Here is a 56343-nt window from a genome sequence, read left to right as displayed (position 1 = left end):
GACGCGAACAACGGCGAGCGACGCAGGTAGGCCGCGTCGCGATAGCCATGGCGGACGGCGTCGGCCAGTGCGTCGAGGGCTGCATCGCGTTCGCCGGCGGCGTCCAGGAGCAGGGCGGCGTCGAGTCCGTCCAGCGGTTCGCTGCCGGCGTGCAGGCCGGCACGAAGCGATTCCGCGTTCGCGAGCAGCGTCGTCGGCGGTGGCGTCACGCCCGCGGCGAACCATCGCACTGTGCGCGGAAAGCTTGCCTGCGGCCGCAACGCCTGCGCACGCGCGGCGGCCTGTTGCGCGGCTGCGCGATCGCCGCGCAGCAGTGCCAGTTCGGCGGCGATTAGCTGCAGGGCGGCGTGATCGGTGCCCCGTGCCAGCGATTCCTCCAGCGCGGCCTGCGCTTCGGCGACGCGGCCCTGGCGCATCAGGAACGCCGGCCACGCCTGGTTGGAGAACACGTTGTCGGGATACAAGCGGAAACTGCGGCGGTAGCGCGCCTCGGCCGCGGCGGAATAACCCAGCAACTGCAGGTTGCTGGCGACTTGGATGTCGTGGAAGCGAACGCGCGACGGCTCGCGCACGGCGAGGTTGGCCGCCAGCGCATCGGCGAGCCGACCCTGGCGCTCGTACAGATACGCGGCAGATGCGCGCACGGCGTCGGCACGTGGGTCCAGCTGCAGCGCGCGCTCGTAGCTGCGCAGCGCATCCTCCACGCGGCCGCGGCAGTCATACGAGTAGCCGAGTGCCGCGTGTGCGGCGGCATTGTCCGGATCGCCGGCGATCACGCGTTGTGCCAGCGACAGTGCCTGCTTCACCGAATCGGCGTCGCCGTTGTACAGGCATACGCGCGCGCTGTACGCGCGGCTGAGGCCCACCAGCGCTTCGCTATCGTCGGGCGCTTCCTGCAGGCGCTCGCGATACAGCACGATGGCGCGCTCGTTGTCGTCGCGCTGGCCGATGCCGGCGTAGTACGCGGCGCGCTCCAGCAGCGGCGAACGTGGCGCAGCGTTGGGCGCGGGACGCAGCCACCAGAGCAGGCCGCCGGCGATGGCCGCCATCGCAATCGCACCCGTGACCCAGACGGGCCACGTGCGCGTCGCGCGGCGCGTGGCCGCACGCGCGTCGTCGAACGGCTGCGGCACCGTACACAGCTGATAGCCTTGGCTGCGCACGGAACGCAGATAGCGCGGCTTGCGCCCGTCATCGCCCAGCGCCTGCCGCAGCAGCCGCACGCGCTGCGTCACTGTTTCCTCGTTGACGACGGCCGGCGACCACACCTGATCGATCAGTTCGTCGAAGCCCACCACGCGCGGGCCCTGCTCCAGCAGGTAATGCAGCAGCCGGAAGCTGAGGCCGCCCACGTCCAGCGCAACGCCGTCGCGCTCCACGCGCTGCCTCGGCACGTCGATGACCAGATCGTCCAGGCGGTAGCGGTCCGTCATGTGTCGTCAGTCGCCACGCACGCGGCCCGCCGCCCACGCCGCCAGCTTTTCACGGCCGATCTTCGCGTTGTGGCGGATGTCGACCGGGAACTTCGGATGGTGGAGGAAGGTGGCGATGGCCGCGGTGTGCGGATGGCTGGCGCCCAGCGTTCGCAACTCGGCTTCGATGCGCGTCCACTGTCCGGCATCCGTGCCGGGCGCCAGCTCCACGCAGAGCACCGGCCGCTGCGCACCGGGCTTGCCCACGCCGACCAGCGCCGTGCGGCGCACGTCCCGGTGCGTGTTGAAGATGGGCTCGACCTGCTCGGTGTACATCGGCCCGTCCGCGGTTTCCACGCGATGCGACTTGCGTCCGCAGAACCACAGGCGACCCTCGGCATCCAGATAACCGACATCGCCCATGCGGTGCACGATGCGTTCGCTGCCATCAGGCAGGCGCTCGCGGATCTTCGCCGCGCGCGTCTGTGCTTCGCGGTTGAAGTACAGGTCGGTGGCGGTGGGGCCCGCGACGGTGATCTCGCCAACCACGCCTTCGCCGAGTTGCGTCACGCCGCTCCAGTCGGCGATCGGTGCGTCGGTGATCGCGATGATCCGCATCTCGTTCGGCGCGACGGCGCGGCCGACGCAGGTGCCGGCGCCGGCTTCGGTCGCGCTGCGCGTGGCCTGCAGTTCCCGGCCCTCGATCACCGCGACCGGCAGGCATTCCGTGGCGCCATACGGCGTCCAGAACTGCGCGTCGCGCGGCAGCAGCTCGCGCATCTTCGCCACCACGTCGGCAGGCACCGGCGCACCCGCGGAGGTCACGCGCTTCACCGTCGGCAGCGGCTGTCCGAAATCGGCCAGCACCTTCATCAATGCGGGCGATCCGAACAACTGGTCCACGCCGAAGCGTGCGATCGCATCGTGCAGCCGGCGCGGATCGGCCAGCGCGGGTTTGGTCGGGTCCATGTCGGGAATGATCGACGTGAGGCCCAGCGCGGGATCGAACAGCGCGAACGGCGGGAACGTCGGCAGGTCCACGCCACCCGCCTGGATGCCGAACGCCTCGCGCAGCATCGCGATCTGCGCGACGAAATGCCGGTGGCGGTACACGACGCCCTTCGGAATGCCGGTGGAGCCGCTGGTGAACAGGATCGCGGCGACGTCGTCCGGTTGCGTGTCGGCCAGCTGGCACTCCGCGCCGGCGCCGTCGCGTTCGACCTGCGCCAAGGTGCCGTCGGCCAGCCAGGCGCGAGCGCCGGTCGTGATGCGGATGCGCGCTGACTTCGCCCAGCCCAGCAGCACGCGCGCGAACTGCGCCAGCGGAATGCCGATGAACGCCTCGGGCGCGGCCTCGTCCAGGCACTGCCCGAGCGCGCGCTTGTCGATGCCCGGGTCCACCAGCACCGGCACCGCGCCGGCCTTGAACAGCGCGAACATCAGCAGGAAGAACTCCGGCGATGGCCGCACCATCACCACGGTCCGCGTGCCGCGGACGATGCCGCGGCGCGCCAGCCCGGCCGCAATAGCGTCGCTGCGGGCGTCGAGCTCGCGGTAGGTGAGGGTAGTGTCGAAGCGCGCCATCCCGTCCTGTCCCCGCGTGCCGGGGCAGCGCATGGCGATGCGGTCGGGGAACCGGGCCGCCAGGTCCGGGAGCGTCGAGGCGATGTTGCAGGGGGTGTCCATGCATTCATTTTCGCCCGATCCGCTCCGCACTTGCGCCGGGCGCGCCAAGCCTCAAAATTCCGCACCCGCCCGAGCCTCCGGACCCCGCGACGGTCCACCCATGCAACACCCCTGCCTGACCTGCGGCGCCTGCTGCGCCTTCTTCCGCGTGAGTTTCCACTGGTCCGAGGCCGACCCGGCGATGGGCGGGCACGTCCCGATCGAACTCACCGAGACGCTGCGCGCGCACGAGCGCGTCATGCGTGGGACGTCGCAGAGCCAGCCGCGTTGCGTCGCGCTGGACGCCGAGATCGGCCGCTACAGCCGCTGCACCATTCACGACCGCCGCCCGTCGGTGTGCGCACTGGTGCCCGCGTCGTGGGAGTTCGGCGCCGCCAGCCCCCAATGCGACAAGTCCCGCCTGGCGCATGGCTTGCCGGCGCTGACCCCGGACGACTGGATTGGCGTGCGCGAGGAAGAGAAGAACCCGTTGCCGGAGATTTGAGGCGGATTGCCGGGGCAGGGTCGGCTGCCTGGCCATGCTCGCTTACGGATAGTCCGCAGTTTCCACGTCGAGCGACGGTCGCTGGTGGATTGGCCGGTAAAGCACGAAAAGTCCATGGATCCCCGCCTTCGCGGGGATGACGGGCAAGAGCATGGTCGCTATGTATTCGGCGATCGCGACTGTTCTTCGTGCTGTTGTTGTTGTTGCTGTTGCTGTTGAACAGCCAACCTAGCCCCGGAGGGCAGCGCACAGGACGTGCGCTGCTGAGCGCGGAGGCAGGATGCCGACTCGCGAAGGCACCGACTCCCGTTCCAGTCGTGGGATTGCTTCGTCGGGGAAGACCGTTTCTTTTGGTTACTTTTCTTTGGGTCAGCAAAGAAAAGTGACCCGGCCGGCTTTAGACGGACGGAAGCTGTGGCTCTTCCGCTTCTCACAGGCGACCGGTAAACCGTGCAAAGTCCCTGGATACTCGGCTGACGCCGAAGTGAAGCGGAGCCGGCCTTCGCGGGAATGACGAGCTAAGAGCAAAGACAAGCGGGGTCCCTGCGCTCGCGGGGATGACGAGGAACGGCTGCATCGCTGCTGAGCGACGTCCGGTAAAGCGTGAAAAGTCCCTGGATTCCCGCCTTCGCGGGGATGACGAGCAAGAGCAAGAGCAGCAGCAAAATGGATCCCGGCGTTCGCCGGGATGACGAGCTAGGCGGGTGGCCCAGCGGAAACGGAAAGATCCCTGACTTTCCTGTTCCGCAGGAACGCACCTCTACAGCGGATGCGAATCCAGGAACGCCCGGATCTGCGGCACCAGCACCTCCGCCTTGTCTTCCAGCACGTAATGCCCCGCGTCCTCGAACGCGTGCACCTGCGCCTGCGGCAGCGCGTCGGTGAAACCCTTCAGGAAATGCCGGTCGAACACGAAATCACGCAGGCCCCAGCCGATGAACGCCGGGCGGTCGGCGTATTCGGGCAGCTTGCGGCCCATGGCCTGCACCAGCGGCCAGGCCGCGTCGCCCTCACCCAGCGGGATGTCCTGTACGAAGCGCGACGTCGCGATGCGGTTGGCCCAGCTGTCGTACGGCGCGACGTAGGCGCGGCGCACGTCGGCGGGCATTTTCTTCTCGACGCCGACGAACGACGCGATCGACGAGAACGCGTTGAAGCCGCGGATCAGCAGCGTGCCGAGCGCCAGGTCGCGGCCGAGCTTGAGCGACTTCGGCAGAGGCTTCGCGGCCGGCAACGGGAACGAGCCGGTGTTGGTGATGACCAGCCGGCGGATGCGCGCCGAGTGCTTCAGGCCCCAGCCGAAGCCGATGCCTCCGCCCCAGTCGTGCACGGCCAAGGTAACGGGGCCCTCGATGCCCAGGTGCGTCAGCAGCGTCTCGATGTCATCAATGCGCGACTGCAGCGTATAGCGATAGCGGTCGTCGCCGGGCTTGTCCGACAGCCCCATGCCGATGTGATCGGGTACGATGCAGCGATAGCGGTCGCGCAGGACCAGTACCAGCTTGCGCCAGTAGAAGCTCCACGAGGGATTGCCGTGCAGCATCACGACGATCTCGCCGTCGCGCGGTCCCTCGTCGAGGACGCTCATCGCAATGCCCGGACGCACGTCGAAGCGCTGCGGGGTGAACGGGTAATCCGGGAATGCGGACGCCGGGGTCGTCGGAACTGGGGTCATGGGCCACTCGAAGCGGGCCCAGAGCGCACGGCGGGCCACGAAAGCCCGGCATTATCGCCCCGGCGGCCGCCCGGCGCACGGTCGGGCGGCGCAGCGGGTCAGACCTTCAGGGTCGGCACGTCGACCTTGGGCAGCAGGCGCGAGGTGAAGTACCGGTCCTGGAAGTACTTGATCTTGGTGCACATCACCGGGTGCTCGATGCCCTCGTACAGGAACACTTCCTTGTCGAAGCCCATCGCCTTGAGCTCCTGCGGCAGCATCAGCGCGCGCTTCTCCTCGCTCACGCTGCGGCTGACTTCGCGTCCGCGGGTGACGTTCTGCTTGCGCACGGTGCGGTAGCCGAGCATCTCCGAGTAGTCGTTGGCGTCCTGCTGCTCGCGCGGCGCGTAGATGATCTGCAGCGCGTGGTTGGTGATGATGGTGCGCGAGACGTCCTTGCCGTACACCGCATCCAGCTGCGCCATGGACTGGATGATCGGCAGCAAGCGGATGTTGTAGCCGGCCATGTACGACACCGCGTTGGCGATGATGTCGACCTTGCCGATGGCCGTGAACTCGTCCATCAGCAGCAGGCACTGGTGCTTGAGCTGCGGGTTGTTCTGCGGAAGTTCGCGCGTGTTGAGGTTGATCAGCTGGCTGAAGAACAGGTTCACGATCAGCCGCGCCTCGGCCAGCTTGTTGGGCTGGATGCCGATGTAGATGGTCATGCGCTTCTTGCGCACGTCGGTCAGCAAAAAATCGTCCGCACTGGTGGCGGCATCCAGCACCGGATTGATCCAGGGATTCAGCGGTTCCTTGAAGGTGCCCATGATCGAGGCGAACGTCTCGTCCGCCTGCGACAGCAGCCCGGCGAACGCGGTCTTTGCATGCTCGCTGAGGAACGGCCGCGTCGACAGGCCCTGCAGATAGGGCTTGAGCTCGCCGCCGGTGCCGGTCGAGAGGCGGTAGATCGCGCCGAGCGTGGGCTTGGGCGGGTGCGGGAACGTGCTCTTGCTGGCGTCGTCCCAGTTCTCGAACAGGTACAGCGAGAACGCCATGAACGCATTGCGCGCCTGGCTCACCCAGAACTTCTGGTCATCCGAACCGTCCGGATACAGCATCGCGGCGATGCTCATCAGGTCCGAGATGCGGAACGCCGGATCGGGCGAGACGTAGGTGAGCGGATTCCAGCGGTGCGTGCGGCGATCTTCGGCGAAGGGATTGAACAGGTAGATCTCCTGTCCCTGGCTCCTGCGCCAGCCGCTGGTGAGGTCGAAGTTCTCCTGCTTGATGTCCAGGACGACCATCGATTCCTGGTACTCGAGCAGGTTCGGGATCACCACGCCCACGCCCTTGCCCGAGCGCGTGGGCGCGGCCAGGATCACGAACTGCTGGCCGCCCAGGCGCACCAGCTTGCCGCCGAACTTGCCCACCACGATGCCGTTGGCGGTCGGCTTGAACAGTCCCTTGCTCGCCAGGTCCGAGGCGGTGGCAAAGCGCGCCTCGCCGTGCAGCGCCTTTTCCTTCGGCTTCAGTGCGACCACCAGCAGCGCCACGTACGCCATGACCGGAACGCCGAATCCGATGGCGCCGCCGAGCTTGATCCTGCCCACGTACGGCGCGACCTGCGGATGATCGAGTGCGCGCAGGTAGGCCCAGTAGGTGTTCCACTGCAGCAGGCTCGTGTCGAGCTTGAGCAGCAGCAGCGTCAGGTAACCCGACAGGTAGGCGCCCAGCGCCAGGGTGAGCACGGCGAACCCCGCCGCCCACGCGAACTTGCGATTGCGCATTACGGTACTTCTCCCCCGATGTTGCCTTCAGCGACGCCGTCGCCTGGTTGGCGCCGGCGCCTGTTTCCGTTCGTTTTGCCCGTGCACCATCTCGTCCGTCTGCGCGTGCACCCAGGCCTTGGCGTCGTCGAGCGACACTTCCAGCCGCAACGGTGTCCCCGCCGAATCGATCACCGCATAGCCCGTCGCCCCACTGAACACGCCGGCCGTGTCGTCACGTCCGTCTACCGCGACGATGCGGTAGGGGCCGCGGGTGTATAAGAACGATTGCTCCATCCCCGATGTTCCTTTTCGGTCGCGGCCGAACATCGGCCCCTCTGCTCGCCTTCTTCGGTCAGGGACTCGCGTCCGCCGGGTCGCGCGCGATGGAAGTCCCACCACCGCCCACCGTGAACCCCTTGGGACAAACGCGGGCATATTGCTGAGCCGACACGGGGTTGAAGCAGTACTGGTTGGTGACCGTATACGTGCCCAGTTGCGGACTGATCGGAGCCCAGCAATGCCACGGCACGCCCTGAGTGCAGAACGTGAATGGATCATTGTTGTAGTAAGGGATGTACTCGTAGCACGGATCCTCCGATGCGCAGTTCGCGCTCGCGCTACCGGCAACGAGGAGCAGCGCGAATGCAGCTGCTGCCATTGGCAACTTTCTGGGGATCACCCGTGTGCTGATCCGCTGATTCATCTCGCGTCCTCCATTGCTTGGGAGACGGACGCCGCACCGAGGTACGGCGCCCGCGTGACGTCACATCGACATCCGAGCAGGCTCGCGCTGTTGCGCCTGCGCCTGCTGTGACTGTTGCTGTTGCGCGTCCTGCTGCCATTGCTGCGAGCTGCGCTCCACCGGCTGCTGCGCGGCCGCCTCGCGGTCGGCGTAGATGCGATGGTGGGCCGGATCGTCCAGGCGACCCTGCACCGCGAACAGGCCCTGGCCGTTGGTGCCGAGCGCGACGTGATCGATGCGGCTCATGCCGCTGACCTTGGCCTCGAACGCCAGTGATGCCGCGGCATTCTGCATCTCCTGCTGGTTCCTGAAGCCTGCCTGCGGAACCAGTTGTTCGAGCTGCGAAAGCGCCTGTTTGTACATCGCGTTGCCGGGATGATTCGCGTCGGAGATCAGCGGCTGGCGCTCGCCGATCTTCAGCGCATCCAGCGTCTTCGGGCCGGCGATGCCGTCGTCCTTGAGCCCGTGATCGCGCTGGAATGCACGCAATGCGTCCTCGGTGCGCGCGCCGAAGTGTCCGTCGGGCACGAGTTCACGTCCCTGCGCATCCCGATAGCCGAGCTTGGCGAGCGTCTCCTGCATCGCCTTGACCTCGGCGCCACGCTCGCCCTGACGGAGGACGCCGTCGGCCATGGCCGCCTCTCGTGGAGCATCGTTCGCTTGCTGATGGCCGCCCAGTGCCAGGGCAATCCCACGCTGCATCGTCGGACCGTGGAACACGGCGGACAACATCCTTGCGTACTGTGGGTCAGTGGCATATCCCGCTTTCTGGAGGGCGGCCGCTTCCCTCTCCAGGTTCCCAAGCGTCCCCTCCTCGAACAATCCGGCCTTCGTGTACCGGGGATTGTCCTTGAGGAAGGTCACCCGGTCCCGCAAAGCCTGTTCATGAGAGTCATAGACCCTGAAGGACTGGTCCCGCCATACCTTCCTGCCACCTTCGATCTCCCAAACATTGAAGGTTTTCGACTCGCCTTCCCATCCACCGTGCGACTTGATGTTGAAGATGTTGTTTGTTCCGGGCAGGACCCGTTGCCCCCAGCCCGTTTCCTGGGCCGCTTGGGCGAGGATCAACTCCCACGACATGCCGGTTTCTCGCCCGATCTTCCGCGCCGCGGGATACAGATCGGCAATGAACCTTTCCTTGTCACCCATGTGTAGTTCTCCTGGTCGGATGTTCCGTCATTGATCGATCTTCACGACCGATACGAATGTTCGTCGGTTCTCCGGGTCTTCCATGCGGAAGTAATGGCCGCTGACCGACAGGTTTCCGTCCACCACTCTGAAGCCGCTGTCCGCATCGTCGACCCAGGCCGAGTAGGGCCCATTGACCTGCGGTGGCACTACGTCCCGCACTTGGGTCACCGCGCCATCCTCGACCTCCAGTGCCGCGACGCTCAGCAACGTTTGCGACAGCGTTTGACTGGATTGCGTGTCCGCCTGAAGCAGGACAAACAAGCGATTGCCATCGCGAATGCAACCGGTTGCCCTCGCTTGGAACGTATCTGCTGGCAGATCCATCTCGCGAACCCACTTCACCCGACCGCCGGCGTCTCTGAGATAGGCCAGCGGTCTCTGGCTCAGGCCATCCTCGTCTGTCACCGCACCGGCCTCGCATACCCAATCATTGCCGACGCGACTGCTCACGTATGACTGGAATGTCTCCGGAATCACGCTCGCCACTTGGACTTCCTTGTCTCTTGAATGGTTGACAGGTGACGACTCCACCTTCGGGATAGCGGGCTGCGTGGCCTGTCCAGGATGTTCGCTTGCGTCACACGCAGCCAAGGCAGACATCAGCATCAGAGCGGCGGTCGGCCACTTTGTTGCTGTACTCGAGCATGGGCCGGTGTTCGCGACCGGCCCGCTCAGCTGGACGCAATCTCGAACGGGCGCGGCCAAGTGCAAGTCCTCAGAATGGGGGGCGGTCATATCTGGCGCCGTCATCAGAGAGTCATCCGAACCGGCTCGCGCTGTTGCGCCTGCGCCTGCTGCGACTGTTGCTGTTGCGCATCCTGCTGCCATTGCTGCGAGCTGCGCTCCACCGGTTGCTGCGCGGCTGCCTCGCGGTCGGCGTAGATGCGATGGTGGGCCGGATCGTCCAGGCGACCCTGCACCGCGAACAGGCCCTGGCCGTTGGTGCCGAGCGCGACGTGGTCGATGCGGTTGAGACCGCTGACCTTGGCCTCGAACGCCAGCGATGCTGCGGCATTCTGCATTTCCTGCTGGTTCCGGAAGCCTGCCTGCGGACCCAGTTGTTCGAGCTGCGAGAGCGCCTGTTTGTACATCGCGTTGCCGGGATGGTTCGCGTCGGAGATGAGCGGCTGGCGCTCGCTGATCTTCAGCGCATCCAGCGTCTTCGGGCCGGCGATGCCGTCGTCCTTGAGGCCGTGATCGCGCTGGAATGCACGCAATGCGTCCTCGGTGCGGGCGCCGAAGTGTCCGTCGGGCACCAGCTCACGTCCCTGCGCATCCCGATAGCCGAGCTTGACGAGCGCCTCCTGCATCGCCTTGACCTCGGCGCCACGCTCGCCCTGGCGCAGCACACCGTCGGCCATGGCATCGCGCGCAGCCTCGCGTCCGGGCTGTGTTGCCTCGTGCGGTGCAATCTGGCGCCACGCTTCGGCGGGCGACTTACCCTGCCGGATCGCTTCCTGATACTCCTGGCGCATCGCATCGAGCGCGCCGGCCACCTGGTCGGCGGAAATCGACGCGCGATTGTTGCCAATACCGCCGTACTTGCTGCGCCCGGTGTCCGGGTCGGCCACGCTGGCCCACTCTGCGGCCACTGCTTCCTGGGCATCGTGAAGCGAAACGCCCGGCTTGCCGGTGATGTAGCCGTGGATATCCGGACGCTTGGTCACGATGAGGTAGTCGGAGAAGATCCGCTCCTGCATCTCCGGCGTGAACCGCTCGTTGCGTCTGATGCCGAGGGCGGAAACCGCGCCGTCCATCGTGCCCGGAATGATCTGGTACTTGCCGACGGCGAAGAGCCTGTCGGGATCGCGACGCGGCAGGTGCTGCGCATCCTGCAGCTCTCCCATCGTCATCCGCGAGAAATCAATCGTTGCTCCGCGAGCATCGCCCGCGCTGCCGCGATTGAAGGAGTTGTAACCCCCTTCGCCGCGGCTGATCAGGTCACCCAGTCTGTTGCCCATGATGTTTGAACCTCCAGTTCAAGCAAGTGTGGTTGTCGGCTCATCGATCCGTTCGTCCTGAACACCCGAAGGCCTCAAACGGAAGCAGGCACTTGCAAACCCGCAACCGCGACCGGCGCGTCATGCGTCGGCGTACCAGGGCACTCAGCTTCCCGAGGCCTTGGCAAAACTCCATTCGACAACGTTGAAGCGGGAATCGTCGCCGGCGACATTCCAGTCCTCGGACATTCCGTAGCTGGTCACGTCCAGCCGTTCTCCCGCCTGGTTCTCGAAGTGGCTGATGCAGTAGCCATCGCCGCTGCACGACTCCAGCTCCGGCAGGTGATCGCAGATCGCGCCGTCGCCTCCCACGTTCGTCTTGCACTCCGCGGTAGCCACCGGCTTCCATCCGTGCGCAAGCACCGCAGTGCGCAGGTCGGCGTAGGCCATGTCCTTCTTCAGTACTTCTTCAAGCTTCGACTGCACGTTTTCCTCCTTCGCGGCGGGAACAGGGGTCGGCTTGGCCGCCGCTGGATCCTCGACCTTCGAAACAACCTCACCGCTTTCCGGCGCCTGACATCCCGTTGCCAGCACGCAGACGAGCAGTGCTGAAACCAAGCTACGCGTCATTGTTGGATCTCCTCTTACGCAACAAACTCCTTTGCACTCTTCCCGCCCCGCGCTTCAGAGCGCGACCTGCTCCAGTTTCGATGGATCGAGATCTTCGAAGCTGAGTTCTCCGAGCTCCCTAGGCGTGAACTCCTTTCGCTTCTGCTTGCCGGATTCCATGTCGACCACCGAGCGAACAATCTTGTCGACGTACCAACCACCGTTGGCGTACGTAAAGGTGTAATCGTCTGACCAGCGTTCCCGGGACCCGCCTCCGACTGCCACCGTGAAGCGGTCCTTGTCGATCCGCACATATCCGTAGGGGTCTCCAGCAACGCCGCCACAGGTTTCGCACGGCACAAGCCTTTCGTTGCGCTTGGCGGGTTGCAGTGTGCCGCTGGCGTCGCGTACCAGCAGGACCACGGTGCGCGGTACGCCCTCGCCGAGTCGCTCGTCACCATTGCCGGTGTCCAGGACCAATAACGCGTCCGGGCGACCGTCACCATTGAGGTCGCCACCGACGGAGTCGATCAGCGTGCTTCCCTCCGGAACGTGGGCGTGCAGTTCCTCCGCGGAGGAAGTTGCCTTCGCGTCTTCCTCGCTGGATTGGTTGGCTTTCACTGGAGATGAACCGGCACGGCTGGCTGCAGGTTTCGTTTCCCGCGCAGCCGAGCTCTCCGCCTCAGCCTGTACGCCTTGCGAACACGCCATCAAAGCCAGCAGCGACGCGGTCAGCATGCACTTACCGATGATCTGCACTTGCTTGTCTCCTGTAGCTCCATCACGCGGCATGCGCCTCAATTCTCGGCGACGTCCGCCGAAACCAACGCCGCTGTCACCATGCTGTCCTCACGCCATCGCACGGCCGTGCGGACCCTGCTGTCGCTCCTGCTGCTGTGACTGCTGCTGCGCCAGCGCCTGCTGCTGGGCGATGCTCTGGTCCATTCGCTGCGTGCTGGTCTCCAGCGGTGTCTGCATGGCTTCCGTCGTTGCCACGTTGACGCGCAGGTGCGCGGGGTCGTCCACGCGTCCCTGCACGGCAAACGCGCGGGAACCGTCCGTGCCCAGCACGACGGCATCGATGCGCTGGCCACCTGCGGAATGCATTTCGGCGGCGAGCACCCCGGCAAGCTGGCGGCTCTGCTGGTCGGGCGCGCGCCCCACCTTCGCATCGAGCGCATGCACGCCACGTTCGGCGTCCTGGTACAGCGAATGGCCTCCGTGACGCGGATCGTCCATGCGCAGGGAGGAGTGGTTCTCGCGCTGTTCGCGACGTGCGGGCTCGCCCGGCTGCACCGGGCCGCGAAGTGAATCGATGGAGTCGATGACGTTGCCGATGGGGCCACGCGCGCCCCGGGTGACGCCTTCACGCAGGTCGAGCATGTCGCTGCGGTACTCGCCGATCATGCGATGGTTGTCCTGCGCCCGCTGCCGCGCCTGCGGATCGGCCAGGATCGATCGATCCGGACGCCCGTCGGCATCGACTGGCAGGAAGTTGTGCATCTTGTGAGCGTCGAACGAGAACGCCGCGACGCCAAGGGCGGTATCGGGGATCAGCCCGTTGTAGCGGCTGTTGCTGAAGCCCCCGTTGCCCAGACGGCTGATCTCCTGCTCTGTCGCATAGATGCGCACCTGGCCGTAATGTCGGGCCGCCGCGCTGACCGGATCGGACGCCATTACGTGATTGAGCACGGCGTTGCCGCCCTCGGGGATGCGATAGCCCAGACTGGCGGCACCATAGGCGTTGAACGTCTCGCCCTTCAGGTCGAAGTGATGCGCGCTGGCTTGGGCGAGGGCGCCTCCGAGGGAGTGGCCGGTGACGGTGACTTCGGGCGCGTGACCGGTGCGTGCCTCCTGCCGTTCGGCATATTCCAGGGCCTTCCGGGTCAGGGCGATGGCGTCGGGGATCTGGGGGTTCGCGCGACTGAACACCATCGATCCGTCGGCCAGCAGACCGTCGCGAAACGGCTCGTTGTCGAATTCGGTACCCCGATGCGCGACGATGATCTCGCCCGTCGATGCGTTCTGGTAGATCGTTCCCTGATACCCGTTGCGGCTGTTCTGCGCGTGCTCCACGACCACGTACTTGACGCCGCCTGCGTACGTGTACTCGGGATTGTTCGGGTCGGCCGTGCCAACGCGGTAGTCCTTGTAGGCGTCACCGGCCAGGTGGGCGTATTGCTGGGAGGGAACAGTCATGGCTGCGGTCCTTGCGCCTTGAGGGTGACCTTGAACAATTCGTCGCGGATTTCCGGCTTATAGCGGTCCGGCGTGGGGAACCCCGAATCGCGATAGTTCGCCATGGCGTCGCGAGGGTATGCGCCCTTCCAGAAGTACAACTGCACTTCTTCTCCGCGAAGGAGCTGATCGGCCATGATGGCCGGCTGGAACATCGCTTCCCCATCGGCGCCCGTGGCGCGCAGCGTGGCGCTGGCCGCCGTGAGTTCCCAATGGCAGACACCGCGACCGTAGTAGTCCTCGTCCAGCATCTGGTCCAGGTAGACCACGCCGCGATACTCGCTGTCGGATACCTTGGTGAACGCAATGTCTTCCTGGCTGGTGATCCGTTCGGCAACGCCGGCCGAATTGATATGGCCGCACTCGTTCTCGTTCGTGACGTCGTACTGCGCGCCGCCCGAGACCTTGGCGAACGGGCCCGGTGCGTTCTCGATCGTCATCACGATCTCATAGGCACGCTTCGGAGTCGGATTGAGACGGGCGCGACCGCGGTCGTGCTCGACAGGCTGCAGGCCGGATGCGTTGGAAGTGTTCTGGCTCATGTTCGTCTCGGATGCACTGCAAGCGGTGAGGCTGAGAGCGGCCAGCAAGGGCAGGGCCGCGCGGTAAATGTTCTTCGCTGGATGTGTCACTCGATCCACTCCGATCGACTGCGTTGTGATTCGACGACCTTGCATTGCACGCCGCCGCTGCGCTTGCAGTGGCTCATCGCCTGTCGCCTCGCGCCCCACCAGCCAAACTCGGAACCGGCGTACAGATGCCCCTGCTGCGATCTGACGACAGCGAAATAGCCGTTCGCGAACTGCAGCGCGACGCGGCAGTCCGCATAGCCGGAGTGCTTGCACTCGGCCATCGCGGCGGCATCGGCGCGTTCCTGACTGGAAGCGCCCGCGGCCCAGGTGTAGGTCGGCGTCCCGTCAGCGTTGTGGCCCCAGACGATGGCCGCGTAACGGTCGGCCCAATAGCCCGAGCCGCCCGCATCCGCGGCGATTGGCACGCATTGCCGCGCCTGCGGCGTGTCGTAGGGGTACTGGCCCGGCGGGCATCCGCCTTCGGCGTGGGCGGCGTTGCTCCAGAACAACGCGACCACAAGGACAACGAGTAGCTTGTGCATGATCGGCACTCCTTTGCTCAAATTGGATCAATTACTGAACTGGCTAGGAAGTCGTCTCAACCTTCTCCAGTCACTGGACGCGCACGGGTAACGAGCAGTCCGACCAAGCCACCGCGCATTTGGCCTCACTCGTACAACGCGTCAGCTTTTGCATCGCGCGCTCCTGCGCCTCCTTCTCCGTGGCCGCCGTAGCCGTCGCTCTACGCCCGCCGCCTCTGGCTATTGCTGCGCATTGATTGTGGAAAGTGGACTCCACTGCACATCCAGAACTGCCATTAGCTGAGCACCTTTCCACCGCCAGTTGCCTCGCCGCGCTTTGGCTGTGCTCGCCTGCGGACACACCCATATCCCCAGTTGCAGGGTCCACCGCCAAGGCTCCCCATCGATCCAACCATCGCGTTGGTGGAACATCACCTGAGCCGCTCTTACCTGGAATCGGCACACATTGCCGAGCTTGCGGTGTGTCGTAAGGATATTGACCAGCTGGGCATCCGCCTTCAGCCAGCGCGGATCCTGTAGCCACAGTTAGCAACACCAGCGCGAGCGCCCTTGATTTCATGTCAACCCTCGCGACCGATTCGGCGCCTCTGTCTTGGTGACGTCAGCGTAGGTGGGGGCCACTGAACCGGATACCCTAGTTCCAGAGTTAAGCAACCCTGTTGATCGGTCTGTTTTGTCGCCCGTAGATTCGGTATCGCGTGATTGCGTAGGCGCCGCCCCGCGATAACCCTGCTCGCCCGGTCGCTGTCCGGCGCCCGGCGCGCCGCCGAAGACCGAGTACGCCATGTAGCTGCCCAGCGTGCCCTGGAAGAAGTACGCGGCCACCGGAGGCACGCCCACCAGGGCCAGCGTCATCAGCAGGCCGATTCCGCCTTGCAGCATTGCCATGCTGCTCACGCTCTGTGCCGTTGCACCCGGAGTTGCAGCTGCAATGCCGTACTGGATGACGAGTGCCGCGGAAACGGCAAGCACGACCTTCTTGACCACAAGAGACATGAAAGCCATCAGCGAGAACGAGAACATGGTCCCGATTCCATACAGCAGCCATTTCTGGAACAACGACTGCGTTTGCTTGAATAGCAGGGACAGGATGAACAAAGGCGCAAACCCGACGAACAGGGCGAGCGCCACCTTGTAGAGCACCTGCAGCGCGCCGCCCACCAGCGCCGGTCCGGCGATACCAACGCCCGCCATCCACATTGCGCGGTCCTTGTCTTCCTTCACCGCAAGGCTGCCGTCGCCCGAGACGCCGAATGCATCGATGGCAGCCATCGCCGCTTCCATCTGGGCCATGCTGTCGTCGATCTGCGAGCCCGCGCTCTCGTTCTCCCCGGTGACGATTTCGGTGATTTCGCTGGGAAGCTGGTTGCTGAGGAAGTCGTAGGCGTTGGCGCCGGCAACGGTCATCGTCATCGCCAGTGTCGCGATGAATGCCGCGCGCGTGCCGTCGGCGACCAATTCCATCGCGTTGCGCGCCTGGCCCTGGATGACGCGGTATCCCTGCCAGAACACCCACATCGTGACCAGCACAAGGGCCGTTCCGCTCACCCAAGCCATCATGCTGGCGAGCATGTTGGCCTGGAAGACCATGATCTCTTCATCGATGAACCTGAAGATTTCATGGAAGAACACGTATTGGCCAATGGCCTCCAGCTGCGCGCTCGGCAGCAGGGCATCGGTGAGTGTGGCCGCAATCTGATGCATCAGAACCTCCGTCGCCGTCCGTGGGCGACTCGATTAGTCTGCTTTCTTGAACCGAGCGCCCGCGCTGGTGTAGGACGACTGGGAAGCTTCGAGCGCTCCCCTGAGGGTCGCCAGCGTGCCTACGCCCGTCACGACGTCGCCCGGTGTGGTGCCGGCCTTCTTGCCGTTCAGTGCGTTCTCGCCCAGCGATTCGCGCAGGGCGCGTAAATAGCTCAGGCGCGCGGCGTAGGCGTCCATGTAGGTGCGGTACTGCTGGCGGTCCACCTCCATGCGGGCAAGCAACGCGAGCAGCTCGTTGCTGTTGCTCTGCAGCTTGCCGGTGGAGTCATCGGTGAGGTTCGCGCGCGCGTCCTCGATCGCCTTCAGCCGCTTCTGGCGTTCCAGCGCGACCTTGCGCATCGCCAGCGCGTACTTGTACTGCGCCAGCTCGGTTTTCACGATCTCCTTGCAGATCGTCAGCTGGTTCTGGCCAGTCTTCGACTTGGTGCCCGAATCGGGGCAGCGGGTTTCCTCGCCGAATTGGGCGACCTCGGTCGGCTTCTCTTCGTCCAGGGACAGTTCCGGATCCTTGGGATCTTCGGTCGCGGACTTGCCAGCCTTGCCGATCTTCTGCTGGTTGCGGATCTCTTCCAGGCGCTTGTTGGTCTGCGACTCGAGCGTCTCGTTCACGCGGTCCAGACCCTCGTGGGTGTTCCGGTCGGAGACCTTCCACTCGGCAGCGGCCTGGCCGGCCACCAGCAGCAGTGCCGGAATCAGCATGGCGCTCACGCGGGAAAGGCGCGGCATTGAAGGGTTGCGTGTGGCTCTCATGGAAGATGCCCCTGTCGGTTCGTCGCAGTGAGGAAGTGGATCAGGCGCGGGCGGTCGCAGCGTCGCTTCGCTGCGGCCGGCCTTTGCCCGAACCCTTTCGTCGTTCGTAGAAGGTCTGCAGCCACTGGTCGGGCTGCAGGTCGCCCGGCGTCGCGCCGGTGGCGTCGGCCGTTTCCCGCAGCACGCGATGCAGGATCTCGATGTTGTCCGTGGAGGCGGAGATGACCGACAGCGCGTCGTCCATTCCGCGCAGGTTGAGCTGGCAGACGCTGGCCGCGTGGCCCTGCTTGACCAGGAAGCAGCGCGAACGTTCGTCCAGGCCCTTGATGACCTGGTATTCCGCTTCGGTCAGCTTGAGGCCGTCGATGTAGTCCTCGCGGGAGGCGTTCGGGTTCGGCAGCAGGATCATGGTCGCCGTCTGCTCGATCAGTGCAGCGGCGATGTCGCTCTGCAGCGCATCCTCCGGGCTCTGCGTGGCGAAGATGCCCAGGCCGTTCTGCTTTCGGATCGTCTTCTGCTTGTTCTTGGCGAATTCCTTCAGGCCGCCCTCGCCGTCGAGGATCTTCCAGAACTCGTCCATCACGTAGATCAGCGGACGGCCATCGATGAGTTCCTCGAGACGGTGGATCAGGTAGTTGATCACCGGGATGCGGACCTCGGGGTTGTCGATCACGTCGGTGTAATCGAAGCCGATGATGTTGGCGCGCGCCAGGTCGATCTGGTCGACTGGATTGTCGAACACCCAGCCGAGCGAGTTGCCCGCGGTCCATTTGCGCAGCCGCGCATACAGGCCATCGTCGCCCATGTTGGGCAGGCTCTTCTGCAGGTTTGTCAGCGTGCGCAGATGCATCGGCGTGTCGAGGATGCTCTCGACCGCGCGGAAGATGTCCTCTTCCTCACGCGCCGAGTACACCTTCTTGCCCGCAAGCACTTTCACCAGGTCGGCGAGGAACTGCACGTTGGCTTCGTTGCGCTCGCACTGGAACGGATTGAAGCCGGTAGGCTGGCCGTTCTCCAGCGACAGGTAGTTGCCGCCGCAGGCGCGCACGAAGATTTCCGCACCACGGTCCTTGTCGAAGAAGAAGATGGTCGGCTCGGGGCTGAGCTTCTGCGTCTGGCTGAGCAGGAAGTTGATCAGCGCGGTCTTGCCGGTGCCGGACTTGCCGATGACCATCGTGTTGCCGATGGCCTTCTCGCCCAGCGAGTTCTCGCCCGGGTGCGTGGCGTGGAAGTTGAAGTAGTACGGCTGCCCGTTGGTGGTCTGCAGCGTGGTGACGCACTCGCCCCACGGGTTGTTGTCCTTCTTGCCGCTGGCGAAGTTGTGCAGCGGCGACAGCCCCAGGAAATTGAGCGAGCTGACGTTGGCCAGGCGGGTGCGGTAGCTCCAGTTGCCCGGCAGCTGGGAGTAGAACGAGGCCGTGATGGCCAGGTCCTCCTTCGCCGAGACGAAGCCCGCATTCGACAGCTCCGCGCGGGCCGTGGCGATGTTCTGCGACAGCTGCTGCTGGCTGTCGGCGTACACCGCCATGATGAAGTGGTATTCGCCCAGCACGAAGTTGCCCGAGGCCAGCTGGTCCATCGCGTGGTCCAGCTCGACGATCTGGCTGACCGCCTTGTCGCCCGACGAGACCATCATGCCCTTGGTGCGATCCAGCACCCTCAGCGCGTCCTGTCGCCCCATCGGGCTGAAGGAATGCGTGATGACGTAATCGAAGTCGAGGTACTTCAGGCCATTGAGGATGCCTGGGTACGTGCCGTCGGGATATTCCTTGATGTTGAGGATCGCGCCGTAATGGCTCTTGCCGTTGGGTGTGTTGACGGCGAAATCGCCCGATTTGGCCGAGAACAGGTGGCGGCTGACCGGCAGGTAGTCGGGTACGGGCGCCGGCAGCACCGGCACGGGCTCGTCGATGTGGTTCAGCACGTAGCCGAAGAATTCCAGCGCTTCGGAGAACACGATGCCGTTGGCGGCTTCGTACATGCCCAGCCGGTACGGCGCGTAATCCTTCAGCACGGCTTCGAGGTTGGTGGCCAGTTCCTGCACCTTCAGCACGGCCTCGTCCTGCTGGGCCTTGAGCCGCGTGACGTCGCTGGTGCGTTCTGCGAACCGCTTACCCGACACGATCGGGCGATAGATCATGGTCAGGTACAGCTCGTTGTTCATGATCTTCTGCGAGGACAGCGACTCGTAATACGCGTCGGACATGTCCTGGTTGAAGCGCTGCTTGAACCGGCTCTGGTCGCGGATGCGTCCGCGTCGGCGCACGTCGTGCACCCAGAACGCCACGTTCACGTAGTCCGGTGCGCGCAGCGTCTGCAGCAGCCGGTTGAACGTGTTGTGGCGGTGCTCGATCTCCCACTCCTCGCGCCCCACGAACGGCAACCCCTCGAGCCGCCAGACGAGCAGGTAGTCGCCGCCGACGGTCTTGATGACCGTGGGGGACACGTGCGTCGACAGCGGGATGTGGTCCTTGATGGGAGAGTCGGGGTTGAACATGTGCAACCTGGCTATGGAGTGTCGCGGTACATCACAAAGCGGTTCGGGATTCCGGCGGTGTGCTCCGCCGGATCCCGCAATCCCTTCCGGGCGATGTCGAGTCCTACTTCCTGTCCGACGGCCGTTCGCGATACAGGTTGGGGGTGAACACCCACATCCCGTCGTGCTCGCGTACGTTGCGCACCCGCAGCTTGAACCGCAGGCGCAGGCCCAGCAGCCGGAAGATCATCTCGTCGCGTCGCGCCATCATGCGCATGACGAAGATGACCACCGGCAGCAACGTCAGGAAGAACAGGTTCGTGTACATCGCCAGCAGCAGGCACGCGCCCGCACCGATGAAGAACGGGACGTAGGGCACGCCCAGGAACATCGGTGGGCGCGTGCAGCCGCGGAAGAGCACATCCTTACGCATAGAACGGCGCGAGGCTGTTGATCAGCAGCATCGTGGTTTCCGTCGTGTCCTTGCCGATCACCATCGAGGCGATCTGGCCGGCGGCGCCGATCAGCAGGCCACCGACCAGGATCGGCGCAACGTCGCTGATGCGCTTGTGGTTGAAGGCGATCTGGTAGCCGGCAAAGATGATCGCGATGGTCACCACGGCGATGGACGCCAGACCGAGCAGGCCGGTGATGTTGTCCAGGAAGCCCTCGACCTTGGCGTCGGTGCCTTCATAGCCGTTACCGGCCAGGGCAATCATCGGCGCGAGCGCGAACGTGGCGAACAAGGCTGCCTTGCCGGCGGTACGCAGCATCTGGACGGACTTCGTGTTCTTGGCGATGTTCTTCATGATCGGTTCCTTTGCTTGCTGTGATTGACGAGTGGTGCGGAGCTGCCGGGAGGGGCGGTGCCGCGGCGGTTGCGGTGAAAGCTAGAAAACGAATGCCTCGTCGCCGCCGGCAGGGCGGACGACCGGAGCCGGCGCAGGTGACGCGGTGGGTTGCAGGCGCACCGGTCCGGGAGGCCATGTAGGCGCCTGCATCACGGGTTGCTGCGCCAGGCTTGGCGCCGTAGCTGCAGGCGCGGGCACGGGCGACGGTTGTGGTTCGGGTGCGGCGGTTGCCGCGCGGCCGACCGACTGCACCAGCGCCGGATCGTTCGGTGCACTGGGCGGACCCGCAGGGACGATCGGCGATGTTCTCGAGATGCCCTGCTCGACGCGCGCATCGTTGCGGAGCGGGAAGCGTTCGACCGGTACCGCGCGACGCGACGCCTTTTCGACAACTTCGATACCTTGCGCATCGGCACCGGCCGAACGCCGCTGCGCCTGCCGGATCGAAGCGAACACCTTCTGCACGTAGCCGTGGCGATAACCGGTGACCGGATTGCCGGAGTAGTAGCAGCTGAACGACTTGCCCCAGTCCTTGTGGCGCTGGTAGCACTCGGCGAGGATGCGGGCGCCGGCCTGCAGGTTCGGACACACCTCGAAAGCCTGCGTGTAGGACGCAAGGCCGTACTTGGCCAGGTTGTAGCGATTGACCTGCGCAATGCCGACCGAGAAGTTGAAGCCGCGGCTTTCCAGCATCCGCACCGTGGCCAGCGCCTCGTCGAGATTCCTGGGTTGGCGCACGAGATGCCCACCCACCACGCCGATCGCGTAGGGATTGTGCGAGGACTCCACGCGCACGACGTGCTGCATGACTTCACGCGGCACCGCCATCTCGGGACAACTCATCAGTTCCATGCCCGGCAACATCATCGTCCCCGTCAGCTGTCGAATCGGCGCTGTGGATCGAAATCGATGCCCGTGATGTAACGGCCACCGGCATGCGCCTTGATGTGCACGACGATGTCGATAGTCATCATCAGCAGGCGCTTGATCGTGCTGAATTCCAGTCCCGATCCCTCGGTCGACGCCTTCACCATCAGCGCCAGCTGGTCCCAGGTCTGCGCGGTGCTGCCGGCATGGCAGCTGGTGATCGAACCTGGATGGCCCGACGCGCAGTTGCGGATGAAGTAGAAGGACTCGTCGCCGCGCAGCTCGGCCAGGATGATCCGGTCCGGCTTCATGCGCAGGCAGGCCTCCATGCAGGTCTTGGCGGTGACGTTGCTGGCGCTCTGCCCACCCTTGGAGTACAGCAGGTGCACCACGTTGGTCTGCGGGATGAACAGCTCGCGCGCGTCCTCGATGGTGACCAGGCGTTCCTCGTCGGGAATGTGGTTGACCAGCGACTTCATGAAGGTGGTCTTGCCGCTGCCCGTGGCGCCGGCCACGACCACGTTCTTCTTGTAGTGCACGGCCTTGCGGAAGAACTCTCCGTACAGGCGTTTGGCCTTCAGTTCCATCAACTCGCGGTCGTGCTCCGAGAGCAGGTGATCCTGTTCGACGATCTGGTCGAAGAAGCCGTCCTGCTCGTACTGCTCCAGCGACCGGCTCTGCTTGGCAGGCAGGCGGATGGTGATCGACACCTTGCCCGCATCGCACGCGGGTGGAATGACGAACTGCGCGCGCTGCCCGGTGGGGAACGTCAGCGACACCACGGGATCCACGTCGGTGATGCGCTGGCCGGTGTTGCTCTCGTTGACCACGGCGGTGCAGAACTGGCGGGCCCGGTCGAACGTCAGCGTCGGCACCTCGATCCGCTCCCAGCCGCGACGCGTTTCCAGGAACAGTTCGCCCGGACGGTTGATGCAGATCTCGGTCACGTCAGGCGACGCCAGGTAATCGGCGATGCCGAGCACCTGGTACTGGTAGTCCAGGAAATCGTTGCTGATCCTGGCGATGGGGCCGTCGTCGACGTTCATGCCTGTTTCCGCGTCAGTTGCGCATCACGCCGCTGAAGTCCACGTCCTGCGAGACATAGACATTGACGATGGTTCCCTGGTTGATCGTCACCGTCGGCTGCCGGTTGGCGCTGGCATCCACGGCCTGTCCGGCCAGGCGTTCCAGCGTGCGGGCGGTGTTGCTCTCGTAGGGGTCCTGGAACACCGCGCCACTGCCCGGGTACGTGGTGACGGTGACCGGACCTTCCTTCTCGCCGTAATACTTGAACGCGTCGCTGAGCAGGCTGATGAACAACGCCGAAGAGATACGGCTGCCCCAGTGCGCGTTGTAGTGACCCGGGTGGCCGGCGCTGCCGAGGTTGTCGACGCCGGGACTGGCCATGGTCACGTCGATGCCGGTCGGCGTGGTGATGCGGTCCCAGATCACGGCGACGCGTTCGCCACGGATCGCACCCGAACCGTACTGGCCGTACACCTTCGAACCCTTCGGCAACAGCAGGCTGCGGCCATTGACCGAATACACCGGCTCGGTCACCACGCACGACGTGAAACCGTTGACGTCGGTGATGATGCGGGTCTCCAGTGCGCAGCGGATGAAGGTGCCTCGCAGCATCAACGTGTCGGGCTGGTTGAGGAAGACCGCGCTGGTCGCCTTGGTCGGCTCCAGCTGCGCCGCCTGCTGTTGCTGCGCACGCATCGCGTCCAGTTCGACCAGCGAAGGCCGTGCGCCGGGCTGCTCGGACATCGTGCGGCGATCCACCAGGCTCGGGCCGCGTTCGACCACGGCGCCGTAGGCATCGGTAGATACCGGAGGCTCCGGCATCGGCGGCAACGGTGGCGTGGAGGACTGGGCCAGTTCGATCGGCGGCGTCTCCTGCGGCGGTGCCGGCAGCGGCGGCGCAACCGGTGCGGTCGGCACCTCCACGCGTTCCTGGCGTGGCGCCGCCTCCGGCTCGGACTGCTTGTTCTTGCCGCCGAGCAGCAACATGCCGGCTGCGGCCAGCAGCACCACGACGCCGCCGAGGAACGCCAACGCCTTCTTGTTCACGCGCTGGCTTTCGGCCGACTGCAGCACCGGCGCGCCGGCGTCGAGCGAATCGATCGACGGTTCGGCCGCGTGCTGCGTGTAGTAGGGATTGTTGGCCACGGACGCACCGGGCTCTTGCGGGGGCATGTTCGCGTTCGTGTTCACTGGACCTTGTTCCTGCGCAGGCCGACGACGTTCTTGCCGTGACGGATCACGAGATACGGGTAGACGCCGTGCACGACGATCGTGTTCTTCTCGACCGTGGTGTTGACCACGAAGTCCTCGCTGCGCTCGCGCTCACGCCCGAACACCACCGGGAAGTTGCCGGTCGGGATGTCGCGCGTCTCGTTCATCCGGATGTAGGTGAAACGGCCGTCGTCGTACACGGCGACCGGCACCAGCCACTTCTGCTTGCTCCTTGCCTTGAAGTCGTACGCGAAGTTGTACGCGCGATCCTTCTCAAGCGCGGTGCTCATCTGCACTTCGCGCTTGTTCGCCGGCTCGGCCGCGAACTCCGTATCGCTGGGATAGCGGAACGTGATCTTGTACTGCGCACCGGCCTGCTTGGCCTGTTCCAGCGCCGTCCAGTCGGTGGCTACGACCTTCAGTTCGAAGATGTAGGAATGGCGTTCGGTGCGCACCACCATGTTGGTGTCGACATCGACGTTCTTGGGCTTGAGATAGAACACGTTGTCGCGACGGGTCAGCTCCCAGCCGCTGCTGAAGCCGGTGCTGTAGTCGAGGATCTTCTCGTGCGGGCTCAGCTCGATCTGCGTGGTGATGCCCAGCGCGGTGCGCACGGGATAGATGCGATCGGTGGCGTACTCGTATTCCGACACGACCTGCGCGCCGGCATTGCCGACTGGGAACAGCAGGGCCAGGCCCAGCGCGCCGACGAGGGTCGGCAGGCGGAAACGCTTCATCGGGCACCTCCTGGCGCCGCCTCGTTGACGATGGTGGGAGCCGCAGGCTGCGACGCCGTGGGCAGCGCGGGCTGCACGCCCTGCGGCAGCGGCACGCCGGGTTGCACCGGCTGTCCGGGTACGCCTGCCGTCGCGCCTTGCGCCTGTGCGGCCTGGAGTTGCGCGGCCTGCGCCTGCGCCAGCGCCGACGCCACCGGGTCCATCGGCACCGCCGACGGCGTGCCTGCAGGTGCGTTCGTCACCGCCGGCACGGTGGTTTCGTCATCGACCGATGGCGTGGCCGAGTAGTCGTTGTCGACGCGGTACGCGCTGACGCGGAAGCCCAGCGGATTGAGCAGGCGGTCCTCCTCGCTCATCGCCAGGTTCGGCTTGTACGAAAACTCCAGCGTCGCGATCTTGCTGTCGAGAAAACGGCTGGTGCCGGCGGCCTTTTCGAACAGCGAGCGCTGGAAGCGCACCGTCGCGCCGCTCGGCCCCTTCTTCGGGTCGCCGCCGAACAACTGCAGGCTCAGGATCTTGACGCGGATCGCGTACTTCTTGCCGTACACCTGCAACGGACCGGCCGGGTTGCGCGGGGAATACAACTCGCGATAGCTCGACGTTACCTGCGGCTCGGCCATGGTGAACACCGTGCCCCAGTCGCGCGCGCCGATCTGCGTCCAGTCGTAGGACTCGCGCGCACGGATGAAGTTGGCGATGTTGGCGCGGTTGACTGCTTCGCTGGCGGTGATGGAATTGTTGTTGAAGTCGCCGCGCAGCCGCGCAACGGTGGCGTTGCCCGTGTAGGCGTCCGCCATGATCAGGTACGGGACCTTTTCCTTCAGCGGCAGCACGTAGAAGTAGCCGCCCGCCAGGACCAGCGACATCAGCATCGCGCCGGAGGCGACCAGCCAGGCGCGTCGTTCGCTGCGCCGCGCGAGGTCGGCGACGGTGATTTCGTAGTTGACCGCGCGCTCGACCGCCCCGTCGATCTTCGGCGACGCCGTTTTCCGGCCCATCATGGCGCCACCGCCGCGGCGGGTGCGATCGTGCCTGCGGCCTCGCGCACCACGATGCGGTTGTCTTCCACTGCGATGGACAGGCGTTGCGCTGCGTAGATCGTGCTCAGGCGCGAGACCGCGCTGTTGAGATCGTCGCTGCGCACGTCCGCGACGGGTGCGTGCAGCGTGTAGTCCACCGGTGCCTGGTAGTCCAGCGCCATCTTCGAATCGGCCGCCCAGCGCTCGAGCATGGTCTTGAGCGTGGCGTCCAGCGGCGAGGCGTAGAACAGGTACGAGCGCTGCAGCGCGATTTCCTGCGGGGCCTCGGAAAAGCGGTTGACCGGACGCCAGCGACCGCCGTATTCGGGTGCAGGCGGCGTCGCACAGCCGGACACCAGGGCCGACAGCGACACGATCAGGACAGTTGCGGTGGTCTTCGGATTCACAGGCTCACCAGCGTTACGTTTCGAACGGGTGCGGACACGCGCCATCGACCGGCGAGCGGCAACGGTCCACGGTGGATGAGGAATGCCCGGCGGCGGGGCCAGAAACGGAGAGCGGGCGAACGAAGTCGCGCTATGGGACCGGCGTCAATTGCTTCTGCGTGTCGCTGCCGTGCAGCTCCCACGCCCCCTGCCAGATCAGCACTTTCCGGATGGCGCCAATACGATGATTGGGCGTTGTTACAAGGATGTGTTGATGGCTTTTGCCTCCCTGCTGACTCTCTTGCCCAGGGGCGACGCATTGCGCCGACCCGTCCCTAGCAATCCCCGCGGCACATTGCCGGCGGGCGTTTGGCACTTGACTGTGTGTCGCAGTGCCTTATTTCACGCTAGCTTCGCATTCAGCCCCGGGTCAACCTCATAACGCCGCTAATGCGAACTACGTCACTTTGTGACAGTGTCGCGGAGCGTGAAGAAGTGACACATAACGTCTACTACGGCTTAGGCAAGGATGCGCAAGTTGCTGGTGTTTCGCTATCGGATAAATCCGAACCTCGCACACCGAAAGATGTGAAAGTTGTACGGCATTCTTCCCACGGGACCGGAATGCAAACGGCCCGGAGACCGGGCCGTTGCAAGGTACGAACTCGATGGTCGCCGTTACCCGCGCAAGGTCACCAGACCACTTCGGCCATCGAGCAGTTGAGGCCCGAGCCGATGCCGAGCAGCGCGATGCGGGTGCCTTTCTTCAGGCGGCCGCCTTCGCGCAGCTTGCTCAGCACGATCGGCACCGAGGCCGGGCCGATGTTGCCGTGCTCGCCAAAGATGGTCAGCACCTTCTTCGGATCGATGCGGAACGCCTTGAGGAAGGCCTTGGTGTGGGCCTTGCTGACCTGGTGGATGACGAACTCGTCGAGCTCCTCGACCACCCAGCCCAGCGCCGCGCGCGCGGCGGCGAAGGTCTTCTGGCCCAGCTTCAGGCCTTCGATCATCAGCATGCGGCCGTCCGCGATCATGCGGTCGTGCACCAGGTCGCCGCGGCAGAGCTGGTTCCACTCGGTGGCCGAACGGGTGACGCTGCCGCGGTAGCGCGGTGCGCCCGGGGCCAGTTCGCTGCGCGCCAGCACCATCGCCGCGGCGCCGCTGCCCAGCGTCAGGGTGGCCATCTCGTCGCGGAACTGCTCTTCGGTGACGTCGTCGCGGCTCAGCCGGTCGAGCGTCTTCTCGTACGCCAGGTCGGCGGTCTCGCCGTTGACGACCAGCGCATAGTCGATCTCGCCGCGCTCGATCATGCGGCTGGCGATGTCCATGCCGTTGAGGAACGCCAGGCAGGCGTTGGCCACGTCGAAGTTCTGGCAGGTGTCGGGCAGGCGCAGGTTGCCGGACACGATGGAGGCCGTGGACGGCTCCAGGTAGTCGCGGCTTACCGAGGTGTTGACCAGCAGGCCGACGCGGTCCGCGTCGATGCCGGCATCGGCAAGCGCCTTGACGCCCGCCAGCGTGGCGGCGTCGGAGGCCTTGACCTCGCCGTCCCACAGGCGGCGTTCGCGCACGCCGGCCACTTCCTCCAGCACGTTGTACTTGATGCCGAGGCGGTCGAGGGTGGGCCGGAGGCGGGCGTGGATCTCGTCCGAGGTCAGCCGGCGCGGAGCGTCGATGTGGGCGAGGCCGGCGATGGCGACGTGCTGGAACAACATGGCGTGGGCTGACCGAAGACGTTAAGAGCGCGCGATCTTAGCGCTTTTATTGCAGTCGCCGCCATACGGAATCGTATGGATCCAGTCAAGCCCGCATCTGTCGCGTTCAGTCCCGCCGTTCAGCGCCTCGGTCAGCGCTGGCGCTGGAGGATCCGGCGCCAGGTGCGGCCGTCGCCGATCTCCAACCGGTCCCCGTCGATCCGGATCGGGCGGACCTGGTCGGTGCCGGTGTATTCGGGCAGCGAGCCGCCCTCGACGTGGTGGATCACGGTGCCCCGGGCTTCGTCCACCGTGTAGGTGCCGAAGTAGCCGGCGTAACCCTCGCGAACGGCCATCAGCTCCTCGCGCGTGGGCTGCTCGTCCGACTTGAAGCGCGGAACCGGCGGGGTCCGCATCACGTGCACCGACAGGTGCCGGTCGCGTCATAGACGATGTAGCCGGTGGGATTCGGGCCGTAGGGATGGACCCATTCGCTTGCGGGGTCCTTGCGGTCCTCGACCGCGACCACCTTCCATGTGCCGATCAGCCGGCTTGCCAGAGTGGGAGCGCGTGCGGCCGGGGTTTCCGCAAACGCAGGGGCCGGCATCGCCAGGAACGACAGCACGATCAGCGTCAGGCGCGGAAACACGGTCCTCCGGATCACGGCGACTCCTGGCTGGAATGGGTTCGTGAGAAGGGACTGGCTCAGCGACCCAGCGGATATGTCTGCGCCGAGCCGCCCGAAGCCGGACGTACCGGCGCCGTCGAAGCGCCGCGCCCGGCGCCGCAACGCCATGCCGAGAAGCGCTGCGAGCCGTTGAGCGGCTGGCCCATCGGCTGCACCGTGTCGGCCTGCAGGCCGATCGCCTCGTTGCGCGCCAGCGTTTCCAGCTCCTCACGTACCCGCAGGTGGTTGCGCTCGTAGAAGGCGACGTTGTCCTTGACCGTGACCTCCACCTCGCCACGCTTCTCGCAACCGGCCGGCGCACTGCTGCCGTCGATCACGCGCACCGAGGACGCGCCGGGCGCCATGTGCACCCAGGTGCAGCCGCCGGCCGCCAGCATGGAAACCAGGAACACCCCCTGTATGGACTTGCGCATCACCACTCCGTCGGGTTCGTGCGGCGGGACGCCGCGCATGAAAGAGACGGGCGGGATTTTCACCCCGCCCGTCGCCGTTGTGAACGCCAACCCGTGAACCTCGGATGAGGCAGGCGTCATGCTTTGCCAATGTCGCGTTACGGCTTGGCTGCAACTGCCTTGCCGTCGGCGTCGAGCACCTGCACCTCGCCCAGCTTCAGCGCGCGCACCGGCTGCTCGATCTGCTTGAGGTCGCCGACCACTACCCAGGTCAGCGCATTCGGATCGAGTGTCGCGGCGGCGGCCTTGACCTGTGCCGGCGTCAGCGCCTCGATCTCGGCCTTGCGCTTGAACACGTAATCGTCCGGACGGTCGTAGCGGACGATCCCGCTGATGGCGCCCATCACCGCTGACGCGGTTTCGAACGAACCCGGCAGGCCGCGGATTTCGGTGGCCTGGATCCGCGCGACTTCCTCGGCAGTCGGCGGCGCCTTGCCGCCGGCGTAGGCGCTGATCTCGCGGTGTAGTTCCTTCAGCGAGTCGGCCGTGCGGTCGATCTGCACCGGCGCGAAGGCCATCCACGGGCGCTGGCCCAGCGCATTGGCGGCGAAGCTGTAGGCGCCGTAGGCCCAGTGCTTGTCCTCGCGCAGGTTCATGTTGAGGCGCGAGGAGAACTCGCCGCCCAGCACCGAGTTGGCGATGTCGAAGCGGACCGATTCCGGATTCTTGGTCGACGGCACCACCTCGCCGGCGAAGATGTTGGCCTGCACCGCGCCTGGCTGGTCGATCAGGTACACGCGCGGCTGCTTCGGCCGCGCCACTTCGCCGATTTGCGGCCGCGGCGGCGCTGTGCCCGCACCACGCCAGTCACCCAGATGCTTCTCCAGCAACGGGACGATTTCCTTCAGCGTGGTGTCGCCGACGACGATCAGCGTGGCGCCTTCCGGGCGCACCCAGTCGCGATGGAAGGCGACCAGGTCGTCGCGTTGCAGCGATTGGATCGAGCCTTCCGTGCCGCTGCCGCTGAAGGGCATCGCATACGCGTGACCCTCGCCGTACAGCAGCGGCGGCAGCACGCGCATCGCGGCGCCGTTGGGGCGCGCCTTCTCCTGGCGGATGCCGGCGATCCACGTCGCCTTGACCCGGTCGATTTCCTTCTGGTCGAAGCGCGGGTCGCGCAGCATGGTCGAGAACAGGCCGATGGACGCGTCCAGGTTTTCCTTCAGCGACGACAGATAGGCCTTGCCGCCATCGAGTGTCGCGCCGGCGCCGAGGTTGGCGCCCAGCGATTCGGCGCGGTCGCCGAAGGCCAGCGCATCCAGGTCGCCCGCGCCCTCGTCCAGCATGCCCATCGCGAAGCTCGACGTGCCCAGCTTTCGGCCCTGGTCGGCGCTGAAGCCGCCCGCGAACTCGTAGCTCATCTGCACGACCGGGATCTCGTGGCGCTCGGCCAGGATCACCATGGTGCCGTTGGACAGCGTCGCGCGCTGCAGCGACGGGAACTTCAGGTCGGGGAACGCGCTGGTCTGCGGCACGCCCTTGCTGCGGTCGACCGTGCTCGGCGTAGTGGTGTACTTCGCGTCGACCGGCGGCAGCTTCAGCGGCGCCGGCGTCACCGACGGGTCTTCCGGGATCGCCGTGCGTGGGCCGGGTACCACCACCAGCGTATGGCTGCCCTTGCCGAGCCACCGGTTGCCGACGGCCTTGAGCTCGGCGGGCGTGGCGGTCTCGATGATCTTCAGGCTGTCGCGGAAGCAGCCGGGCGTGCCGGTATACACGGTGCACTCGGCCAGCACGTCGGCCTTGCCGCCAAAGCCGCCGATGCGTTCGATGCCGCGCACGAAGCCCGCCTTGAACACCGTGCGCGCCTGCTCGAGCTCCGCCTTGCTCGGGCCTTCCTTCAGCAGCTTCTGCAACTCCTCGTCGATGATCGCCTCGACTTTGGCCGGGTCCACGCCCTGCTTCACGTCGGCGGTGATCAGGAAGTTCGAACTGAGCTGCGAGGCGTACGCGGACGCGGCGACGCTGTCGACCAGCTTCTCCTCGTGCAGCAGGCGCTTGTCCAGGCGCGAGGACTTGCTGCCGCCCAGTACCTGCGCCAGCAACTGCAGCTTGTCGATGTCGGGCGTGCCGGCCTGCGCCACGTTCCACGCGCGGTGGACGCGCGCCTGCGGCACCTGATCGGTCATCGTGGTGCGGCTGGACCTGGCCAGCGGTGCGACGTCGACCTTGGGCTGCGCCATCGTCGGGGTGGCGGGAATGTCGCCGAAGTAGCGCGTCACCTTTTCCTTCGCGGTGGCCACGTCGATGTCGCCGGCCAGCACCAGCACCGCGTTGTTCGGGCCGTACCAGGTGCGGAACCAGCCCTTCACGTCTTCGAGCGATGCGGCGTTGAGGTCGGCCATCGAGCCGATCGTGCTGTGGTGGTAGGGATGCGTCTTCGGATACAGCGACTTGCCCAGCTCGTCCCAGACCTGGCCATAGGGCTGGTTCTCGCCCTCGCGCTTTTCGTTCTGGACCACACCGCGCTGCTCGTCCAGCGTCTTCTGGTCGATCGCACCGAGCAGGTGGCCCATGCGGTCGGACTCCATCCACAGCGCCATGTCCAGCGCCGTGGTCGGCACGTTCTGGAAGTAGTTGGTGCGGTCGGAGTTGGTGGTGCCGTTCATGTCGGTCGCGCCGACCATTTCGAACGGACCGAAATACTCGCCCTTGTGGTTCTCCGAGCCGTTGAACATCAGGTGCTCGAACAGGTGCGCGAAGCCCGTGCGTCCCGCCGGCTCGTCCTTGCTGCCCACGTGGTACCACAGGTTCACCGCGACGATCGGCGCCTTGCGGTCGGTGTGCACCACCACGCGCAGGCCGTTGGGCAGGGTGAACTCCTCGTAGGGGATGTCGACGCTTGCCTTGGGCGCGGCCAGCGCCGTCGCCGGAGCGAAGGACACTCCGCCACCCAGGGCAGTGGCCAGGGCCAGGACCAGCGCCGCGGCGCGTGGACGGTTCGATACCAGCATGGACAGACTCCTGTAAGTCGTGATCCGGAACGCCTGCCCGGATCGAACCTGCATCCTAGCCGCCGGTTGCGAAGCGGGGCACTAGGCCACAAGTCCCGCGCACACCGGGACTTTTGCCCATCGAGTGGTCTGGCGCAGCGGCAGGTGAACGCCAGCCTCATGGCCGTTCTCCTTACACTGTGCGCCCGCCTCGTCCGGAGCCCGACCGATGCCAGTCCCAAGCGCGCCCCGCCGCACGCTCGTCACCGGCGCCAACCGCGGCCTCGGCCTGGAATTCGTGCGCCAGCTGCTGGCACGCGGCGACCGCGTGGTGGCGACCGCCCGCCATCCCGCGCGCGCCAACGCGCTGAACCATCTGGTCGGAGAACATCCCGGGCGCCTGCACGTGCTGCCGCTGGACGTGGCCGACGCGAAGTCGCACGCCGAACTCGCGCGCGAACTGCATCTGGTCACCGACGGCCTCGACCTGCTGATCAACAACGCGGGCGTGCTGCATTCGGGCGAGCGCTTCGGCCACGTGCCGCCGGCGCAACTGGACGACACGCTGCGCACCAACGCCAGCGGCCCGTTCCTGCTGACGCAGACGCTGGCGCCGCACATCGCCGACGGCGGCAAGGTCGCGAATCTCTCGTCGGTGCTCGGCTCGATCGCCTCGGTGGACGGCTTCCACACGCCCAGTTACGCCATTTCCAAGGCCGCGCAGAACATGGCGACGGCGCTGCTGGCCACCGCGTTGCGCGAACGCTCCATCGCTGTCGTCGCACTGCATCCGGGCTGGGTGCAGACCGAAATGGGCGGCAGCGGCGCGCAGATCACGCCGGAAGCCTCCGTCGCCGGGCTGCTCAAGGTCATCGACGAGCTCGGCATCGACGACACGGGCACGTTCCGCGACTGGCGCGGCCACGCGATGCCGTGGTGATCCAACGGCTGCCCCTGACCGAATGTTCGACATCATCCTGTTCCAGCCGGAAATCCCACCCAATACCGGCAACGTCATCCGCCTGTGCGCCAACACAGGCGCGCGGCTGCACCTGGTCAGGCCGCTGGGCTTCACGCTGGAAGATCGCCAGCTCAAGCGCGCGGGCTTGGACTATCACGAATACGCGACGCTGCAGGTGCACGACGATCTGGACCGCGCATTGGCCGCGATCACGGCCGCCAACGGCGCACCGCCGCGGCTGTTCGCGCTGAGCACGCGCGGCACCGTGCGCTTCGATACGCCGCGTTACGCACCGGGCGACGTGTTCCTGTTCGGCCCGGAGACGCGCGGCTTGCCGGGCGACGTGCTGGGAAGCGTTCCCGCCGCCCAGCGCCTGCGCCTGCCGATGCGCCCGGACAACCGCAGCCTCAACCTGTCCAACGCGGTCGCGGTGGTGGTGTTCGAAGCGTGGCGGCAACACGGATTCGAGGGCGCGGCCGGCTGATCCGGGCATGCGGAGCAACGTGCCGTGGTCAGCACATAGTCCGACCGCTATCGTGTGCTCCTTTCGCGAAAGGAGCGGGCGATGAGGATCCTGGTGACCGGTGGTGGCGGCTTCCTGGGGCAGGCGTTGTGCTGCGGGCTGCGCGAACGCGGCCATGAGGTGGTCAGCTTCAATCGCGGTATTTATCCAGCGCTGGAGCCGCTCGGCGTGCGGCAGGTGCAGGGCGACCTGGCCTCCCGCGACGCGGTGATCGCCGCCGCGGCGGGGTGCGATGCGGTCTTCCACAACGCGGCCAAGGCGGGTGCGTGGGGCGGCTACCAGAGCTACCACCTCGCCAACGTCGTCGGCACGCAGAACGTCATCGATGCGTGCCGCATGCACGGCATCGGCCGGCTGGTCTATACGTCCACGCCCAGCGTGACCCATCGCAAGACGCATCCGGTGGAAGGCGGCACGGCCGACAACGTGCCCTATGGCGATCACCTCAAGGCGCCGTATGCGGCGACCAAGCAAGTCGCCGAGAAGCTGGTGCTGGCGGCCAGCGATGCGACGCTGGCGACCGTGGCGTTGCGCCCGCGGCTGATCTGGGGCGTGGGCGACAACCAGTTGCTGCCGCGCCTGGTCGAACGCGCGAGGGCGGGGCGCCTGCGTTTCGTCGGCGATGGCAACAATCGCATCGACACGACGTATGTCGACAACGCCGCGCAGGCGCATTTCGATGCATTTGAACATCTCGCACCCGGCTCGGCCTGCGCAGGTCGTGCGTACTTCATCAGCAATGGCGAGCCGCGCACGGTGCGCGAAATCCTCAACGGCCTGCTCGACGCGGCCGGCGCGCCGCAGGTCGACCGCACCATTCCCTTCGGCGTCGCCTACGCGGCAGGTGTGGTGTGCGAAGGGCTGTGGCATGCGTTGCCGCTGAAGGGCGAGCCGCCGATGACGCGCTTCCTCGCCGAGCAGCTCAGCACCACCCACTGGTACGACATGGGTCCAGCGCGGCGCGACTTCGGATACGTGCCGAAGGTGAGCATTCACGAGGGCCTCACTCGACTGAAGGCCGCCTGCATACAGGCCCCGGTCGTCACCGCCTGACGACCCCCGCGTACCTAGCATCGGTGGCACCTAGTCAGGCGCACCGCGCCCGGAGCCAACGATGCTGAACTACGCCGTCATCTTCTTCATCATCGCCATCATTGCCGCCGTGCTGGGCTTCAGCGGCATTGCCGGCGCCGCCAGCAACATCGCGTGGATCCTGTTCGTCGTCTTCATCGTCCTGGCGATCATCTCGATGCTGCGCGGCCGACGCGTCTGACCGGTCGACATTCCAGCGCCGGACGGCCGATGGTTCGGGGCCGTCCGGCGCGAGGGGCGTGAGCGCCCCCCGGCTACAATGACCGGATGACCGAACCGACCCCCTCGCCCCTGGCCTCGCTCAAGCCGCTGGCCGGGCGCGCCCTGGAATCCGCGCTCAACCGCGCGCTCGCACTGGACCCGGACACCCGCGACGGACTGCGTGCCCTCCACGGCCGCGCCGTCGCGCTGCGCTTGGCGTCGCCACCCATGGCGATGCAGATCCGCGTCGCGGGTGAGCGCCTGCAGGTCGGCCCGGTCGAAGAAGCCGAGCCTGATCTTTCGGTCCGCACCACGCTCGGCGGACTGCTTTCGCAGCTGCCGTTCCTGCGCAACGACAACGTACCGCCGGTAGGTCGCCTGCGGATCGAAGGCGATGCGGAACTCGCGCGCCGCCTCCAGAAGCTGGCCGAACGTTTCGATCCGGACTGGCAGCAGCCGTTCGTGCGGGTGTTTGGCGAGATCCTCGGCGTGCAGGTCGCCAATGCCTTCGCATCGGGCCTGAGGCATGCGCGCGACGCCGCAGGTGCATTCGCCAGTAACGCCGCCGAATACGTCACCGAGGAATCGCGCGACGTGGTGCCGCGCGAAGAACTCAATGCCTTCCACGACGACGTCGATACCTTGCGCGACGACGTCGAGCGCCTGGCTGCACGCGTGAACCGCCTGCGTACTTCAGGAGACCGCGCATGAAGCCGGTGTTCCGCGCGTGGCGCATCGGCCGCGTCCTGTTGCGCTACCGGCTGGACGACCTGCTCGACGACACGCCGGTCGAAAACTGGCTGAAGCTGGCGCGTCCGTTCGTGCCGCGCGCCTCGGCGGAGATCGCCTGCCTGCCGCCCGGGGCACGCCTGCGCATGGCGCTGCAGGAGCTGGGACCGATCTTCGTGAAGTTCGGGCAGATCCTCTCGACTCGACGCGACCTGGTGCCGCCGGACATCGCCGAGGAACTCGCGCTGCTGCAGGACCGCGTGAAGCCGTTCGATGGCGAGACCGCGCGGATGATCGTCGAGCGCGCGCTGGAACGTCCGGTCAGCGAAGCGTTCGAACAGTTCGACACGACGCCGCTGGCCTCGGCGTCCATCGCGCAGGTGCACGCGGCGACGCTGCCGGGCGGTCGCGAAGTGGTGGTGAAGGTGCTGCGGCCCGACATCGAAAAGCAGATCGCCGGCGACATCGCGCTGCTGAAGGCGGTGGCGGGCATCGTCAACCGCACCCACCCCAGTGCCGACAAGATCCGCCCGCACCTGATCGTCGAGGAAGTGGAGAACACGCTGGCGGCCGAACTCGACCTGCAGCGCGAGGGCGCCAATGCCAGCGTGCTGCGCCGCTTCTGGACCAATGCCAATGGCCAGCCCAGCGACGACCTGTACGTGCCCGAGGTGATCTGGTCGCATACGGCCGAGCGCGCGCTGACGCTGGAGCGCGTGCGCGGCATTCCGTCCGACGACATCGAAGCGCTCGACGCCGCCGGCATCGACCGCCACGCGCTGGCCGCGAAGGGCGTGCGCGTGTTCTACACGCAGGTGTTCCGCGACAACTTCTTCCACGCCGATGCACACGCCGGCAACATCTGGGTCGACAGCGACCCGGCGCGCCGTGCCAACCCGCGCTTCATCGCGCTGGACTTCGGCATCATGGGCCAGCTCTCCGACGAGGATCAGTACTACCTCGCCGAGAACTTCATGGCCATCTTCAACCGCGACTACCGCCGTATCGCCGAGCTGCACGTTCGCGCCGGATGGATGCCGTCGTATATCCGCATCGACGAACTCGAAGCGGCCGCGCGCTCCGTGTGCGAGCCGTACTTCACCCGGCCGCTCAGCGAGATCTCGCTGGCCGAGGTACTGCTCAAGCTGTTCCGCACCGCGCAGCGTTACGAACTCACGCTGCAGCCGCAGCTGATCCTGCTGCAGAAGACGCTGCTCAACATCGAGGGCGTCGGCCGCCTGCTCGATCCCAAGCTCGACATCTGGGCCGTGGCGCGGCCGGTGCTGCAACGCATCCTGGTCGAACGCTACAGCCCGCAGCGCCTGGCCAGCGAGTTCCGCAAGCGCCTGCCGGAACTGGTCACGCACGCACCGGAAATGCCGCGCCTGCTGCACGCGTGGCTGACCCAGCAGGTGGAAGGCAGGCACGAACTGCACCTGCACTCGCGCGACCTCGCCCAGCTCAACCGCACCATCCGCTCCGCGCAACGCCGCACGGTCGCCGCCGTGCTGGGCGTGGGCCTGCTGATCTGCGCCGCTGTGCTGTACGGCCTGGAAGCCGGCGGCCCTAGTCTGTGGTCGATCCCGGCCGCAGCATGGATCGCGGGACTGGGCGGCATCTGGGCGTTGCTCGCGGCCTGGCCGCGTGGGCGATGAAGCATCGAACCACAGAAGCACTGGGCGCCAATTCCGATGGCGGATCGCTCCCTCTCCTGCAAGCAGGGGAGGGAGCTGCAAGCGCTGCTTCGGTGAAAGGCGAGGCGCACGGCACCGAGTCGGCGACCGCCCCGCTTGAAATCCTCTACCTCGACGATCAGCTCGCCGTCGTAAACAAACCCGCCGGCCTGATGGTCCACGACAGCGCATTGGCGCGCGGGGAGACCGACTTCGCCGCCGACCGGCTGCGCGAGCAGTTCGGCAAGCCGATTTTTCTGGTGCACCGGCTGGACCGCGCGACCAGCGGTTGCCTGCTGCTCGCGTTCGATCGCGACAGTGCGTCCACGCTGGGCAAGGTGCTGATGTCGCGGGAGGTCGAGAAGGATTACTGGGCCGTGTGTCGCGGCTGGCCGGAGGCCTCTTTCGTGGTCGACCATCCGCTCGATGGTGGGCCGGGCAAGCCGGTGAAGAAGCCGGCGATCACACGCTTCACGCGACTGGCGACGACCGAAATCGACGCGCCTTCCGCCGGTTTCGAGACCTCGCGCTACGCACTGCTGTGCGCGCAGCCGGAGACCGGGCGCTTCCGCCAGATCCGCCGGCATCTCAAGCATGTTTCGCATCATCTCATCGGCGACACCAGCCACGGCGACGGCCGGCACAACCGCAATTTCCGCATGCGCGGCATTCACCGCATGCTGCTGCACGCGCGCCGGCTGGCGTTCGCGCATCCGGTCTCGGGAGCGCGCATCGAGGTGACTGCGCCGGTCGATGCGGAATTCGCCCGCGCGCTGGCGTTGTTCGATGCCGATGCCCTCGCAGCGCTGGACCCCCGGCCACGTCGCGTTGAGTTCCTACTTCGGCTCGATGTCGGTGAGTGACGCCTGCACTTCGGCGAAGGCATCCTGTTGCATCTGTTGCATGACCGGCACCAGCAGGGACTGCATGGCGGCCATGGTGTGCTGCACCAGCTGCGGCATCCTGTCGAGGACCCGCTGGCCCGCGGGGCTGCCATAGAAGTCGATCATGGCTTGCATGTCCCGGGTGTCGAACGTCTGGCGATAGATGTCGCGATAGGTCGGCACCAGCTTCTCCCAGGTGAGCATTTCGCGAATGGTCGCGGCGTTGCGAGCAGCGATTCGTTCGAACAGCGCGTGTTCGGCGGCGGTCAACGTCCGGCCTGCCGTCATCTGTTCCATCATCTCCAGCTGCGATGCTTCAAGCTGCGGCATCATCGACTCCATCGTCTCGCGTGCCCGCATCACCTCGAGCAGCCGGTCGACCTGCGCGTCGGCTGCTGCCTGCGTCGGTGTGGCGGCGTGGGCCAGTGGTGCTGACAGGGCCAGCAGAAGGACGAGCAGGGCGCGCTTCATCGGTGGTCTTCCTCCTTGGGTGTTGGTGCCATTCTCGCCGACGGGAACCGCTGATCCCGGCGCTGCACGTTGGTAAAGTTCGCATCCCATGCTCGAGATCGCGCCCAACCTGGCCATTCCCGACGACGAACTGGTCGAACGCTTCGTGCGTTCGAGCGGCCCCGGCGGGCAGAACGTCAACAAGGTCGCCACGGCTGTCGAACTGCGCTTCGACGTGGCCGCGTCGCCTTCGTTGCCCGAGCCGTTGCGCGCGCGGCTGCTGGCCAGGCGCGACCGGCGGCTGACCGACGAGGGCGTACTGGTGATCAGCGCGCAACGCTTCCGCACGCAGGAGCGCAACCGCGAGGACGCGCGCGAGCGGCTGGCGGCGTTCATTGCCGCGGCAATGCACGTGCCCAAGCCGCGAGTGGCCACGCGGCCCACGCGCGCGTCGAAGGAGCGTCGACTCAGTGGCAAGCGTGAACGCGGTACGATCAAGCGCGATCGTTCCCGGCGTGACTGGGACTGACCAGACCGGCCGCAGGCCGATGCAAGACCCAAGAGGGGACATGTCCGAAACCGCATCTCCGGTGCTGCCGCTGCCTCCGAGCGCGCCGCGAATCCACCGCAACGCGTTCGTCCGCTGGCTCGGCCGCACCGTGCTGCGCATGGGCGGCTGGCGCATGGAAGGCGCATTCCCGGACCTGCCGCGGGTGGTGCTGATCGGTGCGCCGCACTCGTCCAACTGGGACGGCGTATGGGGCTTCGCCGCCCTGATGGCGCTGGGGCTGGACCTGAAGGTGCTGGGCAAGGACACGCTGCTCAAGGTCCCGGTGATGGGTCCCGTGCTCAAGCGGCTGGGCGTGATTCCGGTGGACCGCAGCGCCGCCCAGGGCGTGGTGGAGCAGGCGGCCCGGATGATCCGCAGCGCCGACCACTTCTGGTACGGCCTGGCGCCGGAGGGCACCCGCAAGGTGGTGGAGAAGTGGAAGCCCGGCTTCTGGCGCATTGCCAAGGCCGCCGGTGTGCCGGTGGTGCCGGCGTACTTCCACTATGGCCGCAAGATCATCGGCATCGGTGCGCCCTTTGAACTGAGCGACGATTACGAGGCCGACGTCGCCCGCATCCGCAACTGGTACCGCAGCGTCTCCAACGGCAAGAACCACGACGCGTGATCCGATTCCGGCCGGTGGATGGCCGGCTCGCAGGATCAGGCCGGAAGCGACACGCGCGTGTCGCGTGCCAGCGGCTCCCATTCGCGCAGGTCCGACAACAGCTGCTCGGCATGCGTGCGCACCGCGTCGACGGCGTCGCCGCCCAGCTGCAGGCGCAGCGGCGTGCGGGCGTCGGCCAGCGCACGCGCGACCGCCGCGGCGGCCTTGGCCGGATCGCCTTCCTGGGTGCCGTGCATGCCGTGCGCGAAGGCCCGCGTGTTGCCGCTGGTGTCGCGATACGCCTCGAGCTCGGGCATGTGGCGCAGCGCACCGCCCGCGAAGTCGGTGCGGAACGCGCCCGGCTCGACGATGAGCACCTTGATGCCGAACGGCGCGACTTCCTGCGCCAGCGCCTCCGACAGCCCCTCCAGCGCGAACTTGCTGGCCGAGTACGCGCCGAAGCCGGCAAACGAAAGCTGCCCGCCCATGCTCGAGATGTTGACGATCGCGCCCGAGCGCTGTGCGCGCATGGCTGGCAGGACGGCGCGGATCATCGCGGCGGCACCGAAGAAGTTGGTGTCCATCACCGCGCGCAGCTCCTGGTCCGGCGTTTCCTCGACGGCGCCGACCAGACCGTAGCCGGCGTTGTTGATCAGCACGTCGATGCGGCCGAAGCGGGACAGGGCGGCCTGCGCCGCGGCTTCGACCTGGCCCGCCTGGTCTACGTCGAGCGCCAGGGCGAGCACGCGCCCGGGCGCCTGCGCCGACAGCGCGGCCAGCCGGGCCGGGTCGCGCGCGGTCACGACGACGTTGTGGCCCGCGGACAACGCCTGCAGTGCAAAGGCGCGGCCGAAACCGGACGAGGCGCCGGTGATGAACCAGGTCTGGGCGGTGGAAGCGGTCATGGCGGTCTCCTGAGGGGGCCGGCGGGCTGCCGGCGTGGAGACAGCATGCGATCGGGCTGATACGTTGATAAGACGGTTCAATTCGGAAGGGTCATGCAGCCTGGCTCATCAATCCTGCGGGACCTGCTGCCGCACCTGCCCGCAGTGCGTGCGGTCGCGCGACGCAATGGCTTCGCCGCAGCCGCGGCCGAACTGGGCATGAGCCCGTCGGCGGTCAGCCACGCGATTCGCGCCGTGGAAACGCGGCTGGGCACGCCACTGTTCGCCCGCACCACGCGTAGCGTGGCGCTGACCGAGGCCGGCGCGGCGCTGCTGGCCACGCTGGAACCGGCGCTGCGCAACATCGGCGACGCGCTCGAGCAGGCGCACTCGGCGCAGGGACGCGTTACCGGCGTGCTGCGCCTGAACGTGCCGCGGGTGTCATTGCCGATGGCGATCGCGCCGCTGCTGCCCGAACTCGCGCGCCGGCATCCGGAGCTGGTGGTCGAGATCGTCAGCGACGACGCGCTCACCGACATCGTCGCGGCCGGGTTCGACGCGGGCGTGCGGGTGGGCGAGATGATCGCGCAGGACATGGTGGCCGTACGGCTGACGCCGCCTTTCCGCGCGGTACTGGTGGCGTCGCCGGAGTATCTGGCCGCCCATGGCGAACCGGCGTCGGTGGCCGGCCTCGCCGCGCACAACTGCATCGGTTACCGCCTGCTGGCGTCTGGCGCGCTGTACGCCTGGGAGTTGCAGGACGACGGCCGGGACATCGCCGTCGACGTGGCCGGCAGCGTGCGCCTGACCGACCCGCTGTTCGCCCGCGACCTGGCCCTGGCCGGCGTCGGCATCGCCTATCTCTTCGAGCCATTGGTGGCGGCCGATCTGCAGGCGCGGCGTCTGCGACGGGTGCTGCCGGACGCGGCGATCCAGGAGCCGGGATTGTTCCTCTACTTCCCGCGCGGGGCGGCCGAAGCCCCGAAGCTGCGGGCCTTCATCGAGGTCGCACGCGAGCGGCTTGCCCGGGCGCCGGAGTGAAAGGCCGAGGCGTCGCACACGCCGGAATGATCAGGCTGATCGACGGATGAACGTCAGCGCTCGGACTGCCCGGTCGCGTAATAATCGCCACGCTCGAATAGAGCAGGCTTTATAAGTTCGGTAAATGCCCGCGCCTGCGGGGACAAATATTTCCCCTTGCGAACCACGACACCGTAGGTGCGCGACGGGAAATACTCCGCCAGCGACCGGGCTGACAGCCGCTCCCGGTCGGCCTCGGTCAGGCAGATGGCGGTGACGATGCTGATGCCCAGACCCATCGCCACGTACTGCTTGATCACCTCCCAGCCGCCCACCTCCAGCGCGACGGTGTAGGGCACGCGGTTCTGCTGGAACACCAGGTCGATCAGCCGGTAGGTGGTCAGGCGCTGCGGCGGCAGGATGAGGCCGTAGGGCGACAGGTCCTCCAGCGTGATGCTGTCCTTGTGCGCCAGCGGATGATCGCGCGGCGTGATCAGCATCGGCTCGAAGCGGTACACGGGCTCGTAGCTCAGGTCGGCCGGCACGTCGAGCATCGACCCCACCGCCAGGTCGACGGCATCGGAGCGCAGCAGGTCCAGCCCGCCCGCGCCGGTCACGTTGTGCAGGCTCAGTCGCACCTCCGGATGTGCCGCGCGGAAGGCCTCCACGATGGGCGGCAGCAAGTACAGGATGGTGGAGCTGCCCGCCGCGACGTTGAGCTCGCCCGCGTCAAGGCCGCGGATCCGTTCGCGGAACGCGGCGTCCAGGCCGTCCAGTCCCTCGACCAATGGCCGGGCCAGGTCGTAGAGCTCCAGGCCTTCCCGTGTCAGCGCGATGCGCCGCCCGCTGCGCTCCAGCAGGCGCACGCCCATTTCCCTCTCCAGCGCCTGCAACTGCAGGGTCACCGCCGGCTGGCTGAGATACAGCGCCTCGGCCGCGCGCGAGACCGAGCCGAGGCGTGCGGTCTGGCAGAAGGCCCGTAACGGCTTGAGGCGGTCGCCCTTGTAGGCGAAACGCGGGCTGCTGGGAGGAGAAGCGCCCATTGGTTTCAATCAATATTAGGTTAGCTAATGATATGCATTGATACTTCTTCATTGTCAAATAACAAACGCCAGCGCATGGTGACCTCCCACCGTTACCAGGGAGTTACAGCATGTCGGCAGTCATGGCGCAGCCCCAGCAGGCGGACATCGAGGTCATCGGCCGGGTCGAGGGCCAGTCGGAGGTACTGACGCCGGCGGCGCTGCAGTTCCTGGCCGGCCTGCATCAGCGCTTCGAGCCGCAGCGGCAGGCCCGCCTCAAGGCGCGGCGCGAGCGCCAATCGTTCTTCGACGGCGGCGGGCTGACCGACTTTCGTGAGGACACCCGGGCGATCCGCACCGGCGACTGGAAGGTGGCGCCGCTGCCGCAGGCGCTGCTGGACCGCCGCGTCGAGATCACCGGGCCGGTCGATCCGAAGATGGTGATCAACGCGCTGAACTCCGGCGCGAAGGTTTACATGGCCGACTTCGAGGACAGCACCTCGCCGACGTGGCCGAACCTGATCGCCGGCCAGCGCGCACTGATCGGAGCGGTGCGCGGCACGCTGGAATTCACCGCGCCCGGCACTCCCGAACACCCTGGCAAGCACTACGCGCTGCGCCCATTCGAGGAGCAGGCCGTGCTGATGGTGCGCCCGCGTGGCTGGCACCTGGACGAGAAGCACCTGCGCGTCGACGGCACGCCGATCTCCGGCAGCCTGTTCGATCTGGGCCTGTTCGCCTTCCACAACGCGCACGTGCTGGCCGGCAAGGATCGCGGCCCGTACTTCTACATCCCCAAGCTGCAGTCGATGGAAGAGGCGCAGCTGTGGAACGACGTGCTCGACGACATCGAGCGCGAGCTCGGCCTGCCGTCGGGGCAGCTCAAGGTCACGGTGCTGATCGAGACGCTGCCGGCGGTGTTCGAGATGGACGAGATCCTGCACGCGTTGCGCACGCGCATCGCCGGCCTGAACTGCGGGCGGTGGGACTACGTGTTCTCGTACATCAAGACCTTCCGCAGCCACCGCGACAAGGTGTTGCCGGAGCGCGCGCAGGTCACGATGACGCAGCCGTTCCTCAAGGCGTACTCGGAGCTGCTGATCCAGACCTGCCACAAGCGCGGCGCCCACGCGATGGGTGGCATGGCCGCCCAGATTCCGATCAGCGGCGACGAAGAGGCCAACGAAGCCGCGCTGGCGAAGGTGCGTGCCGACAAGCTGCGCGAGGTCACCGCCGGCCACGACGGCACCTGGGTCGCGCATCCGGCACTGATTCCGCTGGCGATGCAGATCTTCGACGAACGCATGCCCACGCCGAACCAGCGCCACGTGCTGCGCGAGGACGTGTGGGTCACGCGCGACGACCTGATCAAGCCGTCGCTGGGCACGATCAGCCGCGCCGGCTTCGAGAACAACGTCGAGGTCTGCGTGCGCTATTTGGCCGCATGGCTCGACGGCAACGGCTGCGTGCCGATCCACTGGCTCATGGAAGACGCGGCGACCGCCGAGATCGCGCGCACCCAGCTGTGGCAGTGGCTGCATAGCGAAGGTCTGCACCTGGACGACGGCACGCCGGTGGATTTCGCGCTGCTGGAGCGCGCCTTCCTCAACCTGCCATCGCGCCTGGGCGACACGTCGCGGATGCCCGGCGCCAGCCGCATCAACGAGGCGATCGGCGTGCTCGACCGGCTCACGCACGCGGACACGCTGGAGGACTTCCTCACCCTGCCGGGCTACGCGCGGCTGGACTGATGGCTTTCTCCCTCCCCTTCAAGGGGAGGGTCGGGGTGGGGATGGTTGTCCCCACCGCAACGGAATCCCGCAAACGAAGTGAAGCAGCGCAAACCCATCCCCTCCCAACCCTCCCCTTGAAGGGGAGGGCTCAGAAAAGCAGAGGACCATGCCATGAACACCCTGCAAACCGCCGAGCAACTCCGTCACGACTGGGCCACCAACCCGCGCTGGGCGGGCATCACCCGCCCGTACTGCCCGCAGGACGTGGTGCGCCTGCGCGGCACCGTGGCCGTGGAGCACTCCATCGCCAAGCTGGGTGCGCAGAAGCTGTGGAACTCCCTGCATACCGAGCCCTTCGTCAACGCGCTGGGCGCGCTGACCGGCAACCAGGCGATGCAGCAGGTGAAGGCGGGCCTCAAGGCGATCTACCTGTCGGGCTGGCAGGTGGCCGCCGACGCCAACATCGCCGGCGAGATGTATCCGGACCAGTCGCTGTATCCCGCCAACTCGGTGCCGCAGGTCGTGCGCCGCATCAACAACACGCTGCTACGCGCCGACCAGATCCAGTGCGCCGAAGGGACCGGCGACGTGGACTTCCTGCAGCCCATCGTGGCCGACGCCGAAGCCGGCTTCGGCGGCGTGCTCAACGCGTTCGAACTGATGAAGGGCATGATCGAGGCGGGTGCGTCCGGCGTGCATTTCGAGGACCAGCTGGCCAGCGTCAAGAAGTGCGGCCACATGGGCGGCAAGGTGCTGGTGCCCACGCGCGAAGCCGTCGAGAAGCTGGTCGCCGCGCGTCTGGCCGCGGATGTGATGGGCGTGGCCACGCTGATCATCGCGCGCACCGACGGCGAGGCCGCGGATCTCATCACCTCCGACATCGACGACAACGACAAGCCGTTCTGCACCGGCGAGCGCACGGTGGAAGGTTTCTACAAGACCACCAAGGGCCTGGATCAGGCGATCAGCCGCGGCCTCGCGTACGCGCCGTACGCCGACCTGGTGTGGTGCGAGACCGGCAAGCCGGACCTGGAATTCGCGCGCAGGTTCGCCGAGGCGATCCACGCGAAGTTCCCCGGCAAGCTGCTGGCCTACAACTGCTCGCCCAGCTTCAACTGGAAGAAGAACCTGGACGACGCGACCATCGCGAAGTTCCAGAAGGAAATCGCGTCGTACGGCTACAAGTTCCAGTTCATCACGCTGGCCGGCTTCCACAGCCTCAACTACGGCATGTTCAACCTGGCGCACGGCTACGCGCGCCGCCAGATGAGCGCCTTCGTCGAGCTGCAGGAAGCGGAATTCGCCGCGGCCGACAAGGGCTTCACCGCGGTCAAGCACCAGCGCGAAGTCGGCACCGGTTATTTCGATGCAGTGACGCAGACCATCCAGGGCGGCCAGTCCTCGACCGTGGCCCTGAAGGGTTCGACCGAGGAAGAGCAGTTCCACGAGAAGCGCGCTGCGGCGGCGTAAAAAAGACCAACCGAACCGTCGCTTCCGCCCCCTCCCCTGCGAATGCAGGGGAGGGTTGGGGAGGTGGAAATGGGCACCCATAGCCCAACAGATCAGCACGCTCGAACCGGAACGCGCGGGCCATTCACCACACCGCACGCCCGGCGCTCACCTCAACCCCTCTCAGCCTTGCACTCCCTGCGGTCGCCGGTGGGAAAGGGCCCGAGGGTTCGACCGAAAAGTGCGCGGGCGTAACCGGAAACCGCCGCCAGCGCCCATTCAGCACTCCCTGTCCGGCCCGGCCTCCGTCGTCCGTTTGACACAAGGTTCAGGTGCTATTCTCGGCCTCTCCCAAGGACTGGGCCCAGTTGGATGACTCGTGACAGCGCGGCGTCCGTGCGGACGCGCGACTCCCTCAATTCCAGTACGGTCAGCACGGCGCCTGCGGATGTGGCGACGGCGGTGCTTACCGACGCGGAATACGAGTTGTTCGCCGAACTGGGCCGTCCGCGTCGCGTCGAAGCCGGACAACTGCTGTTCCGCCGCGGCGAGCTGGGCACCACGATGTTCGTCATCGCGCGTGGCGTGGTCGACCTGGATTTCGGCGACGACCTGGTCGGCAAGCGCCTGGGCCCCAGCGAATTCTTCGGCGAACTCGGCCTGCTGATCGGCGACCATGTGCGCAGCGCCGATGCCGTGGCGGCCAGCGACGGCCTGCTGATCGAACTGCGCCACGAGGAATTCCAGCGCCTGGTCGATCGCGACCCGGGCCTGGTGTCGTATTTCCTGCGCCGCGCGATCCTGCGCGTGGTGCTGAACGAGCAGAGCCTGATCCGCCGCCTGCGCCGTCGCAACGAGGAGCTGCAATCCGCGCTCGACAGCCTCTACGCCGCCACGCACCAGCTCAACCAGACCGAAGAGCTGGTGCGCACCGACGAGCTGACCAGCCTGTACAACCGCCGCGGCCTCACCCTGCACCTGCAGGAATGCCGCGCGCTGGGCAAGCCGGGGCAGATGGGCCTGCTGCTGGTCGACTGCGATCGCTTCAAGCAGGTCAACGACGACCACGGCCACCTCATCGGCGACCGCGTCCTGCAGGGCGTGGCCAACATCCTGCGTTCCATCGCCGGCCCGGACGACCTCGCCTGCCGCCTCGGCGGCGACGAGTTCTGCCTGCTGGTCGCCACCGACAACCCGGAAGAAGTGCTGCGCTTCGCCGAGTTCGTCGTCGCGACCGCGCAGGGACTGATGCAGATGTCGCATGGCACGCCGCTCATGTGCCCGCTCAGCGTGGGTGCCTGCCTGGTGGACCCGGCGGCGGACTGGAACGACTGGTACGCTCGCGCCGACGCGGCGCTCTACCAGGCCAAGCGCCTGGGAGGCAACCGCGTGCACTGGCACGACATGGAACTCACTTCGGCCTGAGCCCACACGGATAAGAGAGGCGCTGTGCGATGAACGACATGACCCATCGCCCGTCGATCGAGGCACCGCAGCTGCGCACGCTGCTGCTGACCGACCTGTGCGATTCCACCACGCTGATCGAGCGCATCGGCGACGTCGAAGCCGCCACGCTGTTCCGCGATCACGACCGTCTGGTGCTGGACCTGCAGCAGCGCTGGCGCGGACGCCTGATCGATCGTTCCGACGGCATGCTGCTGCTGTTCGAACGCCCCATCGACGGCTTGGGCTTCGCGCTGGATTACATGCGCGGCCTGCGCGAGATGGGCAGCGCGCGCAAGCTCGAACTCAAGGCGCGCGCCGGCCTGCACGTCGGCGAAGTGCTGACCTGGCGCAACAGCGACGAAGCCGTGCAGGTGGGTGCCAAGCCGCTGGAAGTCGAAGGCCTGGCCAAGCCGATGGCCGCACGCCTGATGGCGATGGCGCGTCCGGGGCAGATCCTGCTGTCGGCCGTGGCCGAGCCGCTCGCCCACCGCGCCGCGCGCGAACTGGGCGAGCGCGGCCAGCACCTGCTGTGGAAATCGCACGGCCGCTGGCGCTTCAAGGGCGTGCCCGACAGCCAGCAGATCTACGAAGTCGGCGAACCCGGCATCGCCCCGCTGCGCATGCCGCCGCACACGCCCAAGGCCTGGCGCGATATCCCGCTCTGGCGCCGCCCCGCGGCCCTCGCCGCAGAAGCCGCCGTCATCGCCGGCATCGGCGTGGGCGTCTGGTTCGCCACGCGTCCGGCACCGGCCATCGCGTTCAACCAGCGCGACTGGGTGGTCGTCGCCGACCTGCGCAACCTGACCGGCGACCGTCGTTACGACGACTCGCTGGAATCCGCGCTCCGCATCAGCCTGGAGCAATCCAAGCACGTGAACATCCTGTCCGATGCTCGCGTGCGCGAAACCTTGCAGCTCATGCGTCAGGCGCCGCTTGCCGAGGTCGATCGGGAACTGGCCTCAGAGGTGGCACTGCGTAGTGGTGCGCGCGCCGTGCTGTTGCCCACGGTGTCGGAGGTAGGCGGGCAGGTACAGGTCAGCGTCGAGGTGGTGGATCCGACGTCTCAGGCGACCGTGTATGCGGAGACGGCACGTGGTCGCGGGGCGGATTCAGCCATCGCCTCGGTGGGTGAAGTCAGCGCGAACCTGCGCGAGCATCTCGGCGAGGCGCTTTCCGCGATCGAGGGATCCTCCGCACCCGCCGAGAAGGTCACTACGGGCAGCCTGGATGCTATGCGCGCATTCACGCTGGGCCAGCAGGCCTACGCACTGCAGGACGTCGACGAGGCGCGCCAGCACTTCAAGCAGGCGCTAAGCATCGACGACGGATTCGCCCTGGCGCGCATCGGCTTGGCCCGTATCGAGTACTCGCAGGCCAATGTCGCCGCGGCGCAGGAGAACATGGCGGCTGCGCTGAAGGACAAGACCCGGCTTTCCGCACGCGAACGGCTCTATGCGGATGCGCAAATGTCCATGCTGGCGTGGGACACGGATTTCATCAGCAAGTGGGAAGCGCTGTACAAGCTGTACCCGGATTTCCACGTTGCCGCGTACAACATGTCGTACGCCATGCTGTATGCCAATCGATATCCCGAAGCCCTGGACTACAGTTCGCGCGCGGCCGCGGCCCAAGCAATCACCCGGCCCGCCGCACTGCACCATCGTGCCATTGCGGAAGCGGCCCTGGGCGACTTCGCCGCCGCGGATCGGGATTTTAGTGAGGTGGATAAGCTCGGCTCGCGAATGGGCGTGGTCTATCCAGTTTTCCTGAAGGCCGCACAGGGGAATTTCGACGTGGCGCGAAGCCTCCTCGCGAGAAAGATCGAGGGTGCTCCGCGGCGTGGCGAGGTCGAAAAGGCAATTGCAGGCGCGATCCTGGAAGCCGATGCGGGACGGTGGGACGAGGCAGATCGCAAGGCCCGGGACCTGCTCAAGTCGGCCGACGCCTCGATGGGACCCTTCCAATGGGTCGCTCGCAGCACGAGCCTGTCGATCATGAAGAGGACGGCTGGCAAAAGGGAAATTGGCCAGCAGGTCTCCGGCCTGCTCGAATCTGCGCAGGAGTCGCTGCCGAAGGCGAAGGGACTGGAGCGGGAGATCGTCGCCATGGCGGCCCTCTACGCCGGCTTCGTCGGTAGCGAGCTCGGGTATACCGACGCAGCCGATCGCGCCATCGAACTGGCGGCGCCCATCGCGGCCAGTTCGCCTCAACGCGCGTTGGCCAACATGATTGCGATCGTGCGGGCGAAAGAGTCGCTGCGTGCAGGCAACGCGCAGCAAGCTCTGGATGAACTCAAGTCCTTCGACCAACCGTGGTCGTTGGCGCTTACCAGGCTCGTGCGTACCCAGGCGCTGCAGGAGTTGTCAGGCACCACGGCGCCGACGTTGGATCGGACCGATCCGAAATGGCGCGGCCGTGCCTACATGGAATGGGCGGCCGAACGGCCGCCCATCGTGGAGACCCTGGCCGCGCGCTGAGTCAGCGCATGAAGATGACCCAGGTGTTGCTGGCTTCCATTTGCTTGCTGAGCAGATCCATGTTGTCACGGATGTGTTCCTTCGACGGAAGATGCGCGGCAAAGGGGGCGATTGCCGGATCCACCTGGAAACCGTACTCGGCCAGCGTGGCAACCGGATTGGCCTCAAGACGCGAGCGGAAGTCGTCGTCATCGGCAAGACGTTGAAGCAGCTCGAGGGTGTTCTTCGAAGTTGTCATGACTCTCTCGTATGTCAGTGGACTCGTGATGAGGAGGCGCAGTCGCGCCGTCATACCGCAGCCGGAGGTCGGCGGCCCGCGCTGCGGCTACTGCGCCACGCTTCGTGGACGCAGTCGTTCGTGTCGTTACATTTCCCCTGGAGATTTCTGAGTTGCGGCAGGCCCCCTGGCCCGCGCCAGCATCATGTCATGGCTGGTTCGAAGGGTGCGGGCTGCAAATGCAATTCGTGTGCCGTGTCGTCGATGATGCCCAGCCCGTTCGCGCCGATGACCACCTCGGCCAGCGGGTCGAGACCAAGTCTCGCGCCGGCGTCGGCGTCGTTGATCGCTGCGGTATAGAACGCACCCAGACCCTGGTCGGCGGCCAGGAGATAGAAGGTCTGGCTGAGGTGTCCAGAATCAAGCAGCAGCGCCTTGTAGGCTTTCGGATGCCGCCGGTACTTCCAATGGTGACGGTCCACGCGGCCCACGTGGAATACCAGCGCCTGCGCCTGCGAGAAGTACGACTGTCCGACGGTCAGTGACGTGGCCAGCCTGCGTGCCTCGTCCTCATCGAGGGGGGTCAGCAGCGACAGGGCGTGTTGCTCGCTTGAGTAGTGATAGAAGCCGGGCTTGATCCCCTCGACCTTCATGACGAGGGGATAGGCCTCTATCGGATGCAGTGCGCCGCCTGAAGGACTGGTCCGCCGAATCGCCACGACGCCTGGTGCAAGCTCCTGCAGGCCTTGAGCGCCGAATGTCCCGTGAAGCAGGTGGCCTAAATCGCGCAACGGCAGGGGGCGCGATGCATCGAAATGTCGCGTGGTGCGTCGCGAGCGAAGCGCCTCCCAGAGGTGCCCCTCCAGACGCTCGCGCGGTAGCGGAGCAGTGGCGATGGCGTCTGTCCGTCCATGGAAATGGGAAGGTACCGGCCCGTGCGCCTGCGTGGCCGCGATCAGGCGTTCGCGATGAGCTTGGTCGTTATGGTCCCGGGTCCCTTCATCGCTCATCACGCCGCTCCAACGCGAGTGTGCGTGATAGACCGCCGCCAAGGGATGCCAGCCGATTTCCCTGAGCCGTGCCTCACCCTCCCGGAGCGTTGCCATGCCTGCCTCGTCCGAATCGCTTATCACGGCGCCGCGCTGGATGAGCGCCAAGACGTCGTCCTTGGTGGCCAGTCCAAGTCTGGTCAGCTCATCGACCTCGTGCCATTGCGTCGAGGTCAAGCGCGCGATGATGGCGAGCTGATCGGGGGTTAGGACAACCCGCCGCCCCGTCACCGCGCAGAGCAGATGGACGCCGACTGAAGGATCCAGCCGCAGCTCGCCGCGCAGGAGCTGCGCGATGTCGGGGACGAGAGCATCCCCGATCTCGATGAGGCATGGGTCTGGGCGACGAATCTTCATCTCCCGAGTATGCCCGCAGGAGGTTGCGCGCATGCTTCGTACGCCGTGGCGCCGGCATGGTCGACCGACCCGCCCGCTGGATACCCATCCGCCCGTTTCTACACTCAGGCGGATGGCGTCCCCGGCAGAACGGCCATCGGCGCTATTTGACATTTTTTGGCCATCGACAGTGCTTAATCTGCCGTTGTATGGTGGGTGCTCGCCAAATGGAGCGTCAAGAATGGGTGCTCTTCGCCTCCTGCCCGCGTCTGTATTGGGGCTGATCCTCTGCGCGTCCGCAGCATTCGCCTCGACGGACCGCGACGCATTGCTTATCGATGACATCCGCGCCCAGCAGAGCGAGATCCGCGCCGGCGTGGAGTCGCGCAGTGGACCCTACAAGAGCCTGAGTGATGCGCAACGCAATGAACTGCTGAGCAGGCAGGGACGCATGTTGCGGACGCTGGAGGGCAAGCAATCCATTGAAGAGCTCAGCGAGCAGCAGCGGGTCGACGTCTTCAACACGCTGGAATGGATCGAGGGCGTGGTCAACAACAGCGAGGACGAGCGCATGGTGTGCGAACGCAGGCCGATCCTCGGGAGCCATCGCAAGGAGCGCGTCTGCAAGACGGAAGCGCAATGGGCCCGCGAGCGTGAGGCCGCGCGTAGGGCACTGGAAGCGCGTGGCGCCTGCCCGGACTGCAAGACGAACTGAGGCAGCTCTGCCGCCTCTGCCAGGGTATCGATCGGCCCCCGCCGGGAGCCAAGGCCCGTACATACGTGAAGCTGGCACCGACTCATCGGCAGTCGATGGTTCGTGTCGCTTCAGCACCATCGCAGGCGAACTTCGACCGGCCGAACTGACGCAGTGATCGCCACTACGCCGACCGGGACGCCCGATCCGCGCAGCGGTAGTTGATCGCCTCGGTGAGGTGGGCGGTGCGGATCGCATCGGACCCGCCGAGGTCCGCGATGGTGCGGGCTACGCGCAGGATCCGGTGCATCGAACGCGCCGAGAGCTGGAGGGCTTCCACCGCGCGCTCCAGCAGCGCCTGGTCGCTCTCGCCCAGCCGACAGTGGGCGGCGGTCTCGGCCTGGTTGAGGTTGGCGTTGGGCTTGCCGGCGCGCGCGTGCTGGCGTTCGCGCGCCTGCACGACCCGCGAGCGGATGGTTGCACTGGCCTCGCCCGGTGCCGCGTCGGTGCGCAATTCCGATGGCGCCAGGCGTGGGACTTCGACATGCAGGTCGATGCGGTCGAGCAGGGGGCCGGAAATGCGGGCGCGATAACGCCGGACCGCATCCATGCTGCAGCGGCAGCGGCCGGACGCATCGCCCGCCCAGCCGCACGGGCAGGGATTCATCGCGGCGACCAACTGGAACCGCGCGGGAAATTCCGCGCTGCGTGCCGCGCGCGAAACAGTTACCACCCCGGATTCCAGCGGCTCACGCAACACTTCCAGCGCGCGACGGTCCCACTCGGGCAGTTCGTCGAGGAAGAGCACACCCTGGTGGGCCAGCGAGATTTCCCCCGGACGCGGCTGCGCGCCGCCGCCGACCAGCGCCACCGCGCTGGCGGTGTGATGCGGCGCGCGGAACGGACGTTCGCGCCAGCGGGTCGGATCGAGCCCGCGCCCGCTGACGGAAGCGATGGCGGCCGCCTCCAGCGCTTCGTCTTCGGTTGCCTCAGGCAGCAGTCCGGGCAGGCGCGAGGCCAGCAAAGTCTTGCCACAGCCGGGCGGGCCGATCAGCAGCAGGTGGTGGCTGCCGGCCGCGGCGATCTCCAGCGCGCGGCGTGCATGCGCCTGGCCGCGCACATCGGCCATATCGGCGGAGGCGACGGCTGCAGTCGCGACGGATGGTGTCTCAGCCTGGGGAAGCGACTTCCGGCCGTCGAGTTGCCCGCACACTTCGAGAAGGGTGCGCGCGGTGCGGACTTCGCAGCGGCTCGCCAGCGCGGCCTCGGCGCCATTGCCCAGGGGCACGATGAGGCGGCGGCCGTCGTGCGCCGCGGCCAATGCGGCGGGAAGCACGCCGTCGACCGGTCGCAGTTCACCGGTCAGTCCGAGCTCCCCGAGGAACTCCCAGCCTTCCAGTGCCTCGCGCGGCACCTGCCCGCTGGCGGCGAGGATGCCCAGTGCGATGGGCAGGTCGAAGCGCCCTCCCTCCTTCGGCAGATCGGCGGGCGCCAGGTTGATGGTGATGCGGCGGGCCGGGAACTCGAACTGTGCGCACAGGATCGCCGCGCGCACCCGGTCCTTCGCCTCGCGCACGGCCGCCTCCGGCAGACCGACGATGGACATCGCCGGCAGCCCGCCTGCCAGATGCACTTCCACGCGCACCGTAGGCGCGCGCACGCCCGTTCGTGCACGGCTGTGCACGAGTGCCAGGTTCATCGGGAAACTCAGCGCTGTGCGGAACCGCGGCCGAGCTGGGCCTCGAGTTCGGCGACGATGCGCTGCAGTTCGTCGACCTTCTCGCGCGTGCGCAGCAGCACCGCGCGCTGCACTTCGAACTCCTCGCGCGTCACCAGGTCCAGCTTGGCCAGCCCGGACTGGAGGATCGCGCGGAAGTTCTCCTGCAGTTCCTTGCGGCTTTCGCGCAGGCCCGGCGGGACCAGCGTGCTGAGGCGGCGGGCCAGGTCGTCGATGGGGTTCAGGTCGATCATGGGGAAGAAATCCTCCGGCGAAGCCCGAAAGCGTGCGAGGCCGGCCGTGAGGACGCCGTCGGCCAGGGCCGCTGCGGCGTGTGGGGGAAGTCCGAGCAAGACCGCATCACTCTAACGCAAGGGCACCGTCTCGGCATCGTGTTCGCTATCCTCCCGCCGTCACCAGGGAGATGCAGCGATGAAGATGGTCATGGCGGTGATCAAGCCGTTCAAGCTCGACGACGTGCGCGAGGCGCTCGCCGAGGCCGGCGTGGCCGGCATCACCGCCACCGAGGTCAAGGGCTTCGGCCGGCAGAAAGGCCATACCGAGCTCTACCGCGGTGCCGAGTACGTAGTCGACTTCCTGCCCAAGATCAAGTTGGAGGTCGCCGTCACCGACGAACAGGTCGACACGGTGGTGGAAGCCATCATGAAGGCCGCAGGCACGGGCAAGATCGGCGACGGCAAGATTTTCGTGTGGGACCTGGAGCGCGCCGTGCGCATCCGCACCGGCGAGATGGACGCCGACGCGCTCTGAGCGTCCTCCTGCGTTATGCCGACGGCCGTGAGGCGAACCTGGGCGATCGCGTCGACATCGACGCTGATCGCCGTGGGCATGTCGTCGCCTGCCTCGACCGCGACGACTACGCTGCGGAGTATCCCGCCGCGGAATGGCGCTATCTCGAACGCGGCCTGCTGGTCGAGACCGACTCCGGCGGGCTCGTCCACTATCCGGACGCCGGCGTGGAAGGTTTCGAACTGCTCCGCCGCGACGATTAGCCGCTGCGGCCCTTGAAGCGCCGATAGACCCGCTTCCATCCGGTGCGGATGGCCTCGACCCACCCCGGCGGAGCCATCGCGGCGGCTTCCTGCCGGCTCGGCGGCTGTCCGGTGATGCGCTGGCGCATCTTGAGGACGTTGGCCAGATCGCTGCGGCGCAGCTCACGCACGGGTGGCAGCCAGCGCAGCCAGCGCGGCGTGCGCACGGCGGAGGCGAAATCGATCAGTACCGGTGTGCCACCCGAGATCAGCACATTGGCCGGATGCAGGTCGTTGTGGGTGATGCCGGCGTCGTGCAGTGCCGCCACTGCGCCACGCAATTGCTGGAACACTGCGGCGCCCGCTTCGATGGTTGCCTCGCCCGGCGCGACGCCGGGAATGAACTCGATCCCCAGCGCGAGCCCGCCGATGGTGCCGAGCAGCGCGGGCGCGTGCCGCCATCCGCGCAGCAATCGCAGCACACGCGCTTCGCGACGGACCAGCAAACGTGCCAGCGGCGATAGTGGCGTCCAGCGGTATCGACCGTAGTCCTTCACCACGGCCGGGCGGCCGTCCACGTCGATGACGTAGACGTCGGGTTCGAGGAGGCGTTCGCCGCGTTTCAGAACGCGGCCCGTCGGCGGCAGCACGCGCTGGCCGGGCGGCAGGAGCATCAGGTTCATGGGCGGGTCCGGCGACGCGCGTCGTGCTCTGGGGGAGGGCGGCGCGGGGTGGAACTGAAAACCGGAAGTTCCGGTTAGCGAAATTCTAACGAGCGTTCGCGCCTGATCGACCGCCGCAGGCCGCACGCAGTGTTCCGCCTGCGCGCCACGATGCGCATGATCATCGCGCCCGAAACGAAAAAGCCCCGCACTTGGCGGGGCTCTCCTGCGAAGCGCGGAAGGTTACTCGCCCAACGCGGCCGCCACGAACGGCGGCAGCGAAGCCGCCCCCTGATGGATGTCGGCGGTGTAGTACTTCGTTTCGAACGACTTGCCGCGTGCGTCGGCTTGGCGGAAGTCGAAGCCCTTCCCCTTGCGCGCCAGCGTGCAGCTCCACCAGCCGGTCGGATAGCACGGCTGCGGGAACGCCAGCGTCTGGAACGTGGTGAAGCCGGCCTTGCCCATCTCGGCACGCATTTCCTTGATGAGGTCCAGCAGCATCAACGGCGATTCGGACTGCTGCACGAGGATGCCGTCGTCCTTCAGCGCGCGGAAGCAGCTTTCGAAGAACGCCTTGTTGAACAGGCCCTCGGCCGGGCCGACCGGGTCGGTGGAGTCCACGATCACCACGTCCAGCGAGTTGGGCTCGGCGTTCTTCACGTACGCGATGCCGTCGTCGAACAGCAGCGTGGCGCGCGGATCGTCGTTGGCGTCGCACAGCTCCGGGAACCACTTCTCGGCCATGCGCGTGACCTGCTCGTCGATATCGCACTGCACCGCGCGCTGCACGCCCGGGTGCTTGAGCACCTCGCGCAGCGTGCCGCAGTCGCCGCCGCCGATGATGACAACGCGCTTAGGGTTCGGGTGCGTGAACAGCGCCGGGTGCGACATCATCTCGTGGTAGAGGAAGTTGTCGCGCGTGGTGAGCATCACCGCGCCGTCGATGAGCATGAGGTTGCCCCAGTCGGTCGTCTCGAAGATCTCGATCTTCTGGAACGGCGACTGCACTTCATCGAGCTTGCGGGTGATCCGGTAACCGATGGCCGAGCCGGTGTGCTCGAAGTTCTCGTACTGCCAGGTGGGTTCGCTCATGGCGGTTTCTGCGATCTCGTGGCCGGGGGCGGCAAACGCCCGAGTGTAGCGGACGCACCGGAACGCCCGGTCAGCGCCGACCGGCGCGGCTGTGGACACCCTGGCGGACGCGGGGACGGCGTCGCCGGCAGCGTTCTGTGGCCGCGCCTGCCGACGCCGGCCGCACGACGTCGTCGATCCGCCGCG

Annotated in this window: 55 protein-coding genes and 2 pseudogenes (1 of these 57 only partly in view); 18 read left to right on the top strand and 39 right to left on the bottom strand. The window is 66.6% G+C overall.

Annotated features, from left to right (window positions below; translation table 11 throughout):
* On the bottom strand, window positions 1–1433 hold the 5' portion of the coding sequence (locus VFE83_RS17685; RefSeq protein ID WP_324908607.1) for a winged helix-turn-helix domain-containing protein. It extends 124 nt beyond the left edge of the window; only the first 1433 of its 1557 coding nucleotides appear in the window; it begins with the start codon at window positions 1431–1433; the stop codon falls past the left edge of the window.
* Between the two features lie 6 nt (window positions 1434–1439).
* Window positions 1440–3098 (bottom strand): olefin beta-lactone synthetase, encoded by a 1659-nt coding sequence (gene oleC, locus VFE83_RS17680; RefSeq protein ID WP_324908605.1) that lies wholly within the window; start codon window positions 3096–3098, stop codon window positions 1440–1442.
* Between the two features lie 100 nt (window positions 3099–3198).
* On the opposite strand from oleC, the gene VFE83_RS17675 reads away from it, so the two are divergent.
* Entirely contained in the window at window positions 3199–3582 is a 384-nt protein-coding gene (locus tag VFE83_RS17675) for a YkgJ family cysteine cluster protein (protein ID WP_324908603.1), read from the top strand.
* 760 nt (window positions 3583–4342) lie between these two features.
* Here the strand turns inward: VFE83_RS17675 and VFE83_RS17670 are convergent.
* The 28 genes and pseudogenes from VFE83_RS17670 to VFE83_RS17540 all read right to left on the bottom strand — a co-directional run bounded on the left by VFE83_RS17670 (window position 4343) and on the right by VFE83_RS17540 (window position 31721).
* Window positions 4343–5257: an alpha/beta fold hydrolase gene (locus VFE83_RS17670; protein ID WP_324908601.1), complete on the bottom strand. Its 915-nt coding sequence runs from the start codon at window positions 5255–5257 to the stop codon at window positions 4343–4345.
* 98 nt (window positions 5258–5355) lie between these two features.
* Window positions 5356–7026 carry a type IV secretory system conjugative DNA transfer family protein gene (locus VFE83_RS17665; protein WP_324908599.1) on the bottom strand — a complete coding sequence of 557 codons (1671 nt, stop codon included), beginning with the start codon at window positions 7024–7026 and terminating at the stop codon, window positions 5356–5358.
* A 27-nt stretch (window positions 7027–7053) separates the two neighbouring features.
* A complete protein-coding gene (locus VFE83_RS17660; protein ID WP_324908597.1) occupies window positions 7054–7302 on the bottom strand; it encodes a hypothetical protein in 249 nt (82 codons plus the stop codon).
* A 58-nt stretch (window positions 7303–7360) separates the two neighbouring features.
* The gene (locus VFE83_RS17655; protein ID WP_324908595.1) at window positions 7361–7711 is read right to left on the bottom strand and encodes a hypothetical protein; all 351 of its coding nucleotides are present in this window, start codon (window positions 7709–7711) and stop codon (window positions 7361–7363) included.
* A gap of 60 nt (window positions 7712–7771) precedes the next feature.
* Window positions 7772–8902 (bottom strand): XVIPCD domain-containing protein, encoded by a 1131-nt coding sequence (locus tag VFE83_RS17650; protein WP_324908593.1) that lies wholly within the window; start codon window positions 8900–8902, stop codon window positions 7772–7774.
* A gap of 27 nt (window positions 8903–8929) precedes the next feature.
* Window positions 8930–9550 (bottom strand): hypothetical protein, encoded by a 621-nt coding sequence (locus VFE83_RS17645; protein WP_324908591.1) that lies wholly within the window; start codon window positions 9548–9550, stop codon window positions 8930–8932.
* 143 nt (window positions 9551–9693) lie between these two features.
* Window positions 9694–10905 carry a peptidoglycan-binding domain-containing protein gene (locus tag VFE83_RS17640; RefSeq protein WP_324908589.1) on the bottom strand — a complete coding sequence of 404 codons (1212 nt, stop codon included), beginning with the start codon at window positions 10903–10905 and terminating at the stop codon, window positions 9694–9696.
* Between the two features lie 144 nt (window positions 10906–11049).
* On the bottom strand, window positions 11050–11502 hold the full coding sequence (locus VFE83_RS17635; RefSeq protein ID WP_324908587.1) for a hypothetical protein: 453 nt from the start codon (window positions 11500–11502) through the stop codon (window positions 11050–11052).
* Window positions 11503–11568: 66 nt separating this feature from the next.
* On the bottom strand, window positions 11569–12252 hold the full coding sequence (locus tag VFE83_RS17630; RefSeq protein ID WP_324908585.1) for a hypothetical protein: 684 nt from the start codon (window positions 12250–12252) through the stop codon (window positions 11569–11571).
* A 90-nt stretch (window positions 12253–12342) separates the two neighbouring features.
* Window positions 12343–13692, bottom strand: coding sequence for an XVIPCD domain-containing protein (locus tag VFE83_RS17625; protein WP_324908583.1), 1350 nt, complete (start codon window positions 13690–13692; stop codon window positions 12343–12345).
* Window positions 13689–14273, bottom strand: a complete 585-nt coding sequence (locus tag VFE83_RS17620; protein WP_324908581.1) for a hypothetical protein — start codon at window positions 14271–14273, stop codon at window positions 13689–13691. Before VFE83_RS17620 ends, VFE83_RS17625 begins: the two co-directional genes overlap by 4 nt.
* Window positions 14274–14359: 86 nt before the next feature.
* Entirely contained in the window at window positions 14360–14845 is a 486-nt protein-coding gene (locus VFE83_RS17615) for a DUF4189 domain-containing protein (RefSeq protein ID WP_324908578.1), read from the bottom strand.
* A 70-nt stretch (window positions 14846–14915) separates the two neighbouring features.
* Window positions 14916–15404 carry a DUF4189 domain-containing protein gene (locus VFE83_RS19550; RefSeq protein WP_414674781.1) on the bottom strand — a complete coding sequence of 163 codons (489 nt, stop codon included), beginning with the start codon at window positions 15402–15404 and terminating at the stop codon, window positions 14916–14918.
* On the bottom strand, window positions 15401–16549 hold the full coding sequence (locus tag VFE83_RS17610) for a type IV secretion system protein (protein WP_324908577.1): 1149 nt from the start codon (window positions 16547–16549) through the stop codon (window positions 15401–15403). Before VFE83_RS17610 ends, VFE83_RS19550 begins: the two co-directional genes overlap by 4 nt.
* Window positions 16550–16582: 33 nt before the next feature.
* Window positions 16583–17335: a hypothetical protein gene (locus VFE83_RS17605; protein WP_324908575.1), complete on the bottom strand. Its 753-nt coding sequence runs from the start codon at window positions 17333–17335 to the stop codon at window positions 16583–16585.
* 64 nt (window positions 17336–17399) lie between these two features.
* The gene (locus VFE83_RS17600; RefSeq protein WP_324908573.1) at window positions 17400–19856 is read right to left on the bottom strand and encodes a VirB4 family type IV secretion/conjugal transfer ATPase; all 2457 of its coding nucleotides are present in this window, start codon (window positions 19854–19856) and stop codon (window positions 17400–17402) included.
* Between the two features lie 103 nt (window positions 19857–19959).
* Window positions 19960–20268 (bottom strand): VirB3 family type IV secretion system protein, encoded by a 309-nt coding sequence (locus VFE83_RS17595; protein ID WP_324908571.1) that lies wholly within the window; start codon window positions 20266–20268, stop codon window positions 19960–19962.
* Window positions 20261–20644, bottom strand: a complete 384-nt coding sequence (locus tag VFE83_RS17590) for a TrbC/VirB2 family protein (RefSeq protein ID WP_324908569.1) — start codon at window positions 20642–20644, stop codon at window positions 20261–20263. Before VFE83_RS17590 ends, VFE83_RS17595 begins: the two co-directional genes overlap by 8 nt.
* Window positions 20645–20725: 81 nt before the next feature.
* Window positions 20726–21538 carry a lytic transglycosylase domain-containing protein gene (locus VFE83_RS17585; RefSeq protein ID WP_324908567.1) on the bottom strand — a complete coding sequence of 271 codons (813 nt, stop codon included), beginning with the start codon at window positions 21536–21538 and terminating at the stop codon, window positions 20726–20728.
* 23 nt (window positions 21539–21561) lie between these two features.
* Complete coding sequence (gene virB11 / locus VFE83_RS17580) at window positions 21562–22599, bottom strand: P-type DNA transfer ATPase VirB11 (RefSeq protein WP_324908565.1); 1038 nt, start codon at window positions 22597–22599, stop codon at window positions 21562–21564.
* 13 nt (window positions 22600–22612) lie between these two features.
* Entirely contained in the window at window positions 22613–23752 is a 1140-nt protein-coding gene (locus VFE83_RS17575; RefSeq protein WP_324908563.1) for a TrbI/VirB10 family protein, read from the bottom strand.
* 14 nt (window positions 23753–23766) lie between these two features.
* Window positions 23767–24528: a TrbG/VirB9 family P-type conjugative transfer protein gene (locus VFE83_RS17570; RefSeq protein ID WP_324908561.1), complete on the bottom strand. Its 762-nt coding sequence runs from the start codon at window positions 24526–24528 to the stop codon at window positions 23767–23769.
* A complete protein-coding gene (locus VFE83_RS17565; RefSeq protein ID WP_324908559.1) occupies window positions 24525–25526 on the bottom strand; it encodes a type IV secretion system protein in 1002 nt (333 codons plus the stop codon). Before VFE83_RS17565 ends, VFE83_RS17570 begins: the two co-directional genes overlap by 4 nt.
* Window positions 25526–25954, bottom strand: coding sequence for a TcpQ domain-containing protein (locus VFE83_RS17560; RefSeq protein WP_324908557.1), 429 nt, complete (start codon window positions 25952–25954; stop codon window positions 25526–25528). The genes VFE83_RS17565 and VFE83_RS17560 overlap by 1 nt, the downstream gene beginning before the upstream one ends.
* 671 nt (window positions 25955–26625) lie before the next feature.
* Window positions 26626–27648, bottom strand: coding sequence for a 3-oxoacyl-ACP synthase III (locus VFE83_RS17555; protein WP_324908555.1), 1023 nt, complete (start codon window positions 27646–27648; stop codon window positions 26626–26628).
* A gap of 131 nt (window positions 27649–27779) precedes the next feature.
* Window positions 27780–28234, bottom strand: a pseudogene (locus tag VFE83_RS17550) (lipocalin-like domain-containing protein).
* A gap of 179 nt (window positions 28235–28413) precedes the next feature.
* Window positions 28414–28728: pseudogene (locus VFE83_RS17545) on the bottom strand (DUF4156 domain-containing protein); the annotation flags it as partial.
* A 137-nt stretch (window positions 28729–28865) separates the two neighbouring features.
* Window positions 28866–31721 carry a pitrilysin family protein gene (locus VFE83_RS17540; protein WP_324908553.1) on the bottom strand — a complete coding sequence of 952 codons (2856 nt, stop codon included), beginning with the start codon at window positions 31719–31721 and terminating at the stop codon, window positions 28866–28868.
* Between the two features lie 208 nt (window positions 31722–31929).
* Here VFE83_RS17540 and VFE83_RS17535 point away from each other — a divergent pair, with 208 nt between their 5' ends.
* From VFE83_RS17535 to VFE83_RS17505, 7 genes are all read left to right on the top strand, one after another.
* On the top strand, window positions 31930–32640 hold the full coding sequence (locus VFE83_RS17535) for an SDR family oxidoreductase (RefSeq protein WP_324908551.1): 711 nt from the start codon (window positions 31930–31932) through the stop codon (window positions 32638–32640).
* Between the two features lie 22 nt (window positions 32641–32662).
* On the top strand, window positions 32663–33145 hold the full coding sequence (locus VFE83_RS17530) for a tRNA (cytidine(34)-2'-O)-methyltransferase (protein WP_324908549.1): 483 nt from the start codon (window positions 32663–32665) through the stop codon (window positions 33143–33145).
* Between the two features lie 81 nt (window positions 33146–33226).
* Window positions 33227–34237 (top strand): 2-alkyl-3-oxoalkanoate reductase, encoded by a 1011-nt coding sequence (oleD, locus tag VFE83_RS17525; RefSeq protein WP_324908547.1) that lies wholly within the window; start codon window positions 33227–33229, stop codon window positions 34235–34237.
* 61 nt (window positions 34238–34298) lie between these two features.
* Window positions 34299–34457 carry a DUF1328 domain-containing protein gene (locus VFE83_RS17520; protein WP_324908545.1) on the top strand — a complete coding sequence of 53 codons (159 nt, stop codon included), beginning with the start codon at window positions 34299–34301 and terminating at the stop codon, window positions 34455–34457.
* Between the two features lie 86 nt (window positions 34458–34543).
* A complete protein-coding gene (locus VFE83_RS17515; protein ID WP_324908543.1) occupies window positions 34544–35188 on the top strand; it encodes a ubiquinone biosynthesis accessory factor UbiJ in 645 nt (214 codons plus the stop codon).
* The gene (gene ubiB, locus VFE83_RS17510) at window positions 35185–36861 is read left to right on the top strand and encodes a ubiquinone biosynthesis regulatory protein kinase UbiB (protein WP_324908541.1); all 1677 of its coding nucleotides are present in this window, start codon (window positions 35185–35187) and stop codon (window positions 36859–36861) included. The genes VFE83_RS17515 and ubiB overlap by 4 nt, the downstream gene beginning before the upstream one ends.
* Complete coding sequence (locus VFE83_RS17505) at window positions 36780–37742, top strand: pseudouridine synthase (RefSeq protein WP_324908539.1); 963 nt, start codon at window positions 36780–36782, stop codon at window positions 37740–37742. The genes ubiB and VFE83_RS17505 overlap by 82 nt, the downstream gene beginning before the upstream one ends.
* On the opposite strand, the gene VFE83_RS17500 is transcribed toward VFE83_RS17505, so the two are convergent.
* Entirely contained in the window at window positions 37716–38234 is a 519-nt protein-coding gene (locus VFE83_RS17500) for a DUF2059 domain-containing protein (RefSeq protein WP_324908537.1), read from the bottom strand. The two genes, VFE83_RS17505 and VFE83_RS17500, sit on opposite strands and share 27 nt — an antisense overlap.
* A gap of 88 nt (window positions 38235–38322) precedes the next feature.
* Between VFE83_RS17500 and arfB the strand changes: the two genes are divergently transcribed.
* Window positions 38323–38742 carry an alternative ribosome rescue aminoacyl-tRNA hydrolase ArfB gene (arfB, locus tag VFE83_RS17495; protein WP_324908535.1) on the top strand — a complete coding sequence of 140 codons (420 nt, stop codon included), beginning with the start codon at window positions 38323–38325 and terminating at the stop codon, window positions 38740–38742.
* Window positions 38743–38782: 40 nt separating this feature from the next.
* The gene (locus VFE83_RS17490) at window positions 38783–39388 is read left to right on the top strand and encodes a lysophospholipid acyltransferase family protein (RefSeq protein ID WP_324908533.1); all 606 of its coding nucleotides are present in this window, start codon (window positions 38783–38785) and stop codon (window positions 39386–39388) included.
* A 35-nt stretch (window positions 39389–39423) separates the two neighbouring features.
* Here the strand turns inward: VFE83_RS17490 and VFE83_RS17485 are convergent, their stop codons facing one another.
* A complete protein-coding gene (locus VFE83_RS17485; RefSeq protein WP_324908531.1) occupies window positions 39424–40272 on the bottom strand; it encodes an oxidoreductase in 849 nt (282 codons plus the stop codon).
* A gap of 93 nt (window positions 40273–40365) precedes the next feature.
* Between VFE83_RS17485 and VFE83_RS17480 the strand changes: the two genes are divergently transcribed.
* On the top strand, window positions 40366–41292 hold the full coding sequence (locus tag VFE83_RS17480; protein ID WP_324908529.1) for a LysR family transcriptional regulator: 927 nt from the start codon (window positions 40366–40368) through the stop codon (window positions 41290–41292).
* Window positions 41293–41345: 53 nt separating this feature from the next.
* On the opposite strand, the gene VFE83_RS17475 is transcribed toward VFE83_RS17480, so the two are convergent.
* The gene (locus tag VFE83_RS17475; RefSeq protein ID WP_324908527.1) at window positions 41346–42314 is read right to left on the bottom strand and encodes a LysR family transcriptional regulator; all 969 of its coding nucleotides are present in this window, start codon (window positions 42312–42314) and stop codon (window positions 41346–41348) included.
* 110 nt (window positions 42315–42424) lie between these two features.
* On the opposite strand from VFE83_RS17475, the gene aceB reads away from it, so the two are divergent.
* From aceB to VFE83_RS17455, 4 genes are all read left to right on the top strand, one after another.
* Window positions 42425–44044, top strand: a complete 1620-nt coding sequence (gene aceB / locus VFE83_RS17470) for a malate synthase A (RefSeq protein ID WP_324908525.1) — start codon at window positions 42425–42427, stop codon at window positions 44042–44044.
* A gap of 153 nt (window positions 44045–44197) precedes the next feature.
* Window positions 44198–45496 (top strand): isocitrate lyase, encoded by a 1299-nt coding sequence (gene aceA / locus VFE83_RS17465; protein WP_324908523.1) that lies wholly within the window; start codon window positions 44198–44200, stop codon window positions 45494–45496.
* A gap of 351 nt (window positions 45497–45847) precedes the next feature.
* Entirely contained in the window at window positions 45848–46900 is a 1053-nt protein-coding gene (locus VFE83_RS17460; protein ID WP_324908521.1) for a GGDEF domain-containing protein, read from the top strand.
* 29 nt (window positions 46901–46929) lie between these two features.
* Window positions 46930–49398, top strand: coding sequence for a putative peptide modification system cyclase (locus tag VFE83_RS17455; RefSeq protein WP_324908519.1), 2469 nt, complete (start codon window positions 46930–46932; stop codon window positions 49396–49398).
* 1 nt (window position 49399) lies between these two features.
* Here VFE83_RS17455 and VFE83_RS17450 read toward each other — a convergent pair whose 3' ends face one another.
* Together VFE83_RS17450 and VFE83_RS17445 are read right to left on the bottom strand one after the other, a co-directional pair.
* Window positions 49400–49636, bottom strand: coding sequence for an NHLP-related RiPP peptide (locus tag VFE83_RS17450; RefSeq protein ID WP_324908517.1), 237 nt, complete (start codon window positions 49634–49636; stop codon window positions 49400–49402).
* 182 nt (window positions 49637–49818) lie between these two features.
* Complete coding sequence (locus tag VFE83_RS17445) at window positions 49819–51021, bottom strand: putative peptide maturation dehydrogenase (protein WP_324908515.1); 1203 nt, start codon at window positions 51019–51021, stop codon at window positions 49819–49821.
* A gap of 220 nt (window positions 51022–51241) precedes the next feature.
* Between VFE83_RS17445 and VFE83_RS17440 the strand changes: the two genes are divergently transcribed.
* Entirely contained in the window at window positions 51242–51715 is a 474-nt protein-coding gene (locus tag VFE83_RS17440) for a hypothetical protein (RefSeq protein WP_324908513.1), read from the top strand.
* Window positions 51716–51878: 163 nt separating this feature from the next.
* Here VFE83_RS17440 and VFE83_RS17435 read toward each other — a convergent pair whose 3' ends face one another.
* Together VFE83_RS17435 and ubiK are read right to left on the bottom strand one after the other, a co-directional pair.
* On the bottom strand, window positions 51879–53393 hold the full coding sequence (locus tag VFE83_RS17435; protein WP_324908511.1) for a YifB family Mg chelatase-like AAA ATPase: 1515 nt from the start codon (window positions 53391–53393) through the stop codon (window positions 51879–51881).
* Between the two features lie 8 nt (window positions 53394–53401).
* The gene (gene ubiK / locus VFE83_RS17430) at window positions 53402–53665 is read right to left on the bottom strand and encodes a ubiquinone biosynthesis accessory factor UbiK (protein ID WP_324908509.1); all 264 of its coding nucleotides are present in this window, start codon (window positions 53663–53665) and stop codon (window positions 53402–53404) included.
* Between the two features lie 178 nt (window positions 53666–53843).
* Here ubiK and VFE83_RS17425 point away from each other — a divergent pair, with 178 nt between their 5' ends.
* On the top strand, window positions 53844–54182 hold the full coding sequence (locus VFE83_RS17425; RefSeq protein ID WP_324908507.1) for a P-II family nitrogen regulator: 339 nt from the start codon (window positions 53844–53846) through the stop codon (window positions 54180–54182).
* Complete coding sequence (locus VFE83_RS17420) at window positions 54122–54424, top strand: hypothetical protein (protein WP_324908624.1); 303 nt, start codon at window positions 54122–54124, stop codon at window positions 54422–54424. Before VFE83_RS17425 ends, VFE83_RS17420 begins: the two co-directional genes overlap by 61 nt.
* Here the strand turns inward: VFE83_RS17420 and VFE83_RS17415 are convergent.
* Together VFE83_RS17415 and speE are read right to left on the bottom strand one after the other, a co-directional pair.
* Window positions 54421–55086 carry a phosphotransferase gene (locus VFE83_RS17415; protein WP_414674780.1) on the bottom strand — a complete coding sequence of 222 codons (666 nt, stop codon included), beginning with the start codon at window positions 55084–55086 and terminating at the stop codon, window positions 54421–54423. The genes VFE83_RS17420 and VFE83_RS17415 overlap by 4 nt on opposite strands.
* 222 nt (window positions 55087–55308) lie before the next feature.
* Complete coding sequence (gene speE, locus VFE83_RS17410; RefSeq protein ID WP_324908505.1) at window positions 55309–56157, bottom strand: polyamine aminopropyltransferase; 849 nt, start codon at window positions 56155–56157, stop codon at window positions 55309–55311.
* Between the last annotated feature and the right edge of the window lie 186 nt (window positions 56158–56343).

This window comes from Lysobacter sp. (assembly GCF_035655815.1).
In the GTDB taxonomy this organism is placed as follows: Bacteria; Pseudomonadota; Gammaproteobacteria; order Xanthomonadales; family Xanthomonadaceae; genus Lysobacter_J.
This window is presented reverse-complemented; position numbering and strand designations above follow the sequence as displayed.

Coding starts and splice junctions, on each gene's coding strand:
- VFE83_RS17440 (WP_324908513.1), top strand. CDS start 51,242: ATGGGTGCTCTTCGCCTCCTGCCCGCGTCTGTATTGGGGCTGATCCTC.
- ubiB (WP_324908541.1), top strand. CDS start 35,185: ATGAAGCCGGTGTTCCGCGCGTGGCGCATCGGCCGCGTCCTGTTGCGC.
- VFE83_RS17535 (WP_324908551.1), top strand. CDS start 31,930: ATGCCAGTCCCAAGCGCGCCCCGCCGCACGCTCGTCACCGGCGCCAAC.
- VFE83_RS17675 (WP_324908603.1), top strand. CDS start 3,199: ATGCAACACCCCTGCCTGACCTGCGGCGCCTGCTGCGCCTTCTTCCGC.
- VFE83_RS17590 (WP_324908569.1), bottom strand. CDS start 20,644: ATGAAGAACATCGCCAAGAACACGAAGTCCGTCCAGATGCTGCGTACC.
- VFE83_RS17625 (WP_324908583.1), bottom strand. CDS start 13,692: ATGACTGTTCCCTCCCAGCAATACGCCCACCTGGCCGGTGACGCCTAC.
- VFE83_RS17515 (WP_324908543.1), top strand. CDS start 34,544: ATGACCGAACCGACCCCCTCGCCCCTGGCCTCGCTCAAGCCGCTGGCC.
- VFE83_RS17435 (WP_324908511.1), bottom strand. CDS start 53,393: ATGAACCTGGCACTCGTGCACAGCCGTGCACGAACGGGCGTGCGCGCG.
- VFE83_RS17485 (WP_324908531.1), bottom strand. CDS start 40,272: ATGACCGCTTCCACCGCCCAGACCTGGTTCATCACCGGCGCCTCGTCC.
- VFE83_RS17655 (WP_324908595.1), bottom strand. CDS start 7,711: ATGAATCAGCGGATCAGCACACGGGTGATCCCCAGAAAGTTGCCAATG.
- VFE83_RS17660 (WP_324908597.1), bottom strand. CDS start 7,302: ATGGAGCAATCGTTCTTATACACCCGCGGCCCCTACCGCATCGTCGCG.
- VFE83_RS17540 (WP_324908553.1), bottom strand. CDS start 31,721: ATGCTGGTATCGAACCGTCCACGCGCCGCGGCGCTGGTCCTGGCCCTG.
- VFE83_RS19550 (WP_414674781.1), bottom strand. CDS start 15,404: ATGAAATCAAGGGCGCTCGCGCTGGTGTTGCTAACTGTGGCTACAGGA.
- VFE83_RS17610 (WP_324908577.1), bottom strand. CDS start 16,549: ATGCATCAGATTGCGGCCACACTCACCGATGCCCTGCTGCCGAGCGCG.
- VFE83_RS17480 (WP_324908529.1), top strand. CDS start 40,366: ATGCAGCCTGGCTCATCAATCCTGCGGGACCTGCTGCCGCACCTGCCC.
- aceA (WP_324908523.1), top strand. CDS start 44,198: ATGAACACCCTGCAAACCGCCGAGCAACTCCGTCACGACTGGGCCACC.
- VFE83_RS17665 (WP_324908599.1), bottom strand. CDS start 7,026: ATGCGCAATCGCAAGTTCGCGTGGGCGGCGGGGTTCGCCGTGCTCACC.
- VFE83_RS17640 (WP_324908589.1), bottom strand. CDS start 10,905: ATGGGCAACAGACTGGGTGACCTGATCAGCCGCGGCGAAGGGGGTTAC.
- VFE83_RS17585 (WP_324908567.1), bottom strand. CDS start 21,538: ATGGAACTGATGAGTTGTCCCGAGATGGCGGTGCCGCGTGAAGTCATG.
- VFE83_RS17425 (WP_324908507.1), top strand. CDS start 53,844: ATGAAGATGGTCATGGCGGTGATCAAGCCGTTCAAGCTCGACGACGTG.
- VFE83_RS17415 (WP_414674780.1), bottom strand. CDS start 55,086: ATGAACCTGATGCTCCTGCCGCCCGGCCAGCGCGTGCTGCCGCCGACG.
- VFE83_RS17570 (WP_324908561.1), bottom strand. CDS start 24,528: ATGAAGCGTTTCCGCCTGCCGACCCTCGTCGGCGCGCTGGGCCTGGCC.
- ubiK (WP_324908509.1), bottom strand. CDS start 53,665: ATGATCGACCTGAACCCCATCGACGACCTGGCCCGCCGCCTCAGCACG.
- VFE83_RS17500 (WP_324908537.1), bottom strand. CDS start 38,234: ATGAAGCGCGCCCTGCTCGTCCTTCTGCTGGCCCTGTCAGCACCACTG.
- VFE83_RS17490 (WP_324908533.1), top strand. CDS start 38,783: ATGTCCGAAACCGCATCTCCGGTGCTGCCGCTGCCTCCGAGCGCGCCG.
- virB11 (WP_324908565.1), bottom strand. CDS start 22,599: ATGAACGTCGACGACGGCCCCATCGCCAGGATCAGCAACGATTTCCTG.
- VFE83_RS17565 (WP_324908559.1), bottom strand. CDS start 25,526: ATGGGCCGGAAAACGGCGTCGCCGAAGATCGACGGGGCGGTCGAGCGC.
- VFE83_RS17645 (WP_324908591.1), bottom strand. CDS start 9,550: ATGCTGATGTCTGCCTTGGCTGCGTGTGACGCAAGCGAACATCCTGGA.
- VFE83_RS17615 (WP_324908578.1), bottom strand. CDS start 14,845: ATGCACAAGCTACTCGTTGTCCTTGTGGTCGCGTTGTTCTGGAGCAAC.
- VFE83_RS17605 (WP_324908575.1), bottom strand. CDS start 17,335: ATGCCGCGCCTTTCCCGCGTGAGCGCCATGCTGATTCCGGCACTGCTG.
- VFE83_RS17520 (WP_324908545.1), top strand. CDS start 34,299: ATGCTGAACTACGCCGTCATCTTCTTCATCATCGCCATCATTGCCGCC.
- VFE83_RS17445 (WP_324908515.1), bottom strand. CDS start 51,021: ATGAAGATTCGTCGCCCAGACCCATGCCTCATCGAGATCGGGGATGCT.
- VFE83_RS17600 (WP_324908573.1), bottom strand. CDS start 19,856: ATGTTCAACCCCGACTCTCCCATCAAGGACCACATCCCGCTGTCGACG.
- VFE83_RS17455 (WP_324908519.1), top strand. CDS start 46,930: ATGAACGACATGACCCATCGCCCGTCGATCGAGGCACCGCAGCTGCGC.
- arfB (WP_324908535.1), top strand. CDS start 38,323: ATGCTCGAGATCGCGCCCAACCTGGCCATTCCCGACGACGAACTGGTC.
- VFE83_RS17595 (WP_324908571.1), bottom strand. CDS start 20,268: ATGCGTAAGGATGTGCTCTTCCGCGGCTGCACGCGCCCACCGATGTTC.
- oleD (WP_324908547.1), top strand. CDS start 33,227: ATGAGGATCCTGGTGACCGGTGGTGGCGGCTTCCTGGGGCAGGCGTTG.
- VFE83_RS17650 (WP_324908593.1), bottom strand. CDS start 8,902: ATGGGTGACAAGGAAAGGTTCATTGCCGATCTGTATCCCGCGGCGCGG.
- oleC (WP_324908605.1), bottom strand. CDS start 3,098: ATGGACACCCCCTGCAACATCGCCTCGACGCTCCCGGACCTGGCGGCC.
- VFE83_RS17460 (WP_324908521.1), top strand. CDS start 45,848: ATGACTCGTGACAGCGCGGCGTCCGTGCGGACGCGCGACTCCCTCAAT.
- speE (WP_324908505.1), bottom strand. CDS start 56,157: ATGAGCGAACCCACCTGGCAGTACGAGAACTTCGAGCACACCGGCTCG.
- VFE83_RS17530 (WP_324908549.1), top strand. CDS start 32,663: ATGTTCGACATCATCCTGTTCCAGCCGGAAATCCCACCCAATACCGGC.
- VFE83_RS17670 (WP_324908601.1), bottom strand. CDS start 5,257: ATGACCCCAGTTCCGACGACCCCGGCGTCCGCATTCCCGGATTACCCG.
- VFE83_RS17475 (WP_324908527.1), bottom strand. CDS start 42,314: ATGGGCGCTTCTCCTCCCAGCAGCCCGCGTTTCGCCTACAAGGGCGAC.
- VFE83_RS17575 (WP_324908563.1), bottom strand. CDS start 23,752: ATGCCCCCGCAAGAGCCCGGTGCGTCCGTGGCCAACAATCCCTACTAC.
- aceB (WP_324908525.1), top strand. CDS start 42,425: ATGTCGGCAGTCATGGCGCAGCCCCAGCAGGCGGACATCGAGGTCATC.
- VFE83_RS17555 (WP_324908555.1), bottom strand. CDS start 27,648: ATGTTGTTCCAGCACGTCGCCATCGCCGGCCTCGCCCACATCGACGCT.
- VFE83_RS17620 (WP_324908581.1), bottom strand. CDS start 14,273: ATGAGCCAGAACACTTCCAACGCATCCGGCCTGCAGCCTGTCGAGCAC.
- VFE83_RS17450 (WP_324908517.1), bottom strand. CDS start 49,636: ATGACAACTTCGAAGAACACCCTCGAGCTGCTTCAACGTCTTGCCGAT.